The organism is Stutzerimonas stutzeri, from assembly GCF_024448955.1.
Classification (GTDB): domain Bacteria; phylum Pseudomonadota; class Gammaproteobacteria; order Pseudomonadales; family Pseudomonadaceae; genus Stutzerimonas; species Stutzerimonas stutzeri_AQ.
In genome coordinates this window covers 1-55,814 of record NZ_JAMOIH010000005.1, presented here as the reverse complement: position 1 = coordinate 55,814, position 55,814 = coordinate 1, and the positions used below count along the sequence as shown (strand labels likewise).

The following is a 55,814-nucleotide window of genomic DNA, read 5'->3' as shown; positions in this document are numbered from 1 at the left end:
CGAGAAACAAATAGCCGCCCGGCTTCAGCGTGGCGTGAATACGCCGAAGAATGTCTTTCTTCACATCCGCAGAAAAGTAGATGAGCACGTTACGGCAGAACACCACGTCGAACTTTCCCAGTACCGCATAGCTATCGAGCAGATTCTGAACACGGAACTCGACGCGGTTTCGAATCGCTGGTTTGACAACCCAACGGCCTGGTGTCTTGACGTCGAAATAACGCTGTAAGCGCTCGCTCGACAATCCCCGCGCGATAGCCAGACTGTCGTACTCCGCAGCCTTGCTTGCAGCAAGCATGGTGCCAGACAGCTCGGTAGCGACGATCTGAACTGCCAACTTAGGTTGGCTGGGGTTGCTGCGTTCATATTCGTCGACCGTCATCGACAACGAATAAGGTTCCTGCCCCGAGGAACAGGCAGCCGACCATATACGCAGGCGTTGACCCGGCGCGGTTTTCAGGAGCTCCGGCAGGGTCCGGCTCCTGAGCACTTCGAATGGATAGGTATCGCGAAACCAGAGCGTTTCGTTGGTCGTCATCGCATCCACGACCTGCTCACGCAGACCGCTGCGTGGCTGGGCCTGAATTTTCCTGACCAGATCGCCAAGGCTCTTGAGCCCCTGCTGCTCCATCAGCTTGTTCAGCCGGCTGGTTACGAGGTACTGCTTGTTGCTACCCAGCAGAATGCCGCACGTCTTCTCTAGGAACACTCGAAACTGATCGAAATCCGGATCACCTGACACTGATAAGGCCCACCAGTCGTATTGAAGAGGACATGCCTCAGTTCTTATCCGTAGTTCGGATTCGCTCTATCACCCGGCTGGCCAGATCGTCCGCCTGAAATTTGGCGAGAAAATCGTCCGCACCGACTCGCTTGACCATGCTCTGGTTGAACACACCGGAGAGCGAAGTATGCAGCAGAATGTGCAAATCCCGCATGGCCGGATCCTGACGAACCTCGGTGGTCAACGTATAGCCGTCCATCTCAGGCATCTCGATGTCTGAAATCATCATGACGAATTCCTCGGATGGCTTCTTGCCGTCTGCTACCAACTTTCGCAGGTAGGTCAACGCCTGGCGGCCATCGTTGTGTGCAACCACCTCGATTCCCAGATTCTGTAGACAACGAATTATCTGTTTCCGCGCAACCGAGGAATCATCGACGATCAGAACCCGGCTGGATGACGCCTTGCTGGTGGTTTCCTCGTCCGCGATACCAACCGATAGCACCTCCGAAACGGGAGCCACCTCGGCTAGCACTTTTTCCACGTCGATGATTTCGACCATCTGGCCATCCACATGGGTGACGGCTGTCAGATAGTGATCAGGCCCGACGCCTTTGGGCGGCGGCAGAATGGCTTCCCAGTTCATGTTGACGATCCGCTCCACCGATCGCACCAGAAACCCGAGCACCTTGTTGTTGTATTCAACGATGATGGCGAAGCTATTGGAGAGATCCTGCAATGCAGGTTTTCCGGTAGCTAAGGAAAGATCGAGAATCGAAAGCGTGCTGCCACGTATGTTCGCCACGCCACGCACAACCGGACTGGACCGAGGCATGATGGTGAGCCGAGGACACTGCAGCACCTCTTTGACCTTGAACACGTTGATGCCATAGAGCTGCTTGTCATCCAGCCTGAACAGCAGCAACTCCAGACGATTCTGCCCCACCAGCTGGGTACGCTGGTTAACCGAATCCAATACACCGGCCATGCCAGTTCCTCTTGCTTTGCGAAATGGTGTTCAGAATATCTGGCAGATTTACCGGCACGCCCTTTGCTTCTGCCATGACATGAACGAACAGATGACTTTTTTCCGGCGTCCTTGCATCGCGCTTTGTCGAGCGATCCTGTTTTCGGCGTTATGCGGGCTGAGCCAGTTTGCTGACTCAGCAACAAGGCCTGAACAGCTTATCGACGCAGCACGCGGATTTCTTGAGCGTGAGGTGACCGACTATTTACAGCGTAGCCAAATCCAGGCCCGCCATCAGATCGAGGTCAACAGACTCGACCCCCGTCTGCGCCTGGCACATTGCGATCGCCCTTTGACTACGAAACTGGAAAGCCCTGCGCAACCGGTTGGCCGCACAACCGTGCGGGTCAGCTGCGAAGGCTCGGCGCCCTGGTCCGTTTTCGTCCCCGCGCAGGTCCATTTGTTCCGCGAAGTAATAGTCGCCCGGCGGCCGCTGGCGCGCGAAAGCATCTTGGAGCAAGCCGACGTGACTCTTGCCGAACGGGACGTCAGCCTGCTCACCCAGGGTTACCTGACGGCTTACGACCAGGTTCTCGGTAACAAAATCACCCGCAGCGCCCTTCCCGATCAGGTGCTTACGCCTAACGCTGTTTCGCTCGCGGAAATCGTGCGCAAAGGCGATCAGGTCGTAATCAGCGCGAAAAGTTCGTCAATAAATGTGAGAATGCCAGGCGAAGCTTTATCCGATGGCGCACTTGGCAGTCAGATCAGGGTCAAAAATCAGCGATCTGGTCGCGTTATCAAGGCCCGCGTCGTCGGTCCCGGTCAGGTGGAAGTCGCGATGTGAGAAGGACTGACGCTGCCGCAGCCACTCCGGGAAAATAAAGCTAAAGTTTCCCATGGCTTTGCCGAAAAGCAGGCAAGCGTCCTGACTTATTCGAGGTTTCGATCATGGCTATCGATTTCAACCGGCCCAACGGGGCCGTCACCCCACCGAGCAGTGGGCGAAGCAGCAATGTACAGAACACGGAGCGGCCAACGGTTCCGCAGCCTGCTGCCGATGCGGTGAAGAACACCAGTAGTAGTACGGCTGTATCCGGCGAGAGCGTTCAGTTGAGCCCGGAAGCACAACGTCTGCAGCAGACTGCTGAAAAGTTGGGCCAGCAACCCTCTGTCGATCAGGAGCGTGTCGCTCAGATCAAGCAGGCGATAGCCGATGGCAGCTATCAGGTAGATCCTCAGCGAGTGGCATCGAAACTGCTAGCGTTCGAAAGCCAGCGTTGAACCCAGTAAAAGGTAGCCAGGCGTCAGCGCATTAGAGACCACTATGCAAGATACCGAATTGCTTCAACAGCTGGTTGACGATATCGGCACCGCCCGAAAGCTTCTTGAGCTCATCGATGCCGAGTACCAGGCACTTGCCGAGCGCAACCTCGCAGGCCTGGAGCAGCTGCTCACACAAAAGCAGACACTCCTGGCGCTGCTGGGTCAGCATGGCGCTCTCCGCAGCCAGACCCTTGCCAGGGCGCAGCTTAGCGCCGATAAAAAAGGCTTGGCGACTTTTGTCGCGAGCTCGGCGATAGGCGAAGACATTCTTGCCCATGCGGAGCAGCTCGAGAGCGTTTTAGAAACCTGCCGTAATTCCAACGACCGCAACGGCAAGCTTATTCGCGCCAATAAGAGTGCAGTAGGCGCCATGCTGCATGTACTGCAGGGTAGCAACCAGACGCCAGATCTTTACGATCGCCGAGGCGCGACCGCCAGAACAGCAAATCATCGCCCGCTTAGCCAGGCCTGACCGCAGCCAAATGAAGGCAAAATGCTATTATGCGGCCGACATCGTTACATGCCGGAGAGCAATGCTAAGTGTCCAATCCGTTTGCAGAGGACGGAGGCCCGCAGCCCCCACAGATCCTCAAGACAACAACCGAGATCCACGCGACTCTGAAGCAACTGCTGGATAACCACATCCCGCTACTGGTCCGATTCGTTGACCGTAACCAGCGCTATCAGACCTATGTGGTTGAAATGAACCGTGAGAAGGGCTGGATTGCACTCGACGAGTTGATACCCAACGACGGCGAGCGCCTGATGGCGTCTGGGGAAGCCTTTCAGGTTGAAGGCTATTACGAAGGCGTGCGCATCGCCTGGAGCAATGATCACCCGGTGCATCCAGACGAACTGGAAGATGCTCGCTGCTACTGGGCACCCCTACCCGATCAAGTCCTCTACCATCAACGACGCAACGCGTACCGTGCCTCATTGGCTGGCCAACCTATCGTTGCCGAACTCAGCGACAAAACTATCAAGCCTGTTGAAGGTAAAGTGCTGGACATGTCGGCGACTGGCTGCAAGCTGAGCTTCCAAGGCAACCTTCAGAGTGGCCTACAGACGGGACGAGTGTACGAACACCTCTCCGCAAGGCTTCCCTTTGGCACCATCACAACGGCGGCCGAACTACGGCATGTCGTTTTCGATGAAAAGCTCGATGTCACTTTTTGCGGAATGCGCTTCTATCGCATCAGTGGCCTGACGCAACGCCAGATCGAACGATTCGTCTACCAACTACAACGCGAAGCACGACGCGACCAGCCGAGCGGCCGCTTCAGCTGAGATAGATGCTCCGTTACGAAAAGACGAGCAAATGGCCAGAGCGGCTTCCGACAAGCCGTTCAACCGACGTCACCTTGATTGATCATGAACTATCCCGGCGCGGCTTATCGATAGGCCAGACGGCGCCGGGATGCCGTGATCTATTGGAGAAAGCTGGCGTCCCAGGCGAGGTTCGAACTCACAACCTTCCCCTTAGGAGGGGGATGCTCTATCCAATTGAGCTACTGGGACGCGTTAGGCGCGCCATGTTAGCGAGCCTCGGCTCGTTTGTCATGCGCTTGGCAACAGAGCCAGTCCATCATCCAGCGTATAACTAGAGGTTGAAACCACGATCTAACCTTATATTGCATTTTGCATCGTGCTTTTCTATGCATCATGCAAAACGCATCGTGAACACAAAATAGGCTGACGTAAGCTTATGAAAAATAAGGAATTTTCTTATTATAAAAGATGGCACACCGAATGCTTAAGCCATGCGAACCATTTGCGAAGGAGCCGCCAATGCTACGCCCAGCTTACTTATTCAGTTCAGCCATCCTGGCCGTGGTCGCTGTGATGCAATTACAGGTAACAGCACAGGAACCAGATCACGCTCCAACTGCCACATTAGAGCAAGCCGCTACCCCGTCGGTTCATAGGCTGACAATGCCAGCGCAAACCATTAGCCAAGCAATGAGCACGCCCACGCAACCGCAACGGTGGGTCTTCTAAGACCTTGCGTTTTGTTTCATCAAGGAGATAACGGATGTCTATTTATGGCTGCCTTTTCCTTCTGCTCAGCATCATCTGTGGCGCACTGAGCATTGGTACCGCCCTTCCCGACATGTGGGAGCCGGTCGCAAAAGGAGGCACGGTATTTTTTTGCGTTCTCTTCGTGATATCACTTCTGATCGGTCGACGGATTAAATTCGATCCAGTACTACGCTAGGACGCGATTAACGGATAAAGATCAGTAGCTGATCACAGTAACGGCGTTTCGCCATCATCACGTCTTTACTCTGATCTGTGTCGTCGTATAATTGGCGCCATAAAGCCGCCTAGCATTTTTTTTCAGGTCGCGGAACAGCGAGTGCTGTTTGGTTGTCAGACCGGGACTAGAACGGCAATAAGCCACCATCTCCACCTGACTAACCGGTTTAATATGCGCCCTATGAAGCAGGCAGTTTACTCCAGCCGCACGGCTGACAAATTCGTGGTTCGGCTACCAGACGGAATGCGGGAGCGTATCGCCGAGGTTGCGCGCAATCATCATCGCAGCATGAACTCGGAGATCATCGCTCGCCTGGAGCAAAGCCTTCTGCAAGAAGGCGCACTCGACGACGATTTGAGTATGCGACTGGACAGCCCAGAACTGACACTTCATGAGCGTGAATTGCTCCAGCGTTTTCGTCAGCTTGCCCATCGCCAGCAGAACGCCCTGATCGCCCTGATCGCGCAAGACACCGAAGCTGCAAAAGAAGACTAACCATCGCCGACAGCCTGCGGACTTACAAACGCCTCGACACAGTCGGGGCGTTGTCGTTTGCGGCGCATCATCTGAGCATTATCTGCTTGATCTAAGGCCTGGATCGAGGAAACGGCTAGCAGGGCGCACGCGCTATACAACGCTCGAGCAACAGGGAAAAGCTTGGTTTGACGACCAAGCATCGCCTCATGCATCGGTTCGCTAAGTACGTGAATGGCACCGCGTTAACTTGGAAACAAAAATGCCTGCACCTTCTCGGGTACAAGCATTCATTGTTACCGACGGCAGGCGTCCTGCGAGGAGCCTGAAAAAAAACTAGCTAACCCACAAAACTAAGCAGCACACCGGCGGCGACAGCCGAGCCGATTACTCCTGCCACGTTCGGGCCCATGGCGTGCATGAGCAGGAAGTTCTGCGGATTCGCCTCGAGCCCAACCTTGTTCGACACCCGCGCCGCCATGGGTACCGCCGATACGCCTGCCGAGCCGATCAGCGGATTGATCTTGTTCGAACTGAACATGTTCATCACCCTGGCCATCAGCACCCCGGCGGCGGTACCACCACAAAACGCGACCATCCCAAGCAAGAGGATTCCAAGCGTTTTCAGCTGCAGGAAGGCATCGGCAGACAGCTTGGAACCGACGGTCAATCCCAACGCGATGGTGACGATGTTGATCAGCGCATTACGCGAGGTATCAGCCAGGCGATCGACCACCCCGCACTCACGCAACAGATTGCCGAAGGCGAACATGCCTACCAGCGGCGCCGCATCGGGCAGTAGCAAACCGACCATCAAGGCCAGCATGAGCGGGAAGACTATTTTTTCCGCCTGACCGACATGACGCAGCTGCTTCATGACGATGGCGCGCTCTTCCTTGGTCGTCAGTGCTCGCATGATGGGTGGCTGAATCAACGGGACCAGCGCCATGTACGAGTAGGCTGCCACAGCAATCGGACCCAGCAGATGCGGCGCGAGCTTCGCCGTCACGAAGATCGAGGTCGGGCCATCGGCACCACCGATGATCGCGATCGAAGCCGCTTCGCGCAGGGTGAACTCCATACCCGGAATCCCCGCCGCTGCCAGCGCCAGTGCGCCGAGCAAGGTGGCGAAGATACCGAACTGCGCCGCCGCACCGAGCAACAAGGTCTTGGGATTGGCCAACATCGGCCCGAAATCCGTCATCGCTCCCACACCCATGAAGATCAGCAGCGGGAACACGCTGGTCGGCAAGCCGACTTCGTAGAACAGATGAAGAATGCCCGCACCCTCGGCCATGTTGGCGACCGGAATGTTGGCAAGCAGACCACCGAACCCGATCGGGATCAGCAGCAAGGGCTCGAAGCCCTTGCGAATCGCCAGATAGATCAATGCCAAGCACACCACGATCATCAGCAACTGACCGGGCTCCAGATGATACAAGCCGGTGCTCTGCCACAGCTTGAGCAACTTATCCATGCAGCGCTCCTTAAGCGATGGTCAGCAGGCTGTCGCCCACTGACACCGCATCGCCGACCTTGACGTTCACACCTGAAACGGTGCCGGCCTTGAATGCACGGATTTCAGTTTCCATCTTCATGGCTTCGAGAATGATGACCAGATCACCCTCCTGAACTGACTGACCGGGCTGTACGAGCACTTTAAAGATATTGCCCGCCAGCGGAGCCTGCTGCGGCTCACCCGCGCCAGCGGCCGGAGCGGCAGCAGCTCCAGGCGCTGCACCCGCCACCTCACCGATCGGCTTTAGACCTTCTATGTCGCCACCTTCGTTGACTTGCACCACGAACGACTTGCCGTTGACCTCGACGGTGTAGACCTCGGGTACGTCCGGCTCACGCGATGCCTTGTCGTTACCGGTCGGCACCGGCTCGAAGGCGGCGGCGTTGCCGCGGTTCTCGAGAAACTTGAGGCCGATTTGTGGAAACAGTGCGTAGGTCAGGACGTCATCGATTTCGTCCTTGGCCAGCCTGATGCCTTTCTTTTGCGCCAGCGCTTTCAGCTCGGCCGTCAACTTATCCATTTCCGGTTGCAGCAGATCGGCGGGACGGCAGGTAATGACGCCCGCGCCGTCGAGCACACGCTGTTGCAGTTCGGTATTGAACGGGGCTGGCGCGGAGCCGTATTCGCCTTTGAGGATCCCGGCAGTTTCCTTGGTGATGGACTTGTAGCGCTCGCCGGTGAGTACGTTGATCACCGCTTGCGTACCGACGATCTGCGAAGTCGGCGTCACCAACGGAATGAAACCGAGGTCCTCACGAACCCGAGGGATCTCGACCAGTACTTGATCGAACTTGTCGAGGGCACCTTGCTCCTTCAGCTGGCCCTCCATGTTGGTCAGCATGCCGCCCGGCACCTGCGCCACGAGGATGCGCGAATCGACGCCCTTGAGCGTGCCTTCGAATTTCGCGTACTTCTTACGTACCTCACGAAAATACGCAGCGACTTCCTCCAGCAGCCCCAGATCAAGGCCCGTGTCCCGGTCGGTGCCCTGGAAAATCGCCACCACCGACTCGGTCGGCGAATGGCCGTAGGTCATCGACAGCGAAGAAATGGCTGTATCAACGTTATCGATACCCGCCTCGACGGCTTTGAGAATCGCTGCAGTAGAAAGGCCCGCCGTGGCGTGGCACTGCATATGGATTGGAATGGACAGGCTTGCTTTCAGACGCGACACCAGCTCATAGGCGGTATAAGGCGCGAGGATGCCGGCCATATCCTTGATCGCTACCGAATCGGCGCCCATGTCTTCAATCTGCTTGGCCAGATCAACCCACATCTCTAGGGTATGCACCGGGCTGGTGGTGTAGGAAATGGTGCCCTGGGCATGTTTGCCCTGCTGTTTGACGGCCCGCAGTGCGGTTTCTAGATTGCGAGGATCGTTCATCGCGTCGAATACGCGGAATACGTCGACGCCATTGACCGCAGCCCGCTCGACGAATTTCTCCACCACGTCATCGGCGTAATGCCGATAGCCCAGCAGGTTCTGACCGCGCAGCAGCATTTGCTGACGGGTCTTGGGCATCGCGCTCTTCAGTTCACGGATGCGTTCCCAAGGGTCTTCACCGAGATAGCGAATGCAGGCATCGAAGGTCGCACCGCCCCAAGATTCGACCGACCAGAACCCGACCTGATCGAGCTTGGCGGCAATCGGCAGCATGTCCTCGAGACGTACACGAGTGGCGAGAATGGATTGATGGGCATCACGTAGAACCACATCGGTTATGCCGAGCGGTCGTTTTACAGAATTCATGAGTGAACTCCCTGTTCTGATCAACCGCGACGGGCGCGGTGCTGATGAATAGCGGCCTGGATGGCAGCAAGAACGTCCGCGTCCAGCTCAGCTGCTGCGCCCGAAGTGGCAGGCTTGACGGAAACTGCCTGTGCTGCTGGCGTACTATCGAAGCGAGCGATTACAAACGCCATCAGTCGGATGCATGCAATCAATAAGACAAGGAAGATGAAGACAGAACCTAGGCCGAATAGCATAAGTTCGACGCCTTCAAGCAGGAGTTCGCTAGGGGTCATCAGTATTTCCTGTCTAATCAGCGGCTCGGGCCGCCTGTTATTCGCATCGTGTTCTAGAGACTTCGCCAAGGCGAAACCTCAGAACAGTAGCTCGAAAAACGACAGCAAAGCAAACGCCAGGCCGCTGTAGATGGGAAGGAATCAGAGCAGGAAAACAGTCGCCAGACCGAGAAAGATAAAAAACCCACCGCTATCGGTCACGGCGGTGATCATCACGCTGGCGCCGAGCGCAGGATCCCGCCCCATACGGGCTAGCGTCACTGGAATCAGCACCCCCATCAAGGCTGCCAACAGGAGATTGAGAGTCATCGCTGCGGTCATCACCACCCCCAGCGACCAGCTGCCATAGAGCCAATAGACCACCATGCCTATGACTCCACCCCATATCAGACCATTCAGCATGCCGACACCTGCTTCCTTACGCAGCAAGCGAGCACTATTGCCCGTACCCATCTGATCCAGCGCCATCGCCCGAACGATCATGGTGATGGTTTGATTGCCGGAGTTACCACCGATGCCGGCGACAATGGGCATCAACGCAGCCAATGCGACCAGCTTTTCGATCGAGCCGTCGAACAGACCGATCACGCGTGAAGCGATAAAGGCCGTGATCAAATTTACCGCCAACCAAGCCCAACGGTTGCGCAGCGACTTCCAGACCGACGCGAAAATATCTTCTTCTTCGCGCAGACCCGCCATGTTCAGAACTTCGCTTTCGCTCTCCTCGCGAATCAGGTCGACCATTTCATCGATGGTCAGACGCCCGATCAGCTTGCCGCCCTTGTCCACCACAGGCGTGGAAACCAAGTCATAACGCTCGAATGCCTGAGCAGCCTCGTAGGCATCCTCGTCCGGATGGAAAGTCACCGGATCGCTGGCCATCACCTCGGAGACGTCCCGCTCCGGATCGTTGACCAGCAAGCGCTTGATGGGCAGGACCCCTTTGAGTACCCCGTCGTAATCGACTACGAATAGTTTGTCGGTATGCCCTGGCAACTCCTTCAGGCGCCGCAGATAGCGAAGAACCACTTCGAGACTCACATCCTCACGAATCGTGACCATCTCGAAGTCCATCAGCGCGCCAACCTGATCCTCCTCGTAAGACAGCGCCGAGCGGACACGCTCCCGCTGCTGCGCATCGAGGGTTTCCATCAGCTCATGGACGACATCACGGGGCAGCTCCGCGGCCAGGTCTGCCAGCTCGTCGGCATCCATTTCCTTGGCAGCCGCCAGCAGTTCGTGATCGTCCATGTCGGCGATCAGCGTCTCGCGTACGGCGTCAGAGACCTCAAGAAGAATGTCGCCATCTCGGTCTGACTTGACCAGCTGCCAAACCGTCAGGCGCTCATCGAGCGGCAATGCTTCGAGAATGTAAGCGATGTCTGCCGGGTGCAGCGCCTCCAGTTTGCGCTGCAGCTCGACGAGGTTCTGGCGGTGCACCAGATTCTCGACGATGTCTTGGTGTTGCCCTTCCTGGCGGTGCGCCAGGTCTTCAACGATCTTGTGTCGATGAAGCAACTCGACGACTTGCGCCAGACGATCCTGGAGACTTTCCTGCGGCTTTTTTGCTTCTACTTCAATCATGGCGCACTCCACCCCCAGCGGTCGGAGCGCACCAGGGGATCAATCATTCGGAACGTGATTGGCAAGAAAAGGTTTTATACGACTACTGGGCAAATCCATGAGAAGGATCCAGAAGCCCCGAGAGGGGCGGACCGCGCAATGATACCACCGCAACCACTGCGTCAGCCTCATAAGTGCAGGTAATACAACCGGTTGCGCCGGAGTGTCGACGCATTCACGTTGCGAGAAGACACGACTGCGGCACAACAAATTATTGGTTAGGCTGCCCAACCGATCGTCAAGGAGGACGAACAATGAACAAACTTCTCACCGCAAGCTGCTGCGCCCTGTTTCTCATCACGACCCCGGCGCTAGGAGCACGCATCTATCGCTGCGTCGATGAAGCAGGCAACCTCACCTTTACCCGACAGGGTTGCCCTACGAATCAGACCGCTCAAATTCAAGAAGCGCTAAATCCCACGCCAAGCTCCGGCAAGGCTGTTCCCCTAGCCAAACCAAGGAAAGCACACAAGGCCGTCAGGGAAGAAACCAGGCAGCTCACCGTTGTAGGCAAACAGGACGATGGTTGCGGAAACCGCGTAACAGGCAGCGCGAGACGCAATGCACTCATAAGCCAGCAGATCCTTCCAGGCATGACCCGCGCCGACATCGAAAGCACCTTCGGCACGCCTGACACCGTAACCAATCGCAACGGGCAAATGCAGTATCGCTACCGTAGCGACAAGGGACGGACGCGGACCGTCAGCTTCGACGAGCGCGGCTGTGTTCGAGGTAAACCCTGAACAATAAAAAAGGGCCTGCATCGCTGCAGGCCCTTTTTGGTTGGCGCACTCAGGAGGATTCGAACCTCCGACCGCTCGGTTCGTAGCCGAGTACTCTATCCAGCTGAGCTATGAGTGCATAAGCGCTTGATAAACCAGATCACCGCTGGTTACAACAACGAATCACATTTTTGTAACTCGTTTAATATGGCGCACTCAGGAGGATTCGAACCTCCGACCGCTCGGTTCGTAGCCGAGTACTCTATCCAGCTGAGCTATGAGTGCACTAAGGGTGCGCATTATAGATTCGTGAATTTGTTGGTCAAGCTCTTTAATTCAATGATTTTCATCAAACCAAACAGCTAAATCGACTCACTATCTAACTATGCAAAATGGCGGAGAGGGGGGGATTCGAACCCCCGACACCCTTTTGAGATGTACTCCCTTAGCAGGGGAGCGCCTTCGGCCACTCGGCCACCTCTCCGCAACACGGGGCGCATGATACCCATCTTTACCCCGCTTGCAAAGCCAAAAATCACATAAATATTAATGGCTTGGTTCTTGATCTTTCTCTTTCTGGATCCGTTGGTAAATCTCCTCGCGATGCACCGCTACCTCTTTGGGTGCATTCACTCCAATGCGCACTTGATTTCCCTTAACACCCAGCACAGTGACAGTCACATCGTCACCCACCATCAGGGTCTCTCCGACCCGGCGAGTCAGAATCAGCATTCCTTTCTCCTTAAAAACGGATTCAATTCAGTAAACAGTCTGCAAAGATAAAAACGGATAATGTTCCGTGAGACATCGACCCTAGAGCCTTTCACCAGCTATTGACCAGCAAAAACGTCTCTAAAGTTCCTTTCGGCTCATTCAAATCGACAGAAGGTGCGGATTAACGCAATTCCGTCGAATCAATCACCTTTTGCGGTCGGAGCGTCCAACTCGAATGCGGTATGTAGCGCCCGCACCGCCAGCTCCAGATACTTCTCCTCGATCACAACCGAAACCTTGATTTCCGAAGTGGAAATCATCTGGATGTTGATGTTTTCCTTCGCCAGCGCCTCGAACATCCGGCTGGCGACGCCCGCATGCGAACGCATACCGACGCCGACTATCGACACCTTGGCGATATCGACATCGCCGATGACTTCCCGTGCGCCCATGTCCCGCGCAATGCCCTCGAGTACCTGCTGCGCGTTATGGTAGTCGTTCCGGTGGACAGTGAAGGTAAAGTCTGTGGTGTTATCGTGCGCGACGTTCTGCACGATCATATCGACCTCGACGTTCGCCGAGCTGATCGGGCCGAGAATCTTGAAGGCTATCCCGGGCGTATCCGGCACACCACGAATGGTCAGCTTGGCTTCGTCACGATTGAAAGCGATGCCGGAGATGATGGGCTGTTCCATGGATTCCTCTTCATCAAGTGTAATGAGGGTTCCCGGACCCTCCTGAAAGCTGTGCAGCACGCGCAACGGCACGCTGTATTTTCCGGCAAATTCCACGGCGCGAATCTGCAGCACTTTGGAGCCGAGACTCGCCATCTCGAGCATTTCTTCAAAGGTGATCTTGTTTAGGCGCTGAGCCTTGGCAACCACGCGCGGATCGGTCGTGTAGACACCGTCGACGTCGGTGTAGATCTGGCACTCGTCCGCCTTCAGCGCAGCTGCGAGCGCGACACCCGTGGTATCCGAACCGCCGCGGCCGAGCGTAGTGATGTTGCCGCTCTCATCTACACCCTGGAAGCCTGCAACGACCACCACGCGGCCGGCCTTGAGTTCCTTTTGGATGTTTTGCGAGTCGATCTGGAGAATACGCGCCTTGCTATGCGCGCTGTCGGTGAGAATACGAACCTGGCTACCGGTGTAGGACACAGCCGGTACGCCAATCTTGATCAATGCCATCGCCAGCAGGGCAATGGTGACCTGTTCGCCGGTCGATACCATTACATCCAGCTCGCGGGCCACGGGCTGCTCGCTGATCTGTTTGGCCAGATCGATCAGGCGATTGGTTTCGCCGCTCATGGCCGAAACCACCACGACGATGTCGTCGCCGTTGTCGCGGAATTTCTTGACCTTCGCCGCCACCTGTTCGATGCGCTCGACAGAGCCCACCGAGGTACCTCCAAACTTCTGTACGATCAAAGCCATCTCATAGCCGCCTAAGCCCATCACGGGCGCTCATTAAATAACCTGCCTACCCAAGCATCGCTCATTGCAAGCGGGCAGCGGCCTGCCCGGCTGCGATGCGTTGTCCAATAATCTCTGTGCCCTGCTAATGAACAGAGCGGCGCAATGGCCGCTCTGTTTACAAGCCTTGTTCTACAAACGAGAGCGCAAGTGCCAGCGCCTCGTCGAGGCGCCCCGCATCGCTGCCGCCACCTTGCGCCATATCGGGGCGGCCGCCACCCTTGCCACCGACAACCGCAGCCGCCTGCTTCATCAAATCACCTGCCTTCAAACGGCCGGTGAGATCCGGGGTCACGCCAGCCACCAGCACAACCTTTTCGTCCTGCACGCCGCCGAGCAGAATCACGCCGCTGCCGAGCTTGTTCTTCAACTGATCGACCAATGCCAGCAACGCCTTGCCATCCAGGCCATCGACACGGGCTGCCAAGGTCTTCACGCCATTCACATCGACAGCGGAGCCGGCAAGATCATTGCCGGTAGCGCTAGCCGCCTTGGCTTTGAGCTGTTCAAGCTCCTTTTCCAGTTGACGATTGCGCTCCAGCATCGCACCCAGCTTATCCAGCAGATTTTCACGACTGCCTTTGACCAGCGCGGCGGCTTCTTTCAGCTGGTCTTCTGCGCCGTTCAGATAAGCCAGCGCCTGCGCGCCGGTGACCGCTTCGATACGCCGCACACCGGCAGCCACGCCGCCTTCGCTGGTGATTTTGAACAATCCTATGTCGCCGGTGCGCTTGACGTGAGTGCCGCCACAGAGCTCGACCGAGAAGCCTCCGCCCATGGTCAATACTCGCACCTGATCGCCGTACTTCTCGCCGAACAGGGCCATCGCCCCTTTGCTCTTCGCCGTCTCGATGTCGGTTTCCTCGATTTCGACTGCGGAGTTGCCGCGAATCTCAGCGTTCACCTTGTCTTCCAGCGCCTTGAGCTGCTCAGGCTTGATCGCCTCGAAATGGCTGAAGTCGAAGCGTAGACGCTGACTATCGACCAGCGAGCCTTTCTGACTGACGTGTTCGCCCAGAATCTGCCGCAGCGCCGCGTGCAGCAGGTGCGTTGCCGAATGGTTCAGCGCCGTGGCCTGACGAACCGATGCGTCGACAGTGGCATCGACAGTCCCGCCCACCTGCAGGTTGCCGCTATCGAGAATGCCGTGGTGTAGAAATGCACCACCAGCCTTGCTGGTATCGCGCACATCGAAGCGCAGCCCGTCAGCGGACAGATAACCGCAGTCACCGATTTGCCCACCTGACTCGGCATAGAACGGCGTCTCATCGAGGACGACCACGCCCTCCTCGCCTGCCGACAGGCTCTGTACTGCCATGCCTTCCTTGAACAACGCCAACACCTTGCCGCTGCCAGAGGTACCGAGATAACCGGTAAAACGCGTTTCGCCCTCGACCTTGACCAAGCTGTTGTAGTCCATGCCAAAGGCGCTGGCCGACCGCGCGCGCTCACGCTGAGCTTCCATCTCGCGCTCGAAGCCTTCCTCGTCCAGTGTCAGTTCGCGTTCGCGAGCGATGTCGCCGGTGAGATCGACGGGGAAGCCGTAGGTGTCGTAAAGCTTGAAGATCACCTCGCCGGGGATGACGCTGCCCTTCAGTTCGGCCAGATCCTGTTCGAGAATCTTCAGGCCCTGCTCCAGGGTCTTGGCGAACTGCTCTTCCTCGGTTTTCAGCACGCGCTCGACGTGCGCCTGCTGCTGTTTCAGCTCAGGAAAGGCCTCGCCCATCTCGGCGACCAGCGCCGCGACGATGCGGTAGAAGAAACTGCCCTTCGCACCGAGCTTGTTGCCATGACGGCAGGCGCGGCGAACGATGCGGCGCAGCACGTAGCCGCGACCTTCATTGGAAGGCGTCACGCCATCGGCGATCAGAAAACCGCAAGAACGGATATGGTCGGCGACGACCTTCAGCGAAGCCTGCCCTTCGTTGCGGCAACCGATAGCTTCAGCAGCCGCATTCAACACGCTCTGGAACAGGTCGATCTCGTAGTTGGAATTGACGTGCTGCAACACCGCGCTGATGCGCTCCAGCCCCATGCCGGTATCCACGCTCGGCGCCGGCAGCGGATGCATGACGCCATCGGCGGTGCGGTTGAACTGCATGAAGACGTTGTTCCAGATCTCGATGTAGCGATCACCATCTTCTTCTGGCGAACCGGGCGGGCCACCCCAGATATGCTCGCCGTGGTCGAAGAAAATTTCGGTGCAAGGTCCGCAGGGGCCAGTGTCACCCATAGCCCAGAAATTGTCCGAGGCGTAGGGCGCGCCCTTGTTGTCGCCGATGCGCACCATGCGCTCGGCCGGTACGCCAACTTCCTTGGTCCAGATGTCGTAGGCCTCGTCGTCAGTGGCGTACACAGTGACCCAGAGCTTCTCGGACGGTAAATTCAGCCACTTGGGCGAGGTCAGGAATTCCCAGGCATAAGTAATGGCATCGCGCTTGAAATAGTCGCCGAAACTGAAGTTGCCCAGCATCTCGAAGAAGGTGTGGTGCCGCGCGGTATAGCCGACGTTTTCCAGGTCGTTGTGCTTGCCGCCGGCACGGACGCACTTCTGGCTGGTTGTGGCGCGGGTGTAGGCGCGCTTCTCCAGACCGAGGAAGCAGTCCTTGAACTGGTTCATGCCCGCGTTGGTGAACAACAGGGTCGGATCATTCGCCGGGATCAGCGAACTGGAGGCCACGCGAGTGTGACCCTTCTCTTCGAAGAAGCGGAGGAAGGCTTCACGGATTTCTGCGCTTTTCATAGATTTCTTCCAGAAGACAGCGGCCGAACGGCTGCAAAACGACACGGCGAGGCGGCACCGGGGGCCGGTTCGCAACTATCCAAACGGATAGCCGGCAAAGGGCCGCATTATATCGGGCCAACGCCGCGCGCATAGTGGATAAGTGAGATTGAATCAAGCTATTCGACAGCAATTCGAGCCTATGCTCTGACGAAAGCGGCGAAGCTCTCGACGATCGGCTCGACATGCTCGGGCCGCACATCCAGATGCGTCACCATCCGCAGCCTTGGCGCAGCGGTGAGGATGACGCCGCGCTCCGCACAAAACGCCTTCAGCGCCGCCGCGCGATCGCCCATATGTACATAAACCATGTTCGTCTGTACCGGCTCGACCGCGTAACCCAACGCTTGCAGCCCTTCGGCGATAGCGAGCGCGTGCCGGTGGTCCTGCTCCAAGCGTTGCACATGATGCTCCAGTGCATAGAGTCCGGCCGCAGCCAACACACCGGCCTGGCGCATGCCACCGCCGACCATTTTTCTCAGCCGCCGCGCCTTGGCAATGAACGCCTCGTCACCGCAAAGCACCGAGCCGACCGGCGCACCCAACCCTTTCGACAGACACACCGATACCGAATCGAAGTAACGGCTGATGTCGTGCGCCGTGCACCCCAACTTCACCACAGCGTTGAACAGCCGGGCACCGTCGAGGTGCAGCGCCAGTCCTCGCTCGTGGGTGAATGCTCTAGCCTTGTCCAGGTATTCGAGCGGCAGCACCTTGCCTTGCATGGTGTTTTCCAGCGCCAGCAGGCGAGTCCGGGCGAAATGGAAATCGTCCGGCTTGATCACCGCCGCGACTCGCTCCAGATCCAGCGAGCCGTCAACTTCCATTTCGATCGGCTGGGGCTGGATGGAGCCGAGCACCGCGGCGCCACCCGCCTCGTATTTATAGGTGTGCGCCAACTGGCCGGTGACATATTCATCACCGCGCTCGCAGTGCGACATCAGCGCCAGCAGATTGCTCATGGTACCGCTGGGTACGAACAAACCCGCTTGCATGCCCAGCTGCGTCGCCAGAGTTCGCTCCAGCAGTCGAACGGTAGGATCTTCGCCGTAAACGTCATCGCCGGTAGGCGCACTCAGCATGGCCTCGCGCATACCGGTCGTAGGTTGTGTGACCGTATCGCTGCGTAAATCGATCAGGCTCATGGCAACTCCTTGGATTGGATCATCTGCCCAGGCGCGCCCCAACCTCACGTATCTCAACGCAACAGACGGGTGTCCAACACGGCCGAGGCGCCGCCCAGCATGGTTTCGGTGATATCGATGAAGTCTTCGGTGGTGGTCTTGTCGAGGCGCATCAGGCCGCGCGCGACATCGTCTAGCGAGTGCCGGTTCTTGGTGCGCTGTCGGATCTCGCGGTCGAGCTCCTGTAACAACAGCACCGCCCTGGCCGTGACGGGACCGCTGGAATGTTCGGTCCGCAGACTAGTGACTTTGCGACTCCATTTAGTCAGGTGCTCACGCACCCGCTGGTATCGATCTTCGCTCATGCCGCCGGCCCTGCGCATCAACTCGATGGCGTAGTACTCGGCCAGCCCTTCGCTGATCCAGTCACTGCGGTCGGCATCGGTAATACGGCTGAACACATGGACCAGTTCATGCACCAGTGAGCTGGTGCCGTTTTCGCTGACCAGCGGCCGGTCAGAATGCATGAACAGAGAGTTCGGACCCGAGAGACCGCCCCGCCACATAGGATCCCCGGCGCCCACGATCAGCAGTTTCTTCGGATCACGCGGGAATACGTTCTGTACTTCAGGCCAGACGAACGTGAGCAGCGTGAGAATATCCATCCGCCGCAACCCCTCGCCCACCGGGCCGGCTACCGTTACGTCGGTTTCACCGAGTCTGGCCCGACGACTGCCGAGCTTGCCGGCAAGAATCCAGCCGGTCGGACGATCGAACATGCGTTCCCGATTGTCGATGCGAAAGCGGTTCTTGCCGATACGGGGCCAGCCCGTCTCGACGCTTTTCCACTCTTTCGGAAGCTCGACCCGCAGTCGGGAGATCAATTTGACGCCGTCCTGATGATCCATACGGCCGGCGGGAACCAGATCGTCACCGCGCAGCAACGCCCAGTCGTCCGTCATTCGCGCATCGAAGCGTCCATTCTTGCGCTGGTGACTGACCTTGACCCGATAGCTCAGCCGCGCCTTGCCAGCGACCGGCCGCCAGACGCCGCGGCCGTTCTCTTCCTGCCAGCTGCCCTCCGGATCGGTCACGAAGCCGCTGTACAGCCCTTCGTCACCCAGATTGAAATCGATGTATTGGATAACGCTGCCGTCTTCTACAAGCAGTTCGACTTCAGCAATATCCTGCTCGGGGACGAACTTGACGTTGAAGTCGACATCCACGCTCTTGGCGGCGTGCGCCGTCGTAATGAACGACAACAACAGAACGGCAAGCAGCGGTAACAGGCGAAGGGACATCGAGCGACTCCAGGTTGAGTTCAGTGCTATGACGACGCGTCCAGACGGAGATTCAACCGGCTCGGAAAATCAAATGATCTTCCCAGTCGTCCTCGGCGACGGAGCCCTCGGCGATCATCCGCCCGGACTGAGAAATCCGCTCGGCATGCACCGCATCCGGGTCGCCGCAAACCAGATGATGCCAGAGCGGGAGATCCTTACCCTCGGCTACCAGTCGATAACCGCAGGTCGGTGGCAGCCACTTGAATTGCGCGGCATCCGCTGCGGTCAGCTGTATGCAATCGGGCACACTGGCCCGTCGGTTGGGATAATCCGTGCAACGGCAGCTGTTCAGATCAAGCAATTTACAGGCGATGCGGGTGTAGTAGACGCTGCCGTCCTCTTCATCTTCGAGCTTCTGCAGGCAGCACAAGCCGCAGCCGTCGCACAGCGACTCCCACTCGACCGAGTCCAGCTCGGCGAGGGTTTTGCGCTTCCAGAAGGGTTCGACTTTTGCCGCCATGGAATTTGCCATCTCGAATAAAGGCGCGAGTCTAGCCATTGCGATGCGACTGGCCAAGCTCGGGCACACGCCGGCTTAAACAGGATCGTTGCGGCGCAGCAGCTCTTCGGGCAAATGCTCGATGTACTCTTCCTCAGGCGGCGGCATCTGCAGGTGATAACCCTGCTTTTCCAGATTATCGAGCACCGTCGCGATGTCCTCCTGGGCCAGTTTGCGCTCTGGCGTCAGGACAATATCGAAGGCGAGCTGGGGCGGGCCGAAGGCGGCAAGCAAGGCTTCAGGCACCCGTGCCAACGCCTCGCTACGCTCGACGTACAGGTACATTCCGTTCTTGCGGGGGCTTCTATATATAGAGCAGATGCGTTTCATGACTTCACTTCCAATACATCGAGAAGGGCTTGGCCCATACGCTCGCGACGCCAACCGCGTAGCGAATCAGGCAACTCATAAGGCCCATCCGGATAGCCGGTCTTCAGCAAGGCTTCGAGCACCTTCTTGCGCAACATCAGTTCAGGCGCGATATCGAGCGCCTCGGCTTCGCGCTGACCTACCGCACGCAGCTTTTTCAAGAGCCCCGACACTTCCAGCGGCAGCGGCTCCGGCAACGGCTCAGGCCACTCCTGCTCAGACGTGGCGGCGCCAGCGCGGATCAGCTCCAGCAGGGTTTCACCATCCTGACGCACGGTGCGCGGATGCATGTCGTCAATACGCGCGAGGCTTACAAGATCGGTCGGCTGGGTACGCGCCAGCGGCCACAGGCTGTGCTCACGCAACACCCGATTGCGCGGTTGATTGCGCGCTCGCGCCTCACGCTCTCGCCAAGCAGTCAGTACACGCAACACCGCGAGCTGTCGCGGCTTGAGACGCCAGGCCTGCTTGACGTCGCGATAGGCTTCATCAGGATCCGTTTCGCGCTGCAGATTGGCTACCAGCTCGGCACCGTCTTCAATCACCCAGGCACGCTTGTCATCTGCCAGTCTCGGCTGCAGCGCCTCGTACAGCTCGGCCAGATGCTGCGCATCTTCGGCGGCGTAGCGAATCTGCATCTCGCTCAGCGGTCGCTGGAGCCAGTCGGAGCGCGTTTCGCCCTTGGGCAGTTCGATGTTCAGCACGCTCTGCACCAGGCGTGAATAGCCCATGGAGAAGCCAATATTCAGGTAGCCGGCGGCAAGCTGCGTATCAAACAACGGCGTTGGCAAGCTGCCGGTCAGACGCCAGAGCACCTCCAGATCTTCGCTGCAGGCATGCAGAACCTTCACCACGGCCGGGTCTTCCAGCAGACCGGCAAAGGCGCTCCAATCGCTGATCCGCAACGGATCGATCAGATAAGCGCAACGTCCGTCGCCAACCTGCAACAGGGCAGCAATCGGGTAGAAGGTATCGACCCGCATGAACTCGGTATCCACCGCCACGTAAGGCAGCTGGCGCCACTCGCCACACAGACGGGCCAGATGCGCGTCATCCAGCACCCATTGAGTTTCGATGGCCACTAGGCCCTCCTTGTTATTCGGCTCGCGACCGGACGCCTGGTCGAAAGGCGCGCAGTATATATCGCTCGGGTCACGCCGCGCCCTGCTCATCCATCGCGTGCTAACGTTTCGCGAATCTCAGAATGGAGCCCCGCCATGCCGCTTGCCCAACTGATCAGCGCCGACCAACTGGCCGCGCGCCTGCATGAACCTGCACTGCGTATCCTCGATTGCCGCTACGCATTGGATGATCCAGATTACGGCGGACGCAGCTACGCCGATGCGCATATTCCCGGCGCCCGCCATGCCGATCTCGAACGCGATCTGTCTGGAAAAATCGTACCGGGCGTAACCGGCCGGCATCCGCTGCCGGACCCTGAGGCTTTGATCGCAACGTTCCAGGCACTGGGTTTGAATGACGACAGCGAAATCGTGCTCTATGACGACGGCCCCGGCGCCTTCGCCGCTCGGGCCTGGTGGCTGCTGGCTTGGCTAGGCAAGCGTGACGGCGTATACCTGCTCGACGGGGGCTACCGCGCCTGGTGCGACGCCGGTCTGCCAGTCGAGCAACAGGTGCCTGCGGCGGTGGCAGGGAGATTCCACGGACAACCCGATGACAACCTGACCATCGACGCAGCGGCGCTTTCGGGCGAGCTTGAAACGCCAATCCTGACCCTGATAGATGCCCGCGCCCTGCCCCGTTTTCTTGGCAAAGTTGAACCGATCGATCCGGTTGCCGGACACATTCCAGGCGCCGCCTGCGTTCCGTTTACCGAGAACCTCGATGCTGACGGGCGCTTCCTCTCGCCCGACCAGCTGCGCGCACGTTTCAGCCAGCAACTTGCCGATCGGCCTGCGAACAATCTGGTGGCCTATTGCGGTTCCGGCGTAACGGCGTGCCATAACCTGTTTGCGCTGTGCCTCGCCGGCTATCCGCTGGCCAAACTTTATCCAGGGTCCTGGAGCGAGTGGATCACCGATCCACAGCGGCCTGTCGCCTGAGAGAACTCCAACGGAAGAGTGGCCGAGCGGTCAAGATATGCCTAGTGAGTTTTAGGCTGTTTGCCTGTTTTTGCCGCCGATCGTCGCGCTTTACGAAAAATTGCACTCTTTCGTTTGCGACGAATCAGAGAAGCTTGATAGGGTCCGAGCCGCTTTTTTCTCTGGAGTACAACAATGAAAACAACTTGGTTGAAGACCGCGATCGCAGTAGCCGTGGGCGCCCTTTCCACTCAGGCGATGGCTGCCGGTTTCGCCCTTAACGAGCAGAGCGTCAGCGGCATGGGCACCTCGTTTGCCGGTCGCTCCTCTTCTGCCGATGACGCCACCACCCTGTTCGGCAACCCAGCCGGCATGTCGCGCCTCAAGCGCGAGGAAGTGAGCTTTGGGATGGCGGCGATCAATGCCAAGACGGATATTAAGAACGCTAGTGGCGCTCCAGGCAGCAACGATGGCGATATGGTGCCGTTCACTGCTATACCGATGGGCTACTACGTCAAGCCACTGGACGAAAAGTGGGCAGTTGGTGTTGGCGTTTACGTCCCGTTTGGCCTGATCACGGACTATGAAAGCGGGTTCTCTGGTCGCTATCACGGTGACTACAGCGAAGTGCGGGTTATCACCGTACAGCCTACTGTCAGCTATCGCTTTAACGAGAAATTGTCGGTTGGCTTTGGCCCGACGATCAACCGTATCGATGGGCAGCTGGAGAGCGCAGTACCTCCCGTGCTTGGTGCGAGCGATAGTCGGGTAAAAATCAAAGGCGACGACACCGCTCTTGGTTTCAATATCGGGATGCTGTACGAGTTCAGCCCTCATACACGGGCTGGTTTAACCTATCACTCAAAAGTTGACTACAAGCTAGAGGGCGATACCAAGATCACCGGAAACGACCCGGCCTTGGGAACTTTCGGCGCAAACGCCTATGGTAAGTACGATGCCTCCCTTGACCTGGAAACGCCTGAATCCATCGATTTCTCGTTGACCCATGAATTGAACGATCAGTGGACGATCTACGGTGGCGCGACACTGACTCGTTGGAGCCGTCTTGAAACGATCATTGTGGAAAATGAAGGTGTAGCGCCTGGCCCGGCCTCAGGTCTTTTCGGCACAATCGAAGAAGAACAAGATTGGCACGACACCTGGTCCTACGCGCTCGGCGCCGCCTACAAGCTGAACAAGGAATGGACCCTGCGCACTGGCGTGGCCTTGGACCAAAGCCCGACTAACAACACCCACCGCTCGCCACGCATTCCGACTGGCGACCGTACGGCTGTAAGCTTTGGCTTGGCTTGGAACCCGACCGATGACATGACAGTGGACCTGGCCTACTCCTACCTTTGGGAAGAGGACACCAAGATTCGCCAAGCGTCCTACAACGCCACCTACGAAAACAGCGCCCACGGCTTCGGCGCTGCTCTAAGCTACCGCTTCTGATGCACCTCCGCCCCGGCCGCTCGGCCGGGGCTTCTTTCCCCCTCGCTACTCGCCCAACGCCTTCTCCACCGCAGCGATCAGCTTCGGATCGTCCGGCTCGACCTTGCTGGAAAAGTAGTCGACGACCTTGCCGTTGCGATCCACCACGTACTTGTAGAAATTCCAGCGTGGCGCACCTCCGGCCTGCTCGGCCAATTCCTTGAACAGCGGTATCGCATCGCTACCCCGCACGGGTTGCGTCTGCGCCATGGCGAAGGTCACGCCGTAATTGACGTAGCAGACCTCCGCCGTCTCGGCGGCATCGTCCGACTCTTGAAAAAAGTCATCGGACGGCACGCCAAGTACCGCCAACCCGTCGTCCTTGTATCGCTGGTAGAGCGCTTCGAGGCCTTCGAATTGCGGCGCGAAGCCACAGAAGCTGGCGGTGTTGACGACCACCAACGCCTTGCCCTGGAACTCTTGGCACAGGTCGATGGTTTCCTTCGAACGCAGTTTCGGCAGGTCATGCTGCAGCAAGGCCGGGCACTGATCCGCCGTGGCATTGCCGGCCAGCAGCGTCAGGGCGAGTGAGGCAACGATCAGTTGGATTCTCATGGCAAATCTCCGAGCGGGATCGCCACACGCTACGCCTGAGCTACCCAACCGGCAACGTCTGCCCTTTTCATCGGCGCAGTAAATATTCCGAGCAGCTCCGATTACGCTATATACAGATCTATATAGCGCTTGGCAGAATGCGCGCACTCACAAGGGCCAAACATGAACGATCCACAGCATCTCGGACCATTGCGCATCGACGGGCAACTTTGGTTCAACCGCGGCGAGAAGGGCTATCTCGGTGGCAAACGCATCGAACTGCTGGAACAGATCGAGGCGACAGGCTCGATCACTCGTGCGGCTAAAGCCATCAACCTCAGCTACAAGGCCGCCTGGGATGCGGTGGATGCGATGAACAACCTGTCGGAACGCCCCTTGGTGGTTCGAGCAGCGGGCGGTGCAAAAGGCGGCGGTACCCAGCTGACCGACTTCGGTCGCGAAATGCTGCACGTCTGGCAGCGTATGCAACAGGAATACGAGCGCTTTCTCGCGCAGGTAGCACAGGGCATCGAAGGCTTCGACGACATCGACAAACTCCTCCGGGCAATCGCCATGAAAACCAGCGCACGCAACCAGTTTCGTGGACGCATCACCCAGGTTGAAAAAGGCGCAGTGAACGGCAGCCTGACTCTCGATATCGGGGAAGGCCAGACGATTACCGCCACGTTGACTAACGACAGCATCGACGAACTCCACCTGGCGCCCGGCAAGACCGCGATGGCGCTGATCAAAGCCAGCTTCGTGCTCTTGTCGCCTGATCCGACGGTGAAAATCAGCGCCCGCAACCGCCTGACCGGCACCATCAGCAGCCTGACGCCCGGCGCGGTGAACTGCGAAGTGAAATTGCTGCTGCCCGGTAACCGCACGTTGGGTGCTGTCGTTACCAACGAGAGCACCGAGGAGCTGGGCCTGGCAATCGGGCAATCCTGTACGGCGCTGATCAAGGCGTCGCACGTCATCATCGCCGTGGACTAAGGAGAAACGGATGAAGCGTCTTTGCACAATCGCCGCCCTGTTTATGATCGCGCTGCTGCCCTTGGCCGGCCAAGCCGCCGAGGTGCAGGTCGCGGTGGCCTCGAATTTCACCAAGCCGATGCAGGTGATCGCCGAACGCTTCGAACAGGACACCGGACACAAAGTCGTACTCGCCTTTGGTGCGACCGGTAAGTTTTATGCGCAGATTCACAACGGCGCGCCGTTCGACGTGTTGCTGGCCGCTGACGAAGCAGTCCCGGCCAAGCTGGAAAGCGAGGGCCTGGGCGTTGCCGGCAGCCGCTTCCCTTACGCCATCGGCACATTGGTGCTGTGGTCGGCACGCAGCGATTACGTCGATGACCAGACCACGCTGACCCGGCAACCCTATCGCCATCTCTCCATCGCCAATCCGAAAACCGCCCCTTACGGAGCCGCGGCCATGGCCACGCTGGAAAAACTCGGCCTGACCGAATCAGCGCGTGGCCGGCTGGTACAGGGCGAAAACATCGCCCAGGCGCATCAGTTCGTCGCCAGCGGCAACGCCGAACTCGGCTTCGTCGCCCTTTCTCAGGTCGTGAACGAGGGTGCGATCGGTGAAGGCTCCGGCTGGATCGTACCGGCGTCCTTTCATCCACCCATTCGCCAGGATGCCCTCTTGCTGAACAAGGGCCGCGACAACCGCGCGGCGCAGGCTCTGCTCAAATACCTCAAAAGCGCAAAAGCCGCCGAGGTAATCGAGGCATACGGCTACGGCCTGGAATGACGCCGCCATGATGCCTCTGGACGATGCAGGCTTGGCAGCCGTCCTGCTGACACTCAAGCTTGCCGGTATCACCACGCTGTTGTTGTTGGTGATCGGCACGCCGATCGCCTGGTGGCTGGCGCGTACCCAGTCGCGCCTCAAGGGGCCGATCGGTGCGGTGGTGGCGCTGCCATTGGTGCTGCCGCCGAGCGTGCTGGGCTTTTACCTGCTGGTCGCCATGGGCCCGAACGGTCCGGTCGGACAGCTGACGCAAAGCCTCGGGCTCGGCACTCTGCCGTTTACCTTTGCGGGTCTGGTGGTGGGCTCGGTGTTCTATTCGATGCCCTTCGTCGTGCAGCCGCTGCAGAACGCCTTCGAATCCATCGGCGAACGTCCGTTGGAAGCCGCCGCGACGCTGCGTGCCGGGCCGCTGGATACCTTCTTCACGGTCGTTCTTCCACTCGCTCGCCCCGGATTCATCACCGCCAGCATCCTCGGCTTCGCCCACACCGTCGGGGAATTTGGCGTGGTGCTGATGATCGGCGGCAACATACCGGAGAAAACCCGCGTGCTGTCGGTGCAGATCTACGATCACGTCGAGGCCATGGAATATGCGCAGGCCCATTGGCTGGCGGGCGGCATGCTGGTGTTTTCCTTCCTGGTCCTGCTGGTGCTATACAGCAGCCGCCTCAAACAAGGATGGCGCGGATGAACGAAGGACCAAGCAACATCCAGGCACAGCTGCAGATGGCCTATCCCGGCTTCCGGCTAGACGTGGATCTGAAGCTGCCCGGACGTGGCGTGACCGCCTTGTTCGGCCCCTCGGGTTCCGGCAAGACCAGTTGCCTGCGTTGCATCGCCGGCCTCGAGCGCAACGCAACCGGGCGGATCGAGATCAACGGCGAACGCTGGCAGGACTCGGCCAGCGGCTGTTTCGTACCGCCGCACCAACGTGCGATCGGCTATGTGTTTCAGGAAGCCAACCTGTTCGCCCATCTTTCGGTGAAGCGCAACCTGGAATTCGGCATGAAGCGCGTCGTGCGGAACGAGCGCCGCGTGATCTGGGGGCAGGCGGTCGAATTGCTTGGCATTGGTCACCTGCTCGACCGCATGCCCGAGCGCCTGTCGGGCGGCGAGCGGCAGCGGGTCGGCATCGCCCGCGCCCTGCTGACCAGTCCGCGGCTTCTGCTGATGGACGAGCCACTGGCCGCCCTCGATTTCAAGCGCAAGCAGGAAATCCTGCCGTATCTGGAGCGGCTGCATGACGAACTGGAAATTCCCGTCCTTTATGTCAGCCACTCGCCGGACGAAGTTGCCCGGCTGGCCGATCATCTGGTGCTGCTTGAAGAAGGCCGCGTCGTGGCTCAGGGCGGGCTGCGAGAGATGCTCGCTCGCCTCGATTTGCCCACAGCGTTCAGCGAAGACGCCGGCGTGGTCATCGAGTCACAGGTGGCCGAACATGACCCGATCTATCACCTCACCCGCCTGGTCTTTACCGGCGGCGAAGTGCTGGTGGCGCGGCGTGACGAAGCAATAGGGCATCGGCTGCGCTTTCGCGTCCATGCACGAGACGTCAGCCTCGCCCTGGAACGAGCGGAAGGCACCAGCATCAGCAATCTGCTACCGGCGCGCGTCGAGCAGATCGTCGCTGCCGATACGCCGGCGCACGTTCTCGTACGACTGGACGCGCAAGGCACGCCTTTGCTGGCGCGCATCACCCGGCGCTCGGCGGATCAGCTTGGGGTCGTAGAGGGCAAAGCGGTATGGGCGCAGATCAAGGCCGTCGCCCTGCTCGGCTGAGATTCATAGCTGTAACGCCAGCGCGACCAGCACACCGCACTCCACCAGCTCCAGCAGCGCACCGGCCGTGTCGCCGGTGGTGCCGCCGATGCGCCGGCACATCGCCCGGCGTGCCAGCCAGCCGATACCGACGCTCACCGCCAATGCCAACCAACCGCTCGTGCCCAGCACCAGACACAACGCGATAACCGCGATCAGGACGATACAAACGGATGCACGTGGAAGGTGCTCGGCAAGGGCCTGACCGAGGCCGCCCGGGCGCACATAGGGTGTCGTCAGAAACAGCCCGAGCAAGGCACCGCGCCCGAGCAACGGAGCCAGCAGCAGGGCCATCTGATCCCCTGCGGCAAGCAGCGTCCGGAGCGCGACGAACTTGAGCAGCAGCAACAACACAAGCACCACCACGGCAATCGGGCCGCTGCGCGGGTCTTTCATGATCGCGAGGGTGCGCTCCCGATCACCGAAACCGCCGACCCAGGCATCGGCACTGTCGGCAAGGCCATCGAGGTGCAGCCCGCCGGTCAGCGCCACCCAGGCTGCGAGTAGCAAAGCCGCCTGCAACGGCACCGCGGCACCTTCGATGGCGAGACTGCCAAGCCAGAGAATCGAGCCCAGCAGCAACCCCACCAAGGGGTAATGAAGCAGCGACCGGCCCACCCTCTGCGGCGCGGGCATGCCGCTCAGCCGCACCGGCAGGCTGGTGAGAAACTGCAGCGCGATCAGAAAAGGCTGCATGCTTCTTTCAGCCAGAGCGTGGCGTCGGCGAAACCGGTTCTCAGCCCGAACACTTGTCCGTGACCCACTTCGACCTGCAACAGCTGCCCGCGCGGTAAACCACGCGCTTCGGCCAAAAGCAGGCGCATCACGCCGGCATGGCTGACCAGCAGGATACGCTCGCCAGCAAAGCGGTCGGTGAGTCGCTCGATGGCTGTCAGCACGCGCGTTTCAAAATCGATCAACCGCTCGCCGCCGGGTGGGGTGAAGCCGTAGGGATCGTTCCAGAAGCGGCCCAAGGCCTCGCTTTGGTCGATCATCAGTTCGGCAGCCGTACGACCTTCCCAATCGCCGAAGTCGAGTTCGCGCAGGTCGGGTTCGAATTCCAGCGGTAGTTTGCACTGCTCGGCCCATTCCACGGCGAAAGCTGCGCAGCGACGCAAGGGAGAGCTGATGATCCGATCCCAAGGCCCAGCAGTGGTGACCGCGTGGCGCATCTGTTGCCAGCCGGCTTCGGTGAGCGCGTCGTCCAGTCGACCGCGAAAGCCACCGCCGGAGACCGTCTCGCCGTGACGCAACATGTCCAGATGAAGATTCATACGCCCTGTCCGGCGACAGCCGCTTCAGCGAAGGTCGCCATTTGCTCGTGAAGTGCGCAGGCGAGCCGCAGCAGAGGGACGGCCAGCGCTGCGCCGCTGCCCTCGCCCAATCGCAGGCCGAGGTCGAGCAAGGGCCGGGCATCGAGCGCTTCCAATACAGCTAGGTGGCCGGGCTCGGCCGAGCGATGGGCGAACAGCAGCCAGTCGCGACAAGCCGGATTCAGACGCACCGCGCAAAGCGCCGCCACACTGCAGATGAAGCCATCCACCAGCACTACGATGCCCTGCTGAGCGCAGGCCAGATAGGCGCCGGTCAAAGCCGCCAGCTCGAAGCCGCCGAGCCGCTGCATCCAGTCCAAGGTGTCGTGATTACCGGCATGCAGCGCCAGTGCACGTTCGATAACGGCACATTTGTGCACCACGCCTGCGGCATCCAGGCCCGTTCCAGGTCCGGCTAGATAGCGAGGGTCACATCCCAGTACTGCACAGGCCAAAGCGGCTGCGGTGGTGGTATTGCCGATGCCCATCTCCCCGCCGATGAACAACGCGGCTTGGCCTGCTTGTGCACGCAATACGCTGTCACGCCCGGCATGCAGCGCCTGCAGGCAGATGTCCATGCTCATCGCCGGCTCCTTAGCGAAGTTCGCCGTGCCCGCGCCCAGCACCAAGTGCCGAACGCCGGGAAACGGCCCAACCGGCGACGCCGTTCCCAGGTCAACCACTTCCAGCGTCGCGCCCAGCTGACGAGCCAGCACGCTGATCGCGGCGCCGCCGTTGACGAAGTTGCCCAGCATCTGCCCGGTCACCGACTGCGGAAAAGCCGAAATGCCCTCAGCGGCAACACCATGATCCCCCGCGAAAATGGTGATCCAGACAGGGTCAACGCTTGGACGCTCATTGCCACGCAGCGCCGCCAGCTGCGGCACCAGTGCTTCGATGCGCCCCAGTGCGCCGCTCGGCTTGGTCAATTGCGCATCGCGCTCCAGCGCCGCCTGGCGCGCACGTTCATCGAGGGCGCGACAGGGCGCCTGCCACCAGTGTTCGGTCAAAGCGGTTCTCCACTCAGATGTTGTCCTTTCAAAAGCATCGGCAAGCCCGCTACGGTGAACACCACACGCTCACAACGCTCGGCCAGCGCCTGGTGCAGCCACCCGGCTTCATCGACGTAGCGCCGAGTCAGTTCACCCAGCGGCACCACGCCCAGACCGGTTTCGTTGCTGACCAGCAGCACGCGTCCCGGCAGTTCGGGCAGGCATTCGAGCAAGGCATCGCGCTCGGCAGCCAAGCGGGCCGGATCGTCCAGCATCAGCAGATTGGTCAGCCAGAGCGTCAGGCAATCCACCAGCAGGCATCGATCGGCACCGGCGTGTTCGCGCAGCACCGAGGCCAGCGCCAGCGGCTCCTCCACCAATGCCCAATCCGTTGACCGTCGCGCTCGGTGATGAGCGATACGCTCACTCATCTCGCCATCCAGTGGCTGGCTGGTGGCGATATAGGTGACCGGCAAGCCGCATTCGCTAGCCAGGCGCTCGGCCAGCCTGCTCTTGCCGGAGCGGGCACCGCCGAGAATCAGTTCAGGCATTCCGGTTTCCTTTCAAAGATCGGATCGAGCGTAAGGCAGGTGCGACCCAGCCGATGCGGCGGTGGCCATCAAACACCGCAAAGCCCACGCAACAACTGGCCATCCAGATGCACCTCGACCAAGTCGGCCAAGCGCTCGATGTCACGTTCGCGCAGCGCGTGATAATCCACCCGCTGTGCGTTCGCAAACCCGGCCCAGCGCAATAGCGCTTCGCAGGCAGCGGACGATTCGAACAGGCCGTGAAGGTAGGTACCGAGTATCTGGCCATCGTGACTGATGGCACCATCCATTCGGCCGTCGTCGAGGTGCACAGCGGCTCGTTCGAGCGCCGGACCGCTGCTGACCCCGGCGTGAATCTCGTAGCCGCAGACGTCGGCGTCGTCCAGACAGAATCGTCCACGTACGTTGCGCAATTGTTTCTCAGCGGCCAACTCAGTCGACAAAGCCAGCAGACCGAACCCATTGCTCTGCCCCGCCGCGCCCTCGATCCCAAGGGGATCGGCGATGCATTCACCGAGCATCTGCAGCCCACCGCAAATACCGAGCACCTTGCCGCCGTAGCGCAGATGGCGCCCGATCGCCGCTTCCCAGCCGTTCTCGCGCAGCCAGGCGAGATCGGCACGGACACTCTTGGAGCCCGGCAGAATGATCAGATCGGCGCCGGGAATCACCTGTCCGGGACCGACGAAACACAGATCGACCTGAGGATGCAGGCGCAGCGGGTCGAAGTCGGTGTGATTGCTGATGCGCGGCAGTACCGGCACCACCACCCTCAGGGTCTGCTCCGCTTTGGCGGACTGGCGCACGTCGATCGCGTCTTCGGCTTCCAGATGGAAATCCATCAAATAGGGCAACACCCCAAGAACCGGCTTGCCGGTGCGCTGTTCGAGCCAGTCCAACCCCGGCTGCAGCAGCGCGATATCGCCCCGAAAGCGGTTAATCACAAATCCCTTTACCAGCGCCTGTTCACTCGGGCTGAGCAACTCCAGCGTGCCGACCAGATGCGCGAAGACCCCGCCCTTGTCGATATCGGCGATCAGAATGACCGGGCAATCCACCGCCTCGGCGAAGCCCATGTTGGCGATGTCGTTGGCGCGCAGGTTGATCTCGGCGGGCGAGCCGGCGCCCTCGACCATCACCACTCGATACGCTTCGCTTAGCCGCTGATGAGAGGTAAGCACCGCCTTCATCGCCACGCGTTTGTAGTCGTGATATGCCACGGCATCCATATTGCTGACGGCGCGACCATGGATGATCACCTGCGCGCCGATGTCACTGTTGGGCTTGAGCAGCACCGGGTTCATGTCGGTGTGCGGCGCCAATCCGGCGGCCTGCGCCTGCACGGCCTGAGCCCGGCCGATTTCGCCTCCCTCCGCCGTCACGGCGCTGTTGAGCGCCATGTTCTGCGGCTTGAACGGCGCCACGGATACGCCCTGGCGCCGGAGCCAACGACACAGCGCGGTAACCAATGTGCTCTTACCGGCATCCGAGGTGGTGCCCTGGACCATCAAAGTACTCATGCTCTGATTTCTCTGTAATGGGCCAGCGCGCGAGCCAGGCGGACCCAGCCCGGCTCGTCTGGCGGCAGCCCGAAACGCAGGCTCGGCGGATAGCGAAAACGGCGAACGAGGATGCCCTGACAGGCGAGAAATTCGTACAGCAGATCCGCCTCTTCCGTTGCGACCCACTGAAACAGGCCGCAACCGCCTGTGGGCGGCAAGCCGTAACATGACAGCAGCCGCGCCAGCCGCTCGCCGTCTTCCAGCAGCCGAGCACGCTGCTGATGCTGTCCTTTGCGGTCAGCGAGCAACGCTGTGGCGACAAACCGTGACGGCCCGGCGATTGGCCAGGGACCGAGGGCGTTCTCCAGCGCACGCAACAGCTCGACTTCAGCCAATACGAAGCCAACCCGCGCGCCCGCCATGGCAAAGAACTTGCCGAACGAGCGCAACACGATCAGCCCTGGCAGGTGCGCATGACTTGCCAGACTGAATTCAGGCGTCGGGTCCATGAACGCTTCATCAACCACCAGCCAACCGCCGTGTGCCGCCAACCGCGCATGCCAGTCGAGCAGCTGTTCGGGCGGCAATAGGCGCCCGGTGGGATTGTTCGGATTGACCGCCACTAGAACGTCGAGCTGATCGAGCGTCCGCGGTACGGCCCCTTCGCTGAACTCACTGATGCGATGCCCCTCGCGCCACGCCTCGGCGTGCTCGCCATAGCAAGGCGAGACAATGCCGACCTGCGAATGCCGACGCAGCCGCGGCAGCATCTGAATCGCGGCTTGCGAGCCGGCGACCGGCAGCAACGAGGAAGCGCCGTAATAATCACGGGCGACGGCTTCCAGTTCATCTTCGACTTCCGGGAGACGACGCCAGGCATCCGCCGGAACGGGCGGCAGGTCGAGGCCATAGGGCGCGATACCGGTGGACAGGTCGAGCCAATCCGTCAGCGGGATATCGAAATCGCGCGCCGCTGCCCGCAACCGTCCGCCATGTTCAAGCATGCAGCCAGCCTCCCAGCAGCAATGCTAACAACCAGAGACCGACACCAGCCCAGACCATGTCCAAGGCGCGCTCGATGTCGCGCGCGCCGGGAGCGTCGCCCTCGCCCAGAACCGGACGCTGATGCAGCACATCCTGATAGATCGCCGGCCCGCCCAGCGAGACTCCCAGCGCGCCGGCACCCGCAGCCATCACCGGCCCGGCATTGGGGCTGTCCCACAGTGGCGCCTGCCTTCGCCAGCAGCGCCAGGCTTGGCGCGTTTGGCCCAGCACGGCGTAGGTCAGCGCAACCAATCTGGCGGGAATGAAGTTGAGTGCATCATCGATGCGAGCGGCGGCCCAGCCGAAACGCTCGAAGCGCTCGGTGCGATAGCCCCACATGGCATCCAGCGTATTGCTCAAGCGGTACAACACCACACCAGGCGCACCGGCAATCGCGAACCAGAACAGCGCTGCAAACACTGCATCACTGCCGTTCTCCAGCGCCGATTCGGTCGCCGCACGGGCCACACCCTGCTCATCCAGTTCACCGGTATCGCGACTGACGATGAAGCCGACACGCCGCCGCGCCTCGGCCAGGTCGCCATTGCGCAGAGCGAGCGCGACCGGCACCAGATGTTCGCCCAGGCTGCGCAGGCCGAGCGCGAGGTACAACAGTAGGATTTCGATCAGCCAACCAATCGCCGGCAGCAGGCTCAACAAGGAGGCGATGGCGGTTAGCGGCAACACCGCGAGGCACCAGGCCGTAACGCCATGGCTGCGCCAGCCGCGACCGCCCGGGCCGTTGAAGTGGCGTTCTAGTCGGTCAGCCAGCCGGCCAAAGATTACCAACGGATGACTGCGCCGAGGTTCGCCCAGCAGCGCGTCCAAGCCGACCCCGGCGAGGCAGCTCAGCACCACGCTCAAGACTGTTTCTCCCAGCCGTCCTCGAACAGCAGCTCCTGCAGCGGCCGAGGTTGCGTCCAGCCCTGCAGTGCAAGCATCGGCGCCGGATAAAATTCATCGACCGGCCCGAGACAGATCACCGCCACCGGCTCGGCTCCGGTCGGCATCTGCAGCAGTTCGGCCAGCGCCTGCGGATCGAACAATGACACCCAGCCCATACCCAACCCCTCTGCTCGCGCGGCGAGCCAGAGATTCTGAATGGCGCAGGCCGCGGAGGCCAGGTCCATCTGCGGCATGGTGCGCCGGCCAAACACATGCGGTTCGCGCTCATCCATCAGCGCGACGACCAGCACTTCGGCACAGTCCCTGATGCCTTCGACTTTCAACCGCATGAAATCGCGGCCCCGCTCGCCAAGTGCTTCGGCCGTCAACACTCGTTCCCGCTCGACCAGCTCGGCAACGGCCGAACGCAACTCGGCCTTGCGGATACGGATGAATCGCCAAGGTTGCATCAGACCGACGCTAGGCGCCTGATGCGCGGCTTCCAACAGTCGAGCAAACAGCTCCGGCGCTATCTCGCCGCCGCTGAAATGGCGCATGTCGCGTCGTTCGGCAATGGCGCGGTAGACGCCGGCGCGCTGCGCCTCGGTGAACGCGTGCTCGCTCATGGCTTGAACAACGCCGCAGCGGCGTGCGGATCGGATGCCAGGTAGAAATGAATGTAGGAGGCCGTCAGCCGGCCCTGCCGGAACACTGCCTCGGCAGTGCGCTTGTAATTCGGACATTCACCGCGAGCCAGCGGCTGCATAGTCGAGTCGAGTGAAGAATGATGAAAGGTGTGGCCGCGCAGGCGCCCTTCCGGCAGTTCGACCTCTTGCAGCGCCAGCGCGGTCAAGCGCTTCTGCATCCTCGCTTCGCCAGGCAGCAAGCCGAGCATGTCCTCGCGCGCACCGGCCTGATCGGTCAGCCCGTCGAGCAAGTAAAGCATCCCGCCACATTCGCCGAGGATCGGCTTGCCCGCTGCGTGATGCGCTCTGATCGCCTCGCACATGGGCCGATTACGAGCCAACGTACCCAGATGCAACTCGGGGTATCCGCCGGGCAGGTACAGGCTGTCTACCGCAGGCAGCCTGGAAAAATGCAGCGGGGAAAAAAACAGAAGCTCGGCGCCCAGCGCCTGCAACAGATCGAGATTGGCCTGATAGACAAAGGCGAAGGCGGCATCCCGCGCGACACCGATGCGCACGCCTTGCAGCAGCTGCGGGATGGTCAAGGGCTCCGGTGGTGGAAAGCTCACCTTCGCCAGCAGTTCGCCGTCGGCACTCGCTGCCAGCGCATCGGCCGCCGCATCGAGCCGGGCATCCAGATCAGCCAGTTCCTGCGCTTGCACCAGCCCCAGATGCCGGCTCGGCAAACTTACGGAATCGCTGCGCGGCAAGGCGCCAAACCAATGTATCCGCTCCGGCAAACAGTCCCGCAAAATCTCGCCATGCCGGCTGCTGCCTACTCGATTGGCCAGCACACCCGCAAATGGCAGGTCCGGCTGATAGCTGGCCAAGCCGTGTGCCAGCGCGCCAAACGTTTGCGCCATGGCCGAACCGTCGATTACCGCCAGCACCGGAATATCGAAATGCCGCGCCAGGTCAGCCGCCGATGGTGTGCCGTCGAACAGCCCCATGACGCCTTCGATCAATATCAGATCGGCCTCGCCGGCCGCTTCCCACAACAGCCGGCGGCTTTCGGCTTCGCCCACCATCCACAGATCGAGCTGGTAGACCGGATGACCACTAGCACGCGCCAGCACCATCGGATCGAGAAAGTCCGGACCGCATTTGAACACCCGGACGCGTTTGCCCAGTCGCGTATGCAGGCGTGCCAGGCCAGCGGTGACGGTTGTTTTGCCTTGTCCGGACGCTGGCGCGGCAATCAGCAGTGCGGGACAGCTTCTGATATTCATCGCGACCTCTCGTCATCATAGGGTGGATGACGCTTCACCCATCCACCGACAACGCCGACGGTGGATGGGTGAAACGTCATCCACCCTACCCGGCCCGTGAGCGCCAGCATCAGAATTCCACGCCCTTCTGCGCCTTCACGCCCGCCTTGAAGGCATGCTTGACCAGGTTCATTTCGGTCACGGTATCCGCCGCTTCAATAAGCGCAGGCGGCGCGCCGCGACCGGTAGCCACAACATGCTGCAGCAGCGGCCGCGACTCAATATCGGCGAGCACCGGCTCGAGTTCTAGGTAGCCGTATTTCAGCGCAATGTTCAGCTCGTCCAGCACCACCAATCCTATCTCCGGATCGGCCAGCAACTCGGCCGCGACGGCCCAAGCCTCCTTGGCCTTGGCGATGTCGCGCTGGCGGTCCTGGGTTTCCCAAGTGAAACCCTCGCCCATTACGTGATAGCGAACCTCATCGGGAAAGCGCCGAAAAAAGCTCTCCTCACCAGTGCTGGCGGCACCCTTGATAAACTGCACTACGCCGACCTTGATGCCGTGGCCCAGCGCGCGGGCGACCATGCCGAAGGCCGAGCTACTCTTGCCTTTGCCGTTGCCGGTGTGTACCAGCAGTAGGCCGTATTCTTCCTGGGCCTCGGCGATCTTCGCATCGACCACCGCTTTCTTGCGCTGCATGCGCGCCTTGTGCCGTGCGTCGCGCCCGTCCATCAGTGCACCTCCCGCGCGCGCACCAGGCGCAGCGCCGAGACGACGCCAGCATGCAGCACCAGCGCCGTGCCGACGTAGAACGCCAGGTTACCCAGATGACGCGGCACGTACTCGGCGATGCGCGCCAGGAAGCCGACCAGCGTCGGTTCGAAGTAGCGGCCAGAGAAGAAGTAGAAGCCGCCGCCGGAGAACAGATAAGCGACGAAAGCCGCCACTGCCAGCGTCAACGCCAGCACGGCCAGGCTGCGCAGATCGTCGCGCTGCCAGCCGGCGAACAGCCGCCCGGCCAGCCACAGGCTGCCGTAAGCCGGCACCAGCGCCCAATAGGCTGGCGACAGGCACCAGTCACTGATGCTGCCGCTGGCCAGGGAACCGAAGTCCAACACGGAGGCCTCGGCAAACAGCAGCACGAACATCCAGCGCGAACGCAGGTAGAAGCCGGCAAGGAAGAAAATCGACCAGCTGGCGCTGGGCAGATTCTCGACGCTGGCGAAGTGTTGGCCACGGGTCATGGCCATCAGCAGGATCAGCGCGGCGCCTATTGCCAACTGGGCGCGTGTGGACAGGACATGCATGGTGTTCTCCTTTGGGTTGCCTGTCAGAGGGCCTGGTAGCGGACGGTGAAGTACACCGCGCGGCCGGGCTGTTCGTAGGTTTGGGTGGTTTCGTATTGGCGGTCGAACAGGTTCGCCAGCTTGACCTGCAGGCGCCAGGCCTCGTCGAAGCGGTATTCGCTGCGTAAATCCATCAGGGCGTAGCCGGGCATGCGGGACTCTTCAGTGTTGCTCGCCTTGTCGAAGCGCTCGCTCACCGCGTATAGCGAGGCACCCAGGCCGATGGCACCGAACTGGCGATCCAGATCGAGATTGAACTGTCGCTTGGCGCGGCGTTGCAGCAGATGGCCGTGGTTGGCCTTGCTGCGATCCTGCGGGTCCATGAAGGTCAGGTTGGCGGCTACGTCCCAGCCAGCCAGCACGGTGGCGACGGTGGTCTCGATGCCACGGATGCGCGCCACGTCGACGTTTTCCGGACGCATGGGGCTGGTGCCTGCCCAGACGATCAGATCTTCGATCTGGTTTTCATAGGCGTTGACGCTCCACTCGCCCCAACCGTGGCTGCCGCGAATGCCGATCTCGTAGCTTTCCGACTCTTCCGGTTGGACGTCCGGGTTGCCGGCGGTAAAAGCACTGGCCGGGTAGTACAGGTCGTTGAAGGTCGGAGCCCGATAGGCGGTACCGTAGGCGGCGGTCAGCGTCAACGCGTCGCTCAGGTCGAAGCTGTAGCCAAGGCTGCCGGTATCGTGCGAGCCAAAGAACTCATCATCGTCGCGGCGCAGGCCGGCCTGCACGCCGTGGCGGCCGAAAGCGGCCTGGTACTGGACGAAGTAGCCTTTGTTGTAGCGGCTGTCCTCGGCATAGTCGTCGCTGCTGTCGATGCGGTCGGCCTGGTAATCCATGCCGAGGCTCAGCACCTGCGCCTCACCGAAACGCAGGTCGTTCTGCCAGCTCCGGCTGTCGCGACGGGTGTCGAAACGCGAATAGAAGTTGCCATCCTGAAAGTTGTCGCTCAAGTCCTCGCTGTGCCCGGCTTGCAGGGTGACATCCCAGAAAGCCAGCGGCGAGAAACGTGCACGGCCGCTGAGCGCCTGCAGGGAGCCGTCGCTGTAGGCTTCGCGACCGCTGGTGCCGCTGCTCGAACGGGTGTCGAAGTCGCTATGGTTTTCGCTCTGCAGCCAGCTGCCGTCGAGTTCCAGGCCGTTGTCGAAGCGATAGCCGGCGCGCAGTAATCCGGACAGCTCGCGGTAGCCGTCGGCATCCGACTCATAAGCATTGGGCGCAGTGCTGCGGTAGGCGCGAGCGTTGATGCCGTCGGTGGACTCGCTGGCCACGCCGAGGTTGAACCAGCCATTGCCATGGCTGCCGGCCACGCCAGCCGAGCCGCTGTAGCTCGAACGCGAACCGACACCCGCCGAGAAGTAAGGCTTGAAGCCCTCGGCACCGCCGCGGCGAGTGAATATCTGGATCACCCCGCCCATGGCTTCCGAACCGTACAGGCTGGAGCGCGGCCCACGGACGATCTCGATGCGCTCGATCTGCTCCACCGGAATGCTCTGCAACGCGGCGCTGCCGGAGGTGGCCGAACCGACCCGGACGCCGTCGATCAGCACCAGCACATGTTTATCGCTGGTGCCGCGAATGGACACCGAAGTGCTCTTGCCGCGCCCGCCGTTGCTGGTGACGCTGACCCCGGCCAGGCGCTGCAGCAGCTCCGGCACGCTGCCGGCCTGCTGGCGTTCGATCTCGTCACGGGTGATGAGGCTGCTAGAAGCAATGGAGACCGGCGAATGACCGGTCCGGCTGGCGGTGATCACCTGCTGGCCCAGCAACAAGGCATCACCGTGATTGGCCAGGACACAGGAAGGAAGGCCCAGTAGCACCACGGCCAGGGAAAGGGAATTGCGCATTGGATGGAGATTCTCCGTCGTGCCCGCCGCACGACATAAGTCGATAAAGGCAGACGGAGATTGTGAAAGAGGTGCAGGTGCAGGCAGCCGCACCCCGATCAGCGCCCGCCGCACTGCCGTGGAATGCGACAGGCCGGTCTCCGGGCTTGCGAGCGGATGCCTTGCATCCGGAAACCGTCGCCTTCCCATGCCTGTGGCACAGTGGCTGTGAGCGGTGTCCTGTCTCGCCTACCGTTGCGGGGGCAGCGCCGGAATCGTCGTTGCGACTGGACCGGCTTCCCTGTTTCACCACTGGCATTAAACCAGTGGCACCTGAAGCGACGCGGAGGTTAGTCCAAGGCCCTGCGCAGCGCAACTGAAAGCAATGTCGCAGGCGCTTCGGGGTGCGATCTGGATTTTTTACCGGAACGCCGGACCGTTAGCGGCTTCGAATGCGATAACGTGCCCCCATTCGGCATCCCCAACGAGAAGACGCCAGCCACATGACGACCATCGTGCAGATATCCGACACCCACTTCGGCACCGAGCAACCTGTGGTGGTGCAAGCCATGGAAGACCACGTACGCGAACATCGCGCCGATCTGCTGATCTTCTCGGGCGACATCACCCAGCGCGCCAGAGCCGGGCAGTTCGCCGCAGCACAGGCGTTCGTCCAGCGCCTGCACGATCATGGCATTGCCGAAAAGCTGGTGATCCCGGGCAACCACGACATTCCGCTGTATAACGTTTTCGCCCGTTTCCTGATGCCCTACCGCAACTATCGACGGCATTTCGGCGATGACCTCGAGCCCACCTTCGAGAACGACGAGGCGCTGATCATCGGCCTCAACACCACGCATCCACGGCGGCATAAGGATGGGCTGGTGACCGACGAGCAGGTGCAGGCCGTGACGCGGCGATTGAAGCAAACCGATCAGAACAAACTGCGCATTGTGGTCGCGCACCAGCCTTTCGGGGCGATGAAATTGAGCGATCTGAGCAACCTGCAGCACAACGCCGATGACGCGTTGCACCGCTGGGCCGATCACGGGCTGGACCTGGTGATGGGCGGGCATATCCACCTGCCCTACGTCTTGCCCCTGTCCAAGCAGTACCCCGGCTTGTCACGGGAGATCTGGATGGTCCAGGCCGGCACCACGCTCTCGTCACGGGTGCGCGGCACTTCGCCGAACTCGTTCAACCGTCTGAAGCTTCATTCCGGGGCCGACAAGAAAGCCTGTGTCGAACGCTGGGACTTGCTGGATGATCGCTTCGTGTTGGGCTCGCACTTCAATCTGCACTGGTAAGCCGCACGCCCATCACAGGTGAGAGCGATCAGTGCCGTGGAACTAATCCGGCCGGTTTGGTGGCCAGCCATTCGACGAAGGTGCGCAATTGCGGATCGGCGAGCAACGCCTCTCGGCTGTTGTAGGTGAGCGCCAGTTCCTTCTCGCTGAACAGCCGATGGATCTGGTTATGACAAGGCCGACATACCCACAGCGTGGCGGTGATGCGCTCTTCGCGGGCGAAGCGTTTTCGTATGTAGGTTTTGCCGTGTAACGCCTTGGGAATCAGGTGATGGCGGGTCAACGGCACCTCGCGCTTGCACAGTTCGCACACCTCGGGAGGATCTGGCAGGCGAAGAATGGGCGACATGCTCAGCTCCTCTTTGCTATCGAATCCGGCGCGGAAAATACCTTCCTGTACAGCGAATGCTAGATAACAGCCAATCCGTCAGCGTCGAACCAGGCAGATCGAGCCTCAGGGATTACGAGCGATCTGTTCGCCATCAAGGATGCGCTTGGCGCTGAGGTAAGTCCTCTGCCAGTAACTGTTGGAAAGACTATCCAGCCGTACCGTTCCGCCACTGGACGGCGCGTGGACGAAACGTCCTTCGCCGACGTAGATGGCCGCATGGCTTACACCGCGACCGCCGTTTGTGGCGAAGAACAGCAGATCACCGGCCTGCAAGGCATCGCGCCTGATAGCGGCCCCGCCTACAGTGCTCATTTCCCGAGTCGTACGCGGCAACGAAAGACCCGCGGCGCCACGGAATACATAGCCGATCAGACCGCTGCAATCGAAACCGCTGTCAGGGGTGTTGCCGCCATAGCGATAGGGAGTACCAACCAGTCCAAGGGCGGTGAACAGGACATCCTCCGCCGCACCCGACAAGGGCGGTGCTGACGCTGGAGTAATCGTCACCGGTTCAATTGACGGCCGATTGGCACAGGCGCTTAGCAATAGCGCAGTTAACAGGACGATCGCGAGACGGGCCGGAAGGGGCATGACAGAGCAGTCCAGGCATGAGAGCCATCACTCTGCCGGTATACGCTTGAGGATGCAACTCTAGGCCCGTCCGGCCGGCGTTCAGTGATGAACGGGAATGGAGGTCGAATCGCTGGCCAGCGCCAGTACGCGCTTGGCTTGCATGAAGCTGGCCCGCCAGTACTTGTCGTTCAGACTGTCCACCCGCACGCCACCACTGCGGCTGCTGGATGAATGAATGAACTGGTCGTCGCCGATATAGATGCCGGCATGGCTGACCCGGCCACGGCCGCGATTGTTGAAGAAGACCAGATCGCCCGGTTCCAGTTCGCTGCGCGCAACCTTCGGTGCGTCGAGTTTGATCATCTCGCGGGTGGAACGCGGCAGCTCGAGGCCAGCTTCCTTGCGGAAAACGAAACCGACGAAGCCGCTGCAGTCGAAACCTGTCTTGGTCGAGCTGCCGCCGTAGCGATACGGGGTACCGACCAGTGTGAAACCACGCTCGAGCACGCTGTCGGCAAGCGCCGGCAATTCGTAGCTCTGGTCGTCGGCAAGCTCTCGAAGTTGCTGATCGGTGGGTTCGTCCGACTCGGCCTGAACGCTGGTGTCTGGCTCGGATACGGCGTCGGAGAAATCGAATTCGAAACCCTGTAATGTCAGCGCGCTGTCGCCCTGTTCCGGCTGAACGGCGCAGGCTGTCAGCAGCGTAATCAGGGCAAAGGGCAACAGGGATGCGAAGCGTCGGCGCATAGGAAAGGCGTATCGGGGAAATCGAAAGTTGCGTGACTATGCCTGCCAAGCCCCCGATGATCAAATTCAATTGGCAAAAATGTGACGAACCAACTGCGGCAAAACGTCTGACGCGCCCGCAGCGACATGCACATCCACCATCATCGACAGTTCGCTGGCGGCCGGATCGATCTGCGCCGTGAAACCGCCACCATGACGGGCCCGCAGAAGCGGCTCGACGATGTAAGCGAAGCTTGCCGAAGTGCCCACCGCGACCACCGCATCGAAACCCTTCGCCACTTCTTCGCGCAGACGCCCCAAGGCCGTCTCCGGCAGCATTTCCTCGAACAGCACGACCGGCGGCCGCAGCACGCCGCCGCATGCACAGCGAGGCGGTAATGGTCGGGCAAGATGCTCCGCCAGCTCCTCGCTCGGCTCGCCACAGGTCATGCAGTACAGATGAGCAAGCGTCCCGTGGATCTCGATCAGGCGCTGCGGCGGGCTGCCTGCCGCCCGGTGATAGCCATCGATATTCTGGGTCAGCACCCAGCAGCCAGGTTTGCGCCGCTGCAATTCGGCGATAGCGACATGGCCGGCGTTGGGTTTCGCCGCGAGGCAGGCGCGGCCGATTTCAGCCAGGTATTTCCAGCACAACGTCGGATCGAGCCGGAGCATCGGACCGGACAGGGCCGTTTCGATCGGCAAGCCATCTTCGGTTCGATCGTTGTACAGCCCACCCACCCCACGATAGGTAGGCAATCCGGAATCGGCTGATAGCCCGGCACCGGTAATGATCAAAATGCGGTCGGCCTGTCGTAGTGCGTAGGCGACTTGCTGCATGGCCTCGTTCACTTCCAGCCCCTCCGCCAGCTGTTGGAAATAAGCCCGACCTGGCATGCGTGACAACGATGGATCTGGTCAACGCACCCTGACTTGCATCGAAGCGATTCAATGGTTGACGGTGAACGCCAGCATAGCCGACAGCTGACACATGGGCCGGCCGCTCTCGTCATGCCACTGGTTGAACACGGCCTGCACCGCCGCCTGGTCGCGTTGGCTGCTTGGCACTTTATCGACGACTTTCTGCGCTTTGAGCGCGGCCACTACGTCATTGCTGGGAATGAAAGTGTCTTTGCCGGCCATGCGCAACAGGCGCGGCGCAGACAAGCCGCCAAGCTGGGTGCCGTGCTTGGCCAGATAACGCCACAGGCTGACGATATCGGTCGCCGGCCAATCGGCAATAAGGTTGCCGAAGCTGCCGTGCTCCTTCGCCACGTCGAGGACGAACTGAGCATTGCGCGGCACGCTCTTGAGCTTGCCGAGGTGACGAATGATTCGCGCATCCTGCATCAGTCGCTCAATATGCTCGCCGCCCATCAGCACCAGCTTTTCCGGATCGAAGCGGAAGAACACCTCTTCGAAGGCCGGCCACTTTGCATCCACCAGGCTGTGCTTGAGGCCGGCGCGAAAGATTCGCAGGCTGATCAGCGACAGGTAGCGATCGCCAGTAATGGCACGCAGCTCATCGGGACTGCTCGACCGGGGCAGCCGGCTTTCCAGCGCGGCGGCTGAGCCGAAACGATTGAGACAGTATTCGTGCAGCCATTTGTAGTCATGCATGGGTTCTTACGGTCCAAAAACAGCAGCGGCACAGGGTGCCGATAGCTGCCACAAGCTGCAAGTCACACTGGGTTGTCTGCAGCCAAAAACTCACGGTAAACGACGGAAGCGCCTCCGGCGATTCCATCCTACAACTGCACGGCCTCAGCTTTTGTAGGCTGGATTAGCCGAAGGCGTAATCCGACTGTTCGAGGCGTACCCCGACGCCCCAAAAAGTAATCCGTCATCCGCCTATGGTTTGCCCTCAACCCCGTAATCGCTCGGCAGCCTCGCGCAGTAGCCGCTCGGTTTCCGACCAGCCCAGGCAACCGTCAGTGATCGAAACGCCATAGCGCAGCTCGCCGGATAACGGCTGGCAGCCATCGAACAAATGGCTCTCGAGCATCACGCCACGCAAGCTTGAATCACCGGCCAGACGCTGGTCGATAACCGCATTCAGCACCGCCGGCTGGCGCAGCGGATTCTTTCCGCTGTTGGCATGGCTGCAATCGACCATGATCCGCGGCGCTATGCCCTGGCGCTGCAGCGTCTCGCGAGCTAGAGCGACGTTCTTCCGGTCGTAGTTCGGGCCAGCGTGTCCGCCACGCAGCACCAAGTGCGTATCGGGATTTCCGCAGGTTTGTAGCAGCGCCGGATGACCGAGGTCATCGATACCGAAATGCCGATGCGGCTGTTCGGCTGAACGCATGGCATCGCAGGCGATACCCAGGCTGCCATCGGTACCGTTCTTGAAGCCCACCGGCAGGTCGAGCCCACTCACCAACTCGCGATGAATTTGCGATTCGCTGGTGCGTGCACCGATGGCCGCCCAGCCGAGGAGATCGTCGAAGTAACTTGCGGCCAGCGGCTGCAGCAGCTCGGTGGCGATCGGCAGGCCGGTTTCAAGAATATCCAGCATCAGGCGCCGCGACAGGCGCAGACCTTCAGCCATGTCGCCGCTGCCGTCTAGATGGGGATCGTAGACCAGGCCTTTCCAGCCGACTGTGGTTCGTGGCTTTTCGACGTAGGCACGCATCACCAACAGCAGCTGGTCGTCGACCTGAGGCGCCAGGCCAGCGAGGCGTTCGGCGTATTCACGAGCAGATACAGGGTCGTGCAACGAGCAAGGTCCAACCACGACGAGCAAGCGCGGATCGCTGCCATCGAGCACTGCGCGAATGGCGCTGCGGTCGGCGTGGACACGTTCGGCGAGCGCTGCACTGAGCGGCAGGCGTTGACGGAGTACGGCGGGGCTGGGCAGCGGATGGGCGCTGCGTCTGGCTGGGCTGGAAACGGGATTGGAGTGGGCGAGCTGAGCGGAAATCGGTGCGTTCATGATCTGGCGGTCCCTTTGGCCGGCGCGGCGTCTATGCCGCGTCGGCGCTAGCGAAGTGTTCGGTCTATGGGTGTCGGAGCGGCGGCGGTGAAGCGGCTAAATCGCCAGTCATAGCGGTAAGTGAGGTATTCGTTGCGGTAGCTGTACATGGTGTTGTCCTCAAATGCGTGTGGCCTTTCGGGCCGGAAAAAACAAAACCCCCGGTCGGGTGGCCGACCGGGGGTTTCGAAAACTGTCTGGTGGCGACCCTGCTTGTTAGGGCGCCTGTGGGGTATCAGGCGCGCTTATAGCTAAACCAATACCCAAAGTAATAACCATCAGCCGAGATCACTTGGCCGCACAAATGCGCGGCGTGCGCGGCACCGGCGTTTACGTGGGAAAGGGAAGCGAGGCTGAGGGGCATGTCGAACTCCTGAATGGCGTTTACCTTACTGCTGCGAGCTGCTTGCCGCAAGCTCGTTGGGTTGGTCGGGTGGCTGCCTTTTTCAGCTCACCCGCGCTGTGGTGGGCTGAAGCCCATCCTACATAACTGTCGGCTTCCATGGTTCTTGCTTACCCGTAGGGTCGGCTTCAGCCCACCAAACCAGGCCATCGGCTTCACCGCCGTGCGCTGAAGCGGAGCGCCGCCCGACCCACCCTACGAAACTGCTCCGTCCTACAGGCTCATCACATCGAGAAAGCGTGGCGTGGCGCTATCGTCGATGCGCAGGCTGGTGAAATCGAACAGATTGCGATCGGCCAGTTGCGAAGGCACGACGTTCTGCAAGGCGCGGAACATGATCTCGACGCGGCCCGGCGATTTGCGCTCCCACTCCTGCAGCATCTCCTTGACCACCTGGCGCTGCAGGTTCTCCTGCGAGCCGCAGAGGTTGCACGGGATGATCGGGAATTGCTTCATTTGCGAATAGGCTTCGATATCGGCCTCGCTGCAATAGGCCAGCGGGCGAATCACCACGTTGCGGCCGTCATCAGAGAGCAACTTGGGCGGCATCGCCTTGAGCGTGCCGCCGTAGAACATGTTGAGAAAGAATGTTTCTAGGATGTCGTCGCGGTGATGACCGAGCGCCATCTTGGTCGCACCGATCTCGTCGGCGAAGGTGTAGAGCGTGCCGCGGCGCAGGCGTGAGCACAGCGAGCAGGTGGTCTTGCCTTCCGGGATTTTCTCCTTGACCACCGAGTAGGTGTCCTTCTCGACGATGTGATAGTCGACACCGATGGACTTCAGATATTCGGGCAACACATGTTCAGGGAAGCCTGGCTGCTTCTGGTCCATGTTCACCGCCACGATTTCGAAGCGGATCGGCGCGACCTTCTGCAGGTACAACAACACGTCGAGCATGGTGTAGCTATCTTTTCCTTATAGCTTAAGAAAACATAACTGGACAGCATCAGAATAATCGCAACTTGTTGATTTTAAATGAATTAAATAGAAAGCTGGCTTTACAGAAAAATGCGAAAAAGTAAATTTTGCGTCTTCTTGGCCTCTAAACACCCTCTCCCCCCCCCGAAAAATCACCTTGAACCTTTACAAAATCCGAACGACATCAATCCGGCCTTCAACGCTGGATGATGAAACCTCGGCTGCTTCGAATTCGTAGGGCGGTCGGGCATCCGACCTATCAATGGATAGATCTATAAAATTGAAGAGACTACGATCAGCTAACTGGGATGGACTTACGTTTTGTAAGCTGTGAAAGATGTTTTCTACGCAGCCAGGATTTACCGAATCCCACTCCGCAATCATCGACTTGATTTTTTTCCTCTGCAAATTCTCTTGCGAGCCGCAGAGATTGCACGGAATGATTGGATATGCGCTATCGGCAGCGACCTTTGCTATATCTTTCTCGCGACAGTAGGCGAGCGGCCGGATAACTATATTTCTCTTGTCATCGCTAAGAAGCTTAGGAGGCATCCCTTTCATTTGCGCCTGGAAGAACATGTTCAGAAACAAAGTTTCAACCATGTCATCCATATGATGACCGAGTGCCAATTTAGTAGCCCCAATTTCCTCAGCAAAACTATAAAGCGTGCCCCTTCTGAGTCTAGAGCAAAGAGAACAAGTAGTCTTACCCTCCGGGATCTTACTCTTGACAACGGAATAAGTATCCTTGTCAATTATATAGTAATCAATCCCTTTAGCCTCGAAAAACTCAGGCAAGATATGCTCCGGAAAGCCAGGTTGCTTCTGATCAAGATTAACCGCCACAACACTGAATTTTATTTGCGCAACTCTCTGCAAGTGCAGCAAAGCGTCAAGCATAACGAATGAATCTTTGCCACCACTTACGCAGGCCATAATTTTGTCGCCATCTTCGATCATTGCATAATCTACAACAGCCTTGCCCACATTGCCGCGCAGCTTTTTACGACGAAGTTCCGCAGCTTTATTAATCTGAGATGCTTGTTCGCCCATCATCATAAACACTAGCTTCCAATTAAAATATTTACAAACCCAATTTACTATAAAAATATCGCCCACCTTGCAACATCCCGCACCACTTGCGAAGGATTGAGATAGTTAGACACTACCAAAATCGGACACAGGAACAATCCGAAGCAAAGCACAGCACAGCATTTAGGCCACGTATTTAATATACGACATACACTCTTAAGTAAATCTATAAGGCCGTATCATCTGCCGAGTTTGACGCCAGCGATATCATAACAAGATTATGCCTGCGTTTTATAGAAGCTCCTGACCAACGATTGCATTTAGCTTGACCGAGTCGCAGCAGAGGTGGATCACAGCACGGAACTCTGCGAGTCACGCGGAGGGGCCGCAGCAGCCTCAGAATCGCATGTGGTGTCAGGCAGGCTCAGTCATTGGGGCTGGATTCAGACGTTGAAGATCAAGCCTTCAGCGCAGCCTCGATCGCGGCAAAGTCGATCTTCGTCATGCCATCAATGGCCTCGAACGAACGCGTTGTTGCCGCTCGATCAGGGCTGGGTATTGCAGCCGTCAGAATATGCAGGGAGATCTACCACGAAACACCCACTCGTCCCTGTACCAGCCATACGCGCTCACCTGGCCCCATTGTTAATGATCGTGTTCACAAGTGGTCCGTCTCAGCCTGATCATCGGTCGCGACCTGGAACGAAAAGGCTCTTTGTACTGGAACACCGGACCGTCGCTCAGGCCAAGGCAGGACATGCGCGCTACCCTGAACTCGACCGCGAACACATCGCCCTGTTTGCCGGCTGGATAGTCGCCCGGAGCGTGGCGGACGGCCACCACCACTCAGTCCGAAAAGTCTCTGCATAGAAAGAAGAAGTCTCCCCTTTGATTACAACAAAACGGCAGTAGCTGATTGCGGTGACGATTCGAAGCTTCCACTCATCTAGGTCTCAGTGGTCCACGATGGTTCGGCTGTTGCCAGTCACGACGGGCCGGATTTAATCCATAGCTGCCGGTGGCGACAGGCCGAAACCGGCCAGAAACTGCTGGTCACGCCAAGGCTGGGCCGGTTTCGCTGAGGCTCGAAAGCATCTATGAAACTGGGGGCTATTCACTCGCCCCAATACTTGGCGTCGTAAAGGTTCTTCATGCGATGTGTTTCAACGTGTCGTTGATAAATCGTATGGCCAGGGAGGCTGAAAACTTTTTGTTCCTCAGTGATCTCAATCTCGGATTTTATCTTTGCAATAAATGCTTCAATTTGTTCTGGTAGTTCAGTTAAAACATTGCAGCAAGGCAATACGTTTTTAAGAAGATTGCAGTTTATTGGGGTTATTTTGTTGCTTTCTAGTAATTGCCAGCTAAAAGTGCTTCCGAAACTGGAATTTGTTAAAACTGCGCGAATATGATTGATTTGCGCCGAATCATCCAAGCTGAGAAAAGATTTTTTGAATAAACTAGTTTTCTCCTTGGGTTCGAGTTTATCAAATCGTTTGGTCTGCTCAACTGCTTCCCGAATTCTATCGTCCAAACGTCGCACCATGCGAGCTGACTCAGGGTATAAAGTGGCTTTTGCCTGGACGGTCATCACGGTATTGGATTTATTGCAAAAAACCAATAAATCAATCTCGCCCCCAGTAAAGTCACATTCTAAATAAGTATAAAAGCCATTGCTTTCGAAATGCCTTTGAGCCCTTCTCAAGAGTTCAGGTTCGAAAAAGTGAGATATCAATCCGTCATAGTTGTATTTAGTATTTTTATCATCATCTATTAGTATGGAGATCAAAAGATTTCTCGTGCCCAGTAGGGTTGGAACTAAGGCCGGGCAGAAGTATACGTCATCCGAAATGCTCCAGAATGGCGGCATGAATTTTAAGCTTAGGCTGCCATTTTTTCCCTCGCCGCAGAAGAAAAACTCAGAAAATTTATCGTAGTCTGACTCAGCCACCCCGGTGAGCTTTTGAACTAGAAATTTCAGCTCGGCGGCACCCAGCCTGGCCATGCCAAGGCCTTGTAAATGATGATCTCCATCCCCTGAGTCTTTAAGTTCATTGACTTCCAGGTATTTGTAAACTATGAACGTGATGTCATTATAGATTTGCCCTATGCAGATAAAAGCATTCCTGATTTTTTTAAAGGCATCGGCAGAAGAAAATCCAATCTGCGTATAGAAATCAGGTGGAATAATATCTGCTTCAATGAATGCATTTTCAGATGCTTTGTACTGCTCGGAAATGTAATCAAAATAAAATGTGGGATTTACGGGCTTGTTTGTTCTTAGCCGATTAACAACGCTCTTGAGCCAAGGTCTAGAATCGTGAGCTTGGTTTGAAATAACTGGTAGAGATAAATGCGTTACAATGATGTCATTGATTTCATGTTTGAGTGTAATTTCATCAGCGTAGTCGATCGTTGACTTTTCGCTGCTTTCGCGAGTGAATCTATATATTTTGCTACGAATAAATGGGATGACTATATTGAGGTTTGCGCAAGCGAATAAATTTTTAAAGTCATCAGGGTTTAGCTTGCGCAAAAAATCATCGCATGATTCAGGGCTTTGAGGACTAAAGTCGTTCATGCGCTCAAATACAAATGTATACGGAATTGCGAAGCTATGAGGTGCTTGCTTTTCTTGAATGAATTGGAAGGTGGCAACCTGGCAGAAATGATTGTAAACATGGAGAAAAGGTTGTCGAAGAATTGGGTTGTCATCAAACAGCTTGTCGATCTGTGGTTCGAGGATTTTCATTTACAAGCCCGGCTATCAAAATTTGAAAATAGAAAAAGCAACCCGTCGCATCAGGGTTTTTTATCGATTTTATAGGGTGGAAGAGCGATATTATCTCATGATTTGCCAAGGTGGGTGGAGTGAGATAAACAGAAAGTCAAGTTTGGTCTGAGGTATATGTTGTTTTCTTAGCCCCAAGACAATCTCTGCAGGCCTTGCCTGAAAGTTTTGGTTTGGTAACTGAATCGCTAAAGGTTCTATAGACACAATTGAGCGGCTGCTACTGGCCGAAAGCCGTGTTTCACAACGGTAACTACCGGCCAGAAGCGGTCACACTATGGAGGCAGCTCAACACTGTACAGGGAGCTGAAGCGTGGCTTCTGGAGTCCGAGAAGGCATTACAGAAGCAGCTTCGCGATAGCGCCAAAAATATTCCGGCACTATTCGGAATCTCCATTCGCCGAAGCATCCTCAGAGAGCAGGCGTTGGAGCACCCTGTATGTATGCCTGGATGTCTTGGATAACCCTTTCTCGACGCGGGGTATCGTGCATCAATTGCGCGACCATCTTGATGGCTAGCTGTCCTGAACTGAGCATATGGTTCACCTTCACGCGTGACCCAGACAAAGGAATCCCTTTATTTACGACTGTCTCATCAGCAGACGCTCGCAGCTTGGCGCGCGACAACTGTGGAAGCATTTTGGCTAAAACGCCGGGGGCCTTGGCGCTAAGCAATGTGACTGCCAGCACATCCGTAACGTGGTCGTATTCAGAGAAAGACTTAAGCTGGAGGCTCGTCGCATTTAGCACGGCTCGCCCCCCATCATTAAAGAGACTCTCGTAAATCACCTCCGTTTCTTTATCTACTACTCCGGCTTTTACCTCTGATGAATATCCATAGTAAAAGGCAAAAGGAAGGCGCTTCTGAAGGCTCAGATTTTCTACGGCTTTCATCGAATGGCAGGCAGCGACAATAACTGTCAGCTCACCCCCTGTCCGCTGAGTGACGCTATCCAAGCTGTCCAACAACTCATCCCAGCCAATAAACTCCCCGGACGGCGTTCCAAGACCCTTCTCGGAGTGGCCGTGAGCATCAATGAATATGATTGGTCGAATGCCAAGCTCACACGCGCCTGTGATTTCCTCGAAGCATTCTGCAAATTTGGTTGCAGAGCCCGCCTCGAATCGATGGGCGAAATTCTTGTTGTATTCAAATCGCTCAGGATCGCGCGCGAGAAGCAAATCGTGCAGTTCTCTCAGTCGAGAGAGACCGGTTTGCAGATCCCGCTCGCTTAAACAGTCGATGATGAAAATGGCGTTTCCGGGCGAGAACGCGCTGCGTCTGAGGGTAAATTTCGTCGGATCCATGAATCGCCCCTAGTTGTGTGGACATTCTTTGGCCTCGTAGCGGCGGGGGCTACATGAGCATACGCCCTTGCCTTGCGAAGTAGTCAACTTGTGGCTGCCTTTGGCCGGTTAGCGGCCACTGCTCTGGCTAGCCATGCTTGTCCTTCCACACGTGGAGGACTTGCCATGAACATCATTGCTACCTGCAGCCGTCAGCCCTGGAACAAAGGAAAATTGGTCGGGCAGAAAACCCCGCTCCGACAGAGAGATATCTGGGCCATCCGAGTAAGGCTTCAAATTGCAGAACGAACCCGGGATCTGGCTCTGTTCGATCTGGCCATCGACAGCAAGCTTCGAGCCTGCGACTTAACCAAGCTCCGTGTGTGCGACGTTGCTCATGGCGAGCATGTGTCATCACGAGCAATGGTTATGCAGCAGAAAACGAAGCGACCAGTGCAGTTCGAGATTACTGAGCAAACACGGTCTGCTCTCGCAGCCTGGATACACCAAGCACAACTCCGTAGCCAGGACTGCCTTTTCCCGAGCAGGCTGCATACCTCAGATCATCTATCCACTCGTCAATATGCTCGTATCGTCAAAGGCTGGGTAAAAGCCATTGGCCTTGATCCAGCCATGTATGGCACTCACACAATGAGACGTACGAAGGCATCGCTGATCTATCGCAGGACGAAGAACCTACGGGCGGTTCAACTTCTGCTCGGCCATACGAAGCTGGAGAGCACCGTTCGATATCTTGGGATTGAGGTCGATGACGCTCTGGAAATGGCGGAGCAGACCGAAGTCTGACCATATATTGCGACGGTCGAAGTCAGGCCGTCGCTAACCGGCCAGAAGCGGCCAGCGAGTTCCAATGCCTTCGTACAAACCCACACTAACCGCTGCGGGCCTTATCTCCGCCCTCCAAACTATCCACAGTATTTATCACGAACGCGCTGCGTAAGGTCAAAGAGTTTTCCCTTCCTTCGGTCATCATTTCCATCTTGTCAGGATCAGTCCAAGTCTGGACCACCCCAGGCCGCTTAAAAATATTGGCAGGTAGAGGGTGCTTGGCGTATGGGTTGTGATAAATGCGCAAGCCGTCGATGATCGTTTCTCCAACTTCCCCAAAGCTGGCTGTTCGATGCGAGATTCCCTGGTCTGTTTCCCATTGTGTGCTAACAACCATCATCGGGTTCCCTGACAATGCATCGACCTTTCCCCAAGTGGCAACATTGCTAAAAACAACAGCACTGACATGGGAAAATCGCTCACAATTAAAAAACCCAAGTTCAATTTCTGAGCCGTTTTCCTTTGTGACACTGCCAAGGCTTTTACTTTCCAGCCCACCAGGAAACCGCTCTGGATTAGCCAGATATTCTTGTTCGTCGACATAATAGTCATAAAGCAACGCTTCGATGGGACGGTAGACTTGGAGGTTGAACCAGGGTTGCTCGAATGGCGCGATCGCAAGCAGGAAAGGCTTGCCCTTTACGTGCTCAAGCTTTGAATACTTGTCGATGTAATGTGTTGCCTTGTTCATAAAAGCGTTGGCCAGGCGGATGATTGCGACCCGGTTGATCTCGTTCAGATCAATCTCCTCGCGAGTTGGAGGTACCAGAGACTTTGACCACTCAGGAACTGATCCTTGAGCCGCGTTTGCCGTGGTAGCCTCTAGGACGAATTCGGTTTGTTCCACTGACAGGATGAAGTCAGGCGCATAGTGCTTCCAATTAAACTCTGCACCGAGTTCACGTAACGCAGCATGAAGGTAGATTTCCCAGAAGCTTGAGTTAAACGTAGTCTGAAATTCTTGTATGAATTTCCCGTCACGATCTGGAAACCCTTCCAACCACGCTTCCAATACTTTGCGGGCATAGCCGTTGCTCGGCCGATCACCACTGATGACTTTGAAGTGTTGATGAAGTTTATCTTCAGTGACTAGCGGCGTGAACAGATCCATCTGGGTTCCTTTCTCAAGGCGTTTTTGGTGTTTTACCGAGCACTGCTTAGAGGCGCGGTCAAGGAGCGCCGCTCATGGGCAAGTGGGGTGGAAGTATATTTTCCATACGCCAATGTCCGCTACTGGCCGATTCTGTTGAAAAACTAAGTTCTGCGGCAGCCAGCTGGTCAGCGGTGCCTACTATCGAAGTGACTGGAAGCCACTTCAAGTTGCCTTTCGGCGTTTCACTGAGCTTCCTTGCCTGGGTCTGAGGGTTAATTCGAGGGTTTCTGCTCGCCGCAGGCGCACCTATCCCGTGAGTGGTGGCCCTTGAGGCAAAAGCTTGGCCATGCGGCGCAGGTTCTGCACCGTCGCAGCCAAGGTGAATTCGTCAGCGGCACCTGTCAGGCCACGCAATCGTAAACGATCGAGTTTCATGATCCGTTTGAGGTGGGCGAAAAGCACCTCCACCTTCTTCCGTTCGCAACGAGAGACGAGGTATTCCGGTGTCTTGGCGATGCGTCGCGCCACGTCACGGGCAGCTTCATGGATGCTGCGGACGATCTTCCGATTCGGTGTGTTAGGGCAGCACTTCGCTTTCAGCGGACATGTGGCGCAGTCGGTTTGACTGGAGCGGTAGATGATGGTGTTGGCCTTGGTCACCCGCGATCTTTTCTGGGTGAAGGCGCGCCATTCACTGCGTAGCGGTTTGCCGGTTGGGCAGTGGTATTCATTGGCCTCCGGATTCCAGTGGAAATCGTTACTGGAGAGGCTGTCGTCTTTGCGCTCGGTCTTGTCCCAGACTGGGACATGCGGGTCGATGTTCTTTTCTTCGACCATCCAGGCCAGCATCGGGGCAGTGCCATAGGCGGTATCACCAATGAGGCGCTCTGGCGTGAGGTCGAACTGCGCTTCAACGCGATCAACCATCGTCCTGGTCGAATCGACCTCGGCAGTACGATGCGCTGGAGTTGCTTCCACATCCATGATCACGCCATGCTCAGTATCGATCAGGTAATTCGTGGAGTAGGCAAAGAAGGCCGGGCCGCCTGGCGCAGCAGTCCAACGGGACAGCGGATCGGTGAGCGAGATTTTCTTGGGAAGAGCCTCAGCAAGCGCCTCTTCATCAAGGGCTTCAAGATACTCGCGCACCGCGCGGCTGCTGAGCGCGGGATCACGCCAGTCGACTTCATCTCCCGTCACTCCACGTTGCCGGCTGGCATCCGCCTTGATGATGCTGGCGTCCACAGCGAAGCCTTCGCCTTTGACCAGGCCAGCCGCCATGCAGCGGCGCAGCACCTCATTGAACAACCAACGGAACAGACCGCTGTCACGGAAACGGCCGTGGCGATTCTTCGAGAAGGTCGAGTGATTGGGTACTTCGTCTTCCAGACCCAGCCGGCAGAACCAACGATAGGCCAGATTTAAGTGCACCTCTTCGCACAGCCGTCGTTCGGAACGGATGCCGTAGCAGTAGCCAACGACCAGCATCCGCACCATCAACTCCGGGTCGATCGAGGGGCGTCCGATGGAACTGTAGAAATCCGCAAGGTAGCTGCGCAGGTCACTCAGATCCAGGCACTGGTCGATACTGCGCAAGAGGTGTTGGGCTGGGACATGGTCTTCCAGATTGAACGAGTAAAACAGGCGCTGCTGTCCACCCGGTAGCTGTCCCATCATGCTGTTCGCCCCCGCGCTCACCGACAGAGTGATTCTGCCGCCGGCACGGGGAAATCGCTACTTTTTCAACAGAATCGGCCAGAAGCGGACATTCACAGTGACTGAGGAATGAGGGGCGGGTCACTTTTGCTCGGATAACCTAACGTTGGAATTCAGCGGCTGCCGTAGGCAGTCCGCTGGAATGACTTGTTAGGCAACAACTCCACTGCCTATGGGTTTATAGCGGATTTACTTAGGTTGGTACTCCAATGATGAATGGTGAAGGTTAATGCGCAAATTTCCCGCATCGTCTTTAACGTAACCCCACGTTTTGTCAACGGTAGTCACTTTCCCATTTTTATCTGTGAAGTGAACTTTCCCCATAGTAATTGCGCTATTGCCATCAAGAAAAATAGCAGAAGTGACAGGCTCACATTTTCTCCAGCCTTTTAGAGCAAAACCTGTGTCGGCAGGGAAGGATGGGTCACCGCCAACGAAATAAGATAGCGCACCGGCACGTGTGGGGCGAAATGTTTGAGGGTTCACCGTGAGCGTAGGCTTAAAGAGTACTGCGCCCATTTGGTAGGCGTAAGCGGAATCTATGACTTTCTCGGCCAATGCTCTCGCTGCTACTTTTCCATCCTTTTCGTATGCGGCGTTGATATCAAGAAGAGCAGCACACCATGCTTGCTGAGCTGTTAATGCTTCCTTCTCTGTTACTGCCTGATTTACAACGATGGGCTCGTTTGCGTTCGCAATATTTGAGGTAAGTGCGACTAATGCTGTTAATGCTACAAGTTTGACTTTCATAGTTGGGAGACCCCTGGGTTGAAAGAATTGGATTGTTGCGTGTTTGACTGTGCCTAA

Annotated in this window: 54 protein-coding genes, 4 tRNA genes, 2 pseudogenes and 1 riboswitch (1 of these 61 running past the window's edge); of the genes and pseudogenes, 15 read left to right on the top strand and 45 right to left on the bottom strand. The window is 58.5% G+C overall.

All coding sequences use genetic code 11. From position 1 onward, the window contains the following. Both NA645_RS06805 and NA645_RS06800 read right to left on the bottom strand, forming a co-directional pair. Window positions 1-742, bottom strand: partial view of a CheR family methyltransferase gene (locus NA645_RS06805; protein WP_256048136.1) — the 5' portion only. The gene continues 83 nt to the left of window position 1, outside the view; 742 of the gene's 825 nt are visible here — the first part of the coding sequence; its start codon is at window positions 740-742; its stop codon lies beyond the left edge, outside the window. A gap of 37 nt (window positions 743-779) precedes the next feature. Beyond that, a complete protein-coding gene (locus tag NA645_RS06800; RefSeq protein ID WP_256048135.1) occupies window positions 780-1,712 on the bottom strand; it encodes a chemotaxis protein CheV in 933 nt (310 codons plus the stop codon). A 79-nt stretch (window positions 1,713-1,791) separates the two neighbouring features. Here NA645_RS06800 and flgA point away from each other — a divergent pair, with 79 nt between their 5' ends. The 4 genes from flgA to NA645_RS06780 all read left to right on the top strand — a co-directional run bounded on the left by flgA (window position 1,792) and on the right by NA645_RS06780 (window position 4,304). Next, window positions 1,792-2,538, top strand: a complete 747-nt coding sequence (gene flgA / locus NA645_RS06795; protein WP_256048134.1) for a flagellar basal body P-ring formation chaperone FlgA — start codon at window positions 1,792-1,794, stop codon at window positions 2,536-2,538. Between the two features lie 104 nt (window positions 2,539-2,642). Further along, the gene (gene flgM, locus NA645_RS06790) at window positions 2,643-2,975 is read left to right on the top strand and encodes a flagellar biosynthesis anti-sigma factor FlgM (protein ID WP_256048133.1); all 333 of its coding nucleotides are present in this window, start codon (window positions 2,643-2,645) and stop codon (window positions 2,973-2,975) included. 43 nt (window positions 2,976-3,018) lie between these two features. After that, window positions 3,019-3,489, top strand: coding sequence for a flagella synthesis protein FlgN (locus NA645_RS06785; protein ID WP_256048132.1), 471 nt, complete (start codon window positions 3,019-3,021; stop codon window positions 3,487-3,489). Between the two features lie 68 nt (window positions 3,490-3,557). Beyond that, window positions 3,558-4,304: a flagellar brake protein gene (locus NA645_RS06780; protein ID WP_256048131.1), complete on the top strand. Its 747-nt coding sequence runs from the start codon at window positions 3,558-3,560 to the stop codon at window positions 4,302-4,304. Between the two features lie 154 nt (window positions 4,305-4,458). On the opposite strand, the gene NA645_RS06775 is transcribed toward NA645_RS06780, so the two are convergent. Further along, a tRNA-Arg gene (locus tag NA645_RS06775) sits at window positions 4,459-4,535 on the bottom strand. Between the two features lie 514 nt (window positions 4,536-5,049). On the opposite strand from NA645_RS06775, the gene NA645_RS20190 reads away from it, so the two are divergent. Both NA645_RS20190 and NA645_RS06770 read left to right on the top strand, forming a co-directional pair. Further along, window positions 5,050-5,232: a PA3371 family protein gene (locus NA645_RS20190; protein WP_256056899.1), complete on the top strand. Its 183-nt coding sequence runs from the start codon at window positions 5,050-5,052 to the stop codon at window positions 5,230-5,232. Between the two features lie 213 nt (window positions 5,233-5,445). Next, window positions 5,446-5,769: an Arc family DNA-binding protein gene (locus tag NA645_RS06770; RefSeq protein ID WP_131648409.1), complete on the top strand. Its 324-nt coding sequence runs from the start codon at window positions 5,446-5,448 to the stop codon at window positions 5,767-5,769. Between the two features lie 319 nt (window positions 5,770-6,088). On the opposite strand, the gene NA645_RS06765 is transcribed toward NA645_RS06770, so the two are convergent. The 4 genes from NA645_RS06765 to mgtE form a co-directional block, all read right to left on the bottom strand. Continuing rightward, the gene (locus tag NA645_RS06765) at window positions 6,089-7,225 is read right to left on the bottom strand and encodes a sodium ion-translocating decarboxylase subunit beta (protein ID WP_131648408.1); all 1,137 of its coding nucleotides are present in this window, start codon (window positions 7,223-7,225) and stop codon (window positions 6,089-6,091) included. A gap of 10 nt (window positions 7,226-7,235) precedes the next feature. Next, a complete protein-coding gene (gene oadA / locus NA645_RS06760; RefSeq protein ID WP_256048130.1) occupies window positions 7,236-9,017 on the bottom strand; it encodes a sodium-extruding oxaloacetate decarboxylase subunit alpha in 1,782 nt (593 codons plus the stop codon). Between the two features lie 20 nt (window positions 9,018-9,037). Further along, window positions 9,038-9,292: an OadG family protein gene (locus tag NA645_RS06755; RefSeq protein ID WP_256048129.1), complete on the bottom strand. Its 255-nt coding sequence runs from the start codon at window positions 9,290-9,292 to the stop codon at window positions 9,038-9,040. Between the two features lie 141 nt (window positions 9,293-9,433). Next, window positions 9,434-10,876 carry a magnesium transporter gene (gene mgtE, locus NA645_RS06750; protein ID WP_256048128.1) on the bottom strand — a complete coding sequence of 481 codons (1,443 nt, stop codon included), beginning with the start codon at window positions 10,874-10,876 and terminating at the stop codon, window positions 9,434-9,436. A gap of 293 nt (window positions 10,877-11,169) precedes the next feature. Here mgtE and NA645_RS06745 point away from each other — a divergent pair, with 293 nt between their 5' ends. Next, window positions 11,170-11,658 carry a DUF4124 domain-containing protein gene (locus tag NA645_RS06745; RefSeq protein WP_256048127.1) on the top strand — a complete coding sequence of 163 codons (489 nt, stop codon included), beginning with the start codon at window positions 11,170-11,172 and terminating at the stop codon, window positions 11,656-11,658. 41 nt (window positions 11,659-11,699) lie between these two features. Here the strand turns inward: NA645_RS06745 and NA645_RS06740 are convergent. The 11 genes from NA645_RS06740 to rnd form a co-directional block, all read right to left on the bottom strand. Next, window positions 11,700-11,776: transfer RNA gene (locus NA645_RS06740), tRNA-Arg, on the bottom strand. 69 nt (window positions 11,777-11,845) lie between these two features. After that, window positions 11,846-11,922 (bottom strand) — tRNA-Arg (locus NA645_RS06735). Window positions 11,923-12,030: 108 nt separating this feature from the next. Beyond that, window positions 12,031-12,121: transfer RNA gene (locus tag NA645_RS06730), tRNA-Ser, on the bottom strand. 62 nt (window positions 12,122-12,183) lie between these two features. Next, the gene (gene csrA, locus NA645_RS06725) at window positions 12,184-12,369 is read right to left on the bottom strand and encodes a carbon storage regulator CsrA (protein ID WP_003283978.1); all 186 of its coding nucleotides are present in this window, start codon (window positions 12,367-12,369) and stop codon (window positions 12,184-12,186) included. A 182-nt stretch (window positions 12,370-12,551) separates the two neighbouring features. Next, window positions 12,552-13,787 carry an aspartate kinase gene (locus NA645_RS06720; RefSeq protein ID WP_181102357.1) on the bottom strand — a complete coding sequence of 412 codons (1,236 nt, stop codon included), beginning with the start codon at window positions 13,785-13,787 and terminating at the stop codon, window positions 12,552-12,554. Between the two features lie 157 nt (window positions 13,788-13,944). Beyond that, window positions 13,945-16,569, bottom strand: a complete 2,625-nt coding sequence (alaS, locus tag NA645_RS06715) for an alanine--tRNA ligase (protein WP_256048126.1) — start codon at window positions 16,567-16,569, stop codon at window positions 13,945-13,947. Between the two features lie 179 nt (window positions 16,570-16,748). Then, window positions 16,749-17,753 carry a low-specificity L-threonine aldolase gene (gene ltaE / locus NA645_RS06710; protein WP_181102361.1) on the bottom strand — a complete coding sequence of 335 codons (1,005 nt, stop codon included), beginning with the start codon at window positions 17,751-17,753 and terminating at the stop codon, window positions 16,749-16,751. Between the two features lie 53 nt (window positions 17,754-17,806). Beyond that, window positions 17,807-19,033 (bottom strand): hypothetical protein, encoded by a 1,227-nt coding sequence (locus tag NA645_RS06705; protein ID WP_181102363.1) that lies wholly within the window; start codon window positions 19,031-19,033, stop codon window positions 17,807-17,809. A 52-nt stretch (window positions 19,034-19,085) separates the two neighbouring features. Continuing rightward, window positions 19,086-19,535 carry a YcgN family cysteine cluster protein gene (locus NA645_RS06700; RefSeq protein WP_181102365.1) on the bottom strand — a complete coding sequence of 150 codons (450 nt, stop codon included), beginning with the start codon at window positions 19,533-19,535 and terminating at the stop codon, window positions 19,086-19,088. Window positions 19,536-19,610: 75 nt separating this feature from the next. Further along, complete coding sequence (locus NA645_RS06695; protein WP_256048125.1) at window positions 19,611-19,904, bottom strand: YcgL domain-containing protein; 294 nt, start codon at window positions 19,902-19,904, stop codon at window positions 19,611-19,613. Beyond that, entirely contained in the window at window positions 19,901-21,025 is a 1,125-nt protein-coding gene (gene rnd / locus NA645_RS06690; RefSeq protein WP_256048124.1) for a ribonuclease D, read from the bottom strand. Before rnd ends, NA645_RS06695 begins: the two co-directional genes overlap by 4 nt. 135 nt (window positions 21,026-21,160) lie before the next feature. On the opposite strand from rnd, the gene NA645_RS06685 reads away from it, so the two are divergent. Continuing rightward, a complete protein-coding gene (locus NA645_RS06685; RefSeq protein ID WP_256048123.1) occupies window positions 21,161-22,006 on the top strand; it encodes a sulfurtransferase in 846 nt (281 codons plus the stop codon). 174 nt (window positions 22,007-22,180) lie between these two features. Continuing rightward, on the top strand, window positions 22,181-23,440 hold the full coding sequence (locus NA645_RS06680; protein ID WP_256048122.1) for an OmpP1/FadL family transporter: 1,260 nt from the start codon (window positions 22,181-22,183) through the stop codon (window positions 23,438-23,440). Window positions 23,441-23,485: 45 nt separating this feature from the next. Here the strand turns inward: NA645_RS06680 and NA645_RS06675 are convergent, their stop codons facing one another. After that, on the bottom strand, window positions 23,486-24,034 hold the full coding sequence (locus NA645_RS06675) for a glutathione peroxidase (RefSeq protein ID WP_256048121.1): 549 nt from the start codon (window positions 24,032-24,034) through the stop codon (window positions 23,486-23,488). A gap of 162 nt (window positions 24,035-24,196) precedes the next feature. Between NA645_RS06675 and NA645_RS06670 the strand changes: the two genes are divergently transcribed. The 4 genes from NA645_RS06670 to modC are packed head-to-tail and all read left to right on the top strand — an operon-like array spanning window position 24,197 to window position 27,551. Continuing rightward, window positions 24,197-25,009 carry a TOBE domain-containing protein gene (locus NA645_RS06670; protein WP_256048120.1) on the top strand — a complete coding sequence of 271 codons (813 nt, stop codon included), beginning with the start codon at window positions 24,197-24,199 and terminating at the stop codon, window positions 25,007-25,009. A 10-nt stretch (window positions 25,010-25,019) separates the two neighbouring features. Beyond that, window positions 25,020-25,772 (top strand): molybdate ABC transporter substrate-binding protein, encoded by a 753-nt coding sequence (gene modA, locus NA645_RS06665; protein ID WP_256048119.1) that lies wholly within the window; start codon window positions 25,020-25,022, stop codon window positions 25,770-25,772. Window positions 25,773-25,782: 10 nt separating this feature from the next. Then, window positions 25,783-26,463: a molybdate ABC transporter permease subunit gene (gene modB, locus NA645_RS06660; protein WP_256048325.1), complete on the top strand. Its 681-nt coding sequence runs from the start codon at window positions 25,783-25,785 to the stop codon at window positions 26,461-26,463. Then, window positions 26,460-27,551 carry a molybdenum ABC transporter ATP-binding protein gene (modC, locus tag NA645_RS06655; protein ID WP_256048118.1) on the top strand — a complete coding sequence of 364 codons (1,092 nt, stop codon included), beginning with the start codon at window positions 26,460-26,462 and terminating at the stop codon, window positions 27,549-27,551. Before modB ends, modC begins: the two co-directional genes overlap by 4 nt. A gap of 3 nt (window positions 27,552-27,554) precedes the next feature. On the opposite strand, the gene NA645_RS06650 is transcribed toward modC, so the two are convergent. From NA645_RS06650 to btuB, 12 genes are all read right to left on the bottom strand, one after another. Continuing rightward, on the bottom strand, window positions 27,555-28,286 hold the full coding sequence (locus NA645_RS06650) for an adenosylcobinamide-GDP ribazoletransferase (protein ID WP_256048117.1): 732 nt from the start codon (window positions 28,284-28,286) through the stop codon (window positions 27,555-27,557). Continuing rightward, the gene (gene cobC / locus NA645_RS06645) at window positions 28,271-28,864 is read right to left on the bottom strand and encodes an alpha-ribazole phosphatase family protein (RefSeq protein ID WP_256048116.1); all 594 of its coding nucleotides are present in this window, start codon (window positions 28,862-28,864) and stop codon (window positions 28,271-28,273) included. Before cobC ends, NA645_RS06650 begins: the two co-directional genes overlap by 16 nt. Then, on the bottom strand, window positions 28,861-29,913 hold the full coding sequence (gene cobT, locus NA645_RS06640; RefSeq protein ID WP_256048115.1) for a nicotinate-nucleotide--dimethylbenzimidazole phosphoribosyltransferase: 1,053 nt from the start codon (window positions 29,911-29,913) through the stop codon (window positions 28,861-28,863). Before cobT ends, cobC begins: the two co-directional genes overlap by 4 nt. Continuing rightward, window positions 29,910-30,446, bottom strand: a complete 537-nt coding sequence (cobU, locus tag NA645_RS06635) for a bifunctional adenosylcobinamide kinase/adenosylcobinamide-phosphate guanylyltransferase (RefSeq protein WP_256048114.1) — start codon at window positions 30,444-30,446, stop codon at window positions 29,910-29,912. Before cobU ends, cobT begins: the two co-directional genes overlap by 4 nt. 68 nt (window positions 30,447-30,514) lie before the next feature. Next, window positions 30,515-31,966: a cobyric acid synthase gene (locus NA645_RS06630; RefSeq protein ID WP_256048113.1), complete on the bottom strand. Its 1,452-nt coding sequence runs from the start codon at window positions 31,964-31,966 to the stop codon at window positions 30,515-30,517. Beyond that, window positions 31,963-32,952, bottom strand: a complete 990-nt coding sequence (cobD, locus tag NA645_RS06625) for a threonine-phosphate decarboxylase CobD (RefSeq protein ID WP_256048112.1) — start codon at window positions 32,950-32,952, stop codon at window positions 31,963-31,965. Before cobD ends, NA645_RS06630 begins: the two co-directional genes overlap by 4 nt. Beyond that, the gene (cbiB, locus tag NA645_RS06620; RefSeq protein ID WP_256048111.1) at window positions 32,945-33,856 is read right to left on the bottom strand and encodes an adenosylcobinamide-phosphate synthase CbiB; all 912 of its coding nucleotides are present in this window, start codon (window positions 33,854-33,856) and stop codon (window positions 32,945-32,947) included. The genes cobD and cbiB overlap by 8 nt, the downstream gene beginning before the upstream one ends. Then, entirely contained in the window at window positions 33,853-34,503 is a 651-nt protein-coding gene (bluB, locus tag NA645_RS06615) for a 5,6-dimethylbenzimidazole synthase (protein WP_256048110.1), read from the bottom strand. The genes cbiB and bluB overlap by 4 nt, the downstream gene beginning before the upstream one ends. Next, window positions 34,500-35,792: a cobyrinate a,c-diamide synthase gene (locus NA645_RS06610; RefSeq protein WP_256048109.1), complete on the bottom strand. Its 1,293-nt coding sequence runs from the start codon at window positions 35,790-35,792 to the stop codon at window positions 34,500-34,502. Before NA645_RS06610 ends, bluB begins: the two co-directional genes overlap by 4 nt. 109 nt (window positions 35,793-35,901) lie before the next feature. Further along, window positions 35,902-36,504 (bottom strand): cob(I)yrinic acid a,c-diamide adenosyltransferase, encoded by a 603-nt coding sequence (gene cobO, locus NA645_RS06605; protein ID WP_256048108.1) that lies wholly within the window; start codon window positions 36,502-36,504, stop codon window positions 35,902-35,904. Further along, window positions 36,504-37,079 (bottom strand): hypothetical protein, encoded by a 576-nt coding sequence (locus NA645_RS06600; protein ID WP_256048107.1) that lies wholly within the window; start codon window positions 37,077-37,079, stop codon window positions 36,504-36,506. The genes cobO and NA645_RS06600 overlap by 1 nt, the downstream gene beginning before the upstream one ends. A gap of 23 nt (window positions 37,080-37,102) precedes the next feature. After that, entirely contained in the window at window positions 37,103-38,968 is a 1,866-nt protein-coding gene (gene btuB, locus NA645_RS06595; protein ID WP_256048106.1) for a TonB-dependent vitamin B12 receptor, read from the bottom strand. A gap of 114 nt (window positions 38,969-39,082) precedes the next feature. Continuing rightward, window positions 39,083-39,299: riboswitch (cobalamin riboswitch) on the bottom strand. A 151-nt stretch (window positions 39,300-39,450) separates the two neighbouring features. Here btuB and NA645_RS06590 point away from each other — a divergent pair. Then, window positions 39,451-40,254 carry a metallophosphoesterase family protein gene (locus NA645_RS06590; RefSeq protein WP_256048105.1) on the top strand — a complete coding sequence of 268 codons (804 nt, stop codon included), beginning with the start codon at window positions 39,451-39,453 and terminating at the stop codon, window positions 40,252-40,254. 28 nt (window positions 40,255-40,282) lie between these two features. Here the strand turns inward: NA645_RS06590 and NA645_RS06585 are convergent, their stop codons facing one another. From NA645_RS06585 to NA645_RS06535, 11 genes and pseudogenes are all read right to left on the bottom strand, one after another. Then, the gene (locus NA645_RS06585) at window positions 40,283-40,603 is read right to left on the bottom strand and encodes an HNH endonuclease (RefSeq protein WP_256048104.1); all 321 of its coding nucleotides are present in this window, start codon (window positions 40,601-40,603) and stop codon (window positions 40,283-40,285) included. A gap of 105 nt (window positions 40,604-40,708) precedes the next feature. After that, window positions 40,709-41,236 carry a C40 family peptidase gene (locus NA645_RS06580; protein WP_256048103.1) on the bottom strand — a complete coding sequence of 176 codons (528 nt, stop codon included), beginning with the start codon at window positions 41,234-41,236 and terminating at the stop codon, window positions 40,709-40,711. An 81-nt stretch (window positions 41,237-41,317) separates the two neighbouring features. Beyond that, a complete protein-coding gene (locus NA645_RS06575; protein ID WP_256048102.1) occupies window positions 41,318-41,965 on the bottom strand; it encodes a C40 family peptidase in 648 nt (215 codons plus the stop codon). Window positions 41,966-42,031: 66 nt separating this feature from the next. Then, entirely contained in the window at window positions 42,032-42,784 is a 753-nt protein-coding gene (locus NA645_RS06570; RefSeq protein ID WP_256048324.1) for an NAD-dependent deacylase, read from the bottom strand. Window positions 42,785-42,892: 108 nt separating this feature from the next. After that, window positions 42,893-43,564 (bottom strand): DNA-3-methyladenine glycosylase I, encoded by a 672-nt coding sequence (locus NA645_RS06565; protein ID WP_256048101.1) that lies wholly within the window; start codon window positions 43,562-43,564, stop codon window positions 42,893-42,895. Between the two features lie 244 nt (window positions 43,565-43,808). Beyond that, a complete protein-coding gene (locus NA645_RS06560; RefSeq protein WP_256048100.1) occupies window positions 43,809-44,879 on the bottom strand; it encodes a 3-deoxy-7-phosphoheptulonate synthase in 1,071 nt (356 codons plus the stop codon). A gap of 655 nt (window positions 44,880-45,534) precedes the next feature. After that, a pseudogene (gene ttcA / locus NA645_RS06555) lies at window positions 45,535-46,236 on the bottom strand (tRNA 2-thiocytidine(32) synthetase TtcA); the annotation flags it as partial. A gap of 168 nt (window positions 46,237-46,404) precedes the next feature. Next, entirely contained in the window at window positions 46,405-47,292 is an 888-nt protein-coding gene (gene ttcA, locus NA645_RS06550; protein WP_161611938.1) for a tRNA 2-thiocytidine(32) synthetase TtcA, read from the bottom strand. Between the two features lie 436 nt (window positions 47,293-47,728). Continuing rightward, window positions 47,729-48,200, bottom strand: a pseudogene (locus NA645_RS06545) (VOC family protein). Window positions 48,201-48,385: 185 nt separating this feature from the next. After that, window positions 48,386-50,023, bottom strand: a complete 1,638-nt coding sequence (locus NA645_RS06540) for a hypothetical protein (RefSeq protein WP_126189898.1) — start codon at window positions 50,021-50,023, stop codon at window positions 48,386-48,388. A gap of 450 nt (window positions 50,024-50,473) precedes the next feature. Continuing rightward, window positions 50,474-51,370 carry a hypothetical protein gene (locus NA645_RS06535; RefSeq protein ID WP_254348398.1) on the bottom strand — a complete coding sequence of 299 codons (897 nt, stop codon included), beginning with the start codon at window positions 51,368-51,370 and terminating at the stop codon, window positions 50,474-50,476. A gap of 165 nt (window positions 51,371-51,535) precedes the next feature. On the opposite strand from NA645_RS06535, the gene NA645_RS06530 reads away from it, so the two are divergent. Then, window positions 51,536-52,156 (top strand): tyrosine-type recombinase/integrase, encoded by a 621-nt coding sequence (locus NA645_RS06530; RefSeq protein ID WP_254348397.1) that lies wholly within the window; start codon window positions 51,536-51,538, stop codon window positions 52,154-52,156. Between the two features lie 85 nt (window positions 52,157-52,241). On the opposite strand, the gene NA645_RS06525 is transcribed toward NA645_RS06530, so the two are convergent. The 3 genes from NA645_RS06525 to NA645_RS06515 all read right to left on the bottom strand — a co-directional run. Further along, the gene (locus tag NA645_RS06525) at window positions 52,242-53,309 is read right to left on the bottom strand and encodes a hypothetical protein (RefSeq protein ID WP_254348396.1); all 1,068 of its coding nucleotides are present in this window, start codon (window positions 53,307-53,309) and stop codon (window positions 52,242-52,244) included. Window positions 53,310-53,597: 288 nt separating this feature from the next. Continuing rightward, window positions 53,598-54,968, bottom strand: coding sequence for a transposase (locus NA645_RS06520; RefSeq protein WP_126189897.1), 1,371 nt, complete (start codon window positions 54,966-54,968; stop codon window positions 53,598-53,600). 228 nt (window positions 54,969-55,196) lie between these two features. Further along, a partial coding sequence (locus tag NA645_RS06515; RefSeq protein ID WP_256048099.1) for a hypothetical protein occupies window positions 55,197-55,814 on the bottom strand: 618 nt, incomplete at its 5' end.

What these genes read in the sequence shown, in the direction of transcription:
- NA645_RS06800 (WP_256048135.1), bottom strand. Translation starts at nt 1,712, where the DNA reads ATGGCCGGTGTATTGGATTCGGTTAACCAGCGTACCCAGCTGGTGGGG.
- flgA (WP_256048134.1), top strand. Translation starts at nt 1,792, where the DNA reads ATGAACGAACAGATGACTTTTTTCCGGCGTCCTTGCATCGCGCTTTGT.
- flgM (WP_256048133.1), top strand. Translation starts at nt 2,643, where the DNA reads ATGGCTATCGATTTCAACCGGCCCAACGGGGCCGTCACCCCACCGAGC.
- NA645_RS06785 (WP_256048132.1), top strand. Translation starts at nt 3,019, where the DNA reads ATGCAAGATACCGAATTGCTTCAACAGCTGGTTGACGATATCGGCACC.
- NA645_RS20190 (WP_256056899.1), top strand. Translation starts at nt 5,050, where the DNA reads ATGTCTATTTATGGCTGCCTTTTCCTTCTGCTCAGCATCATCTGTGGC.
- NA645_RS06770 (WP_131648409.1), top strand. Translation starts at nt 5,446, where the DNA reads ATGCGCCCTATGAAGCAGGCAGTTTACTCCAGCCGCACGGCTGACAAA.
- NA645_RS06765 (WP_131648408.1), bottom strand. Translation starts at nt 7,225, where the DNA reads ATGGATAAGTTGCTCAAGCTGTGGCAGAGCACCGGCTTGTATCATCTG.
- oadA (WP_256048130.1), bottom strand. Translation starts at nt 9,017, where the DNA reads ATGAATTCTGTAAAACGACCGCTCGGCATAACCGATGTGGTTCTACGT.
- NA645_RS06755 (WP_256048129.1), bottom strand. Translation starts at nt 9,292, where the DNA reads ATGACCCCTAGCGAACTCCTGCTTGAAGGCGTCGAACTTATGCTATTC.
- mgtE (WP_256048128.1), bottom strand. Translation starts at nt 10,876, where the DNA reads ATGATTGAAGTAGAAGCAAAAAAGCCGCAGGAAAGTCTCCAGGATCGT.
- NA645_RS06745 (WP_256048127.1), top strand. Translation starts at nt 11,170, where the DNA reads ATGAACAAACTTCTCACCGCAAGCTGCTGCGCCCTGTTTCTCATCACG.
- csrA (WP_003283978.1), bottom strand. Translation starts at nt 12,369, where the DNA reads ATGCTGATTCTGACTCGCCGGGTCGGAGAGACCCTGATGGTGGGTGAC.
- NA645_RS06720 (WP_181102357.1), bottom strand. Translation starts at nt 13,787, where the DNA reads ATGGCTTTGATCGTACAGAAGTTTGGAGGTACCTCGGTGGGCTCTGTC.
- alaS (WP_256048126.1), bottom strand. Translation starts at nt 16,569, where the DNA reads ATGAAAAGCGCAGAAATCCGTGAAGCCTTCCTCCGCTTCTTCGAAGAG.
- ltaE (WP_181102361.1), bottom strand. Translation starts at nt 17,753, where the DNA reads ATGAGCCTGATCGATTTACGCAGCGATACGGTCACACAACCTACGACC.
- NA645_RS06705 (WP_181102363.1), bottom strand. Translation starts at nt 19,033, where the DNA reads ATGTCCCTTCGCCTGTTACCGCTGCTTGCCGTTCTGTTGTTGTCGTTC.
- NA645_RS06700 (WP_181102365.1), bottom strand. Translation starts at nt 19,535, where the DNA reads ATGGCGGCAAAAGTCGAACCCTTCTGGAAGCGCAAAACCCTCGCCGAG.
- NA645_RS06695 (WP_256048125.1), bottom strand. Translation starts at nt 19,904, where the DNA reads ATGAAACGCATCTGCTCTATATATAGAAGCCCCCGCAAGAACGGAATG.
- NA645_RS06685 (WP_256048123.1), top strand. Translation starts at nt 21,161, where the DNA reads ATGCCGCTTGCCCAACTGATCAGCGCCGACCAACTGGCCGCGCGCCTG.
- NA645_RS06680 (WP_256048122.1), top strand. Translation starts at nt 22,181, where the DNA reads ATGAAAACAACTTGGTTGAAGACCGCGATCGCAGTAGCCGTGGGCGCC.
- NA645_RS06675 (WP_256048121.1), bottom strand. Translation starts at nt 24,034, where the DNA reads ATGAGAATCCAACTGATCGTTGCCTCACTCGCCCTGACGCTGCTGGCC.
- NA645_RS06670 (WP_256048120.1), top strand. Translation starts at nt 24,197, where the DNA reads ATGAACGATCCACAGCATCTCGGACCATTGCGCATCGACGGGCAACTT.
- modA (WP_256048119.1), top strand. Translation starts at nt 25,020, where the DNA reads ATGAAGCGTCTTTGCACAATCGCCGCCCTGTTTATGATCGCGCTGCTG.
- modB (WP_256048325.1), top strand. Translation starts at nt 25,783, where the DNA reads ATGCCTCTGGACGATGCAGGCTTGGCAGCCGTCCTGCTGACACTCAAG.
- modC (WP_256048118.1), top strand. Translation starts at nt 26,460, where the DNA reads ATGAACGAAGGACCAAGCAACATCCAGGCACAGCTGCAGATGGCCTAT.
- NA645_RS06650 (WP_256048117.1), bottom strand. Translation starts at nt 28,286, where the DNA reads ATGCAGCCTTTTCTGATCGCGCTGCAGTTTCTCACCAGCCTGCCGGTG.
- cobC (WP_256048116.1), bottom strand. Translation starts at nt 28,864, where the DNA reads ATGAATCTTCATCTGGACATGTTGCGTCACGGCGAGACGGTCTCCGGC.
- cobU (WP_256048114.1), bottom strand. Translation starts at nt 30,446, where the DNA reads ATGCCTGAACTGATTCTCGGCGGTGCCCGCTCCGGCAAGAGCAGGCTG.
- NA645_RS06630 (WP_256048113.1), bottom strand. Translation starts at nt 31,966, where the DNA reads ATGAGTACTTTGATGGTCCAGGGCACCACCTCGGATGCCGGTAAGAGC.
- cobD (WP_256048112.1), bottom strand. Translation starts at nt 32,952, where the DNA reads ATGCTTGAACATGGCGGACGGTTGCGGGCAGCGGCGCGCGATTTCGAT.
- bluB (WP_256048110.1), bottom strand. Translation starts at nt 34,503, where the DNA reads ATGAGCGAGCACGCGTTCACCGAGGCGCAGCGCGCCGGCGTCTACCGC.
- NA645_RS06610 (WP_256048109.1), bottom strand. Translation starts at nt 35,792, where the DNA reads ATGAATATCAGAAGCTGTCCCGCACTGCTGATTGCCGCGCCAGCGTCC.
- cobO (WP_256048108.1), bottom strand. Translation starts at nt 36,504, where the DNA reads ATGGACGGGCGCGACGCACGGCACAAGGCGCGCATGCAGCGCAAGAAA.
- NA645_RS06600 (WP_256048107.1), bottom strand. Translation starts at nt 37,079, where the DNA reads ATGCATGTCCTGTCCACACGCGCCCAGTTGGCAATAGGCGCCGCGCTG.
- btuB (WP_256048106.1), bottom strand. Translation starts at nt 38,968, where the DNA reads ATGCGCAATTCCCTTTCCCTGGCCGTGGTGCTACTGGGCCTTCCTTCC.
- NA645_RS06590 (WP_256048105.1), top strand. Translation starts at nt 39,451, where the DNA reads ATGACGACCATCGTGCAGATATCCGACACCCACTTCGGCACCGAGCAA.
- NA645_RS06585 (WP_256048104.1), bottom strand. Translation starts at nt 40,603, where the DNA reads ATGTCGCCCATTCTTCGCCTGCCAGATCCTCCCGAGGTGTGCGAACTG.
- NA645_RS06580 (WP_256048103.1), bottom strand. Translation starts at nt 41,236, where the DNA reads ATGCCCCTTCCGGCCCGTCTCGCGATCGTCCTGTTAACTGCGCTATTG.
- NA645_RS06575 (WP_256048102.1), bottom strand. Translation starts at nt 41,965, where the DNA reads ATGCGCCGACGCTTCGCATCCCTGTTGCCCTTTGCCCTGATTACGCTG.
- NA645_RS06570 (WP_256048324.1), bottom strand. Translation starts at nt 42,784, where the DNA reads ATGCAGCAAGTCGCCTACGCACTACGACAGGCCGACCGCATTTTGATC.
- NA645_RS06565 (WP_256048101.1), bottom strand. Translation starts at nt 43,564, where the DNA reads ATGCATGACTACAAATGGCTGCACGAATACTGTCTCAATCGTTTCGGC.
- NA645_RS06560 (WP_256048100.1), bottom strand. Translation starts at nt 44,879, where the DNA reads ATGAACGCACCGATTTCCGCTCAGCTCGCCCACTCCAATCCCGTTTCC.
- ttcA (WP_161611938.1), bottom strand. Translation starts at nt 47,292, where the DNA reads ATGGGCGAACAAGCATCTCAGATTAATAAAGCTGCGGAACTTCGTCGT.
- NA645_RS06540 (WP_126189898.1), bottom strand. Translation starts at nt 50,023, where the DNA reads ATGAAAATCCTCGAACCACAGATCGACAAGCTGTTTGATGACAACCCA.
- NA645_RS06535 (WP_254348398.1), bottom strand. Translation starts at nt 51,370, where the DNA reads ATGGATCCGACGAAATTTACCCTCAGACGCAGCGCGTTCTCGCCCGGA.
- NA645_RS06530 (WP_254348397.1), top strand. Translation starts at nt 51,536, where the DNA reads ATGAACATCATTGCTACCTGCAGCCGTCAGCCCTGGAACAAAGGAAAA.
- NA645_RS06525 (WP_254348396.1), bottom strand. Translation starts at nt 53,309, where the DNA reads ATGGATCTGTTCACGCCGCTAGTCACTGAAGATAAACTTCATCAACAC.
- NA645_RS06520 (WP_126189897.1), bottom strand. Translation starts at nt 54,968, where the DNA reads ATGATGGGACAGCTACCGGGTGGACAGCAGCGCCTGTTTTACTCGTTC.